Below are 57,671 nucleotides of genomic sequence, written 5' to 3'. Positions count from 1 at the left end.
ACTACCTCCCCTTCCTGCAGGGACATGGTGGAGCCCCCCTGTTCAGCTGCCTTTTTGGAAACTGTAACCTTCTCGTCCATAGGGAGTTTTTCTGCTGCAATCAGGGCTGTCATGAGTTTTGTAATGCTATATGGAAGGAATTTGGTATCTGTATTCTTAGAATATATAACTTTGTCAGTATTTACGCAGTACAGAATCGCTCCCTTTGCGGTAACATCCGGTTCCTGTATATTTTTTCCACCTACGGGAACTACTTCACCAAAGGCAGGAACAGTCAGTTCCGCCAGCATAAGAACGCTTATTAATAAAGGGAGAACCACAGTTCTCCCCGTGATTTTAATATTACTCAGAAACTTGTTGATCATTGCCTACACTTTCAGATTGAAAAAAAATAGTTGGTTATTGTTACTTTGACGGCAGGAACAGGGGAATCATTCCCGGCATGACTTCAATGTCCAGCTTTCCGGTTTTCAGTATCTCTCCGTCAGCCACGAACTCCATATATCCTTTCCTTGGAATCAGTGTGATTTTTTCAGCTCTCCTGTATTTAGCAAGGCTGTCAAAATCCTTTCTGTCCATAAGCTTCCCGTTCTTGTAGTCTGGAAAAAGTCTGAAAAGAGTTCTTCTTCTGACCTGTGGAATCACCAGAACTTCTGCCAGTCCGTCATCAATTTTTGCCTTGGGGCAGCTCTCAACGCCGCCACCGCAGAAACGTCCGTTTGACACTGTAGAAAGCAGAAGTTTTCCTGAGTAGAACGCCTCTCCGTCTGCGATTATATCTACATCTGCACCGTTCATCCCCGCCGTGTTGATTCCCAAAGCAAGAATATAAGACATTGAACCCCGGATAACAGGATATTTCCTCAGTTCACCTGCAAGAATAGCTGTGTTTCCATCCAGGCCCAGATTCATTCCGTTTATGCAGTATCTGTGGCGGTGGACAACCTTTCCCTCAGATTCGTCCATTTCATCCCAGGTCAACCTGAGAAGATCTGTGCTGGTCACATACCCCTTAAGGAGTTTGTCGATGTCAGTAAAATCCCCGGTTCTGTCAAAATATCTGGCAAAGTCGTTTCCGCTGCCTACAGGAACCAGCCCCAGAGCTACGGATTTTCCTCTACCTGCCCCTTCAGAATCTGCCTGACCGGGCTGAATGTTACTTATGCTTTCTGTGTTATCATAGTAGAAATCTGCAATACCGTTGGCCACCTCGTTAAGTGTGCCATCTCCACCACATGCAAAAATAACTGCGGGGGTATTTGTTTCCATACATTCCCTGGTAATGGCTGCAGCAGTATCCAGAGCATCCAGGGCACCGTTGGTAGTATGGAGAATTATGTCTCTGTCATCATGTTTTCTGTAATTCTCCAGCTTATGTCTGAAGTTCTCAGGCCCTTTGCCCTTCCCTGATACCGGGTTGATTATAAAGTGGTACTTTGTTCTGTTGTTACTCATATAAATCTCTTTGGTTCATCGTACTGGACCTGCCCAGAAGCTGGTTGGTCTCCAGTTAATTTCCTGCTTCACCGTCAATCTGGATATACTTCGATGTACCCGCTCATGCTTTTGCCGTGAAGGGGTCTCTTCACATCCAGAAGATCAGCAATGGTCGCTCCTATATCGGCGAAGGTCTTCCTGGTTCCAAGGTCCTCACCGTGAGCATTTCCGTGAGTGTATATCATAAGTGGAATGTATTCTCTCGTGTGATCTGTTCCAGTCCATGTAGGATCATTGCCGTGGTCAGCTGTAATCATGAGAACGTCATCCATATTCATGGCCCTTATGATATCCGGAATTCTCTTGTCAAATTCTTCTATTGCCCGGCCGTATCCTTCCGGATTTCTTCTGTGTCCGAACTTGGCATCAAAGTCCACCAGATTTGTGAATATCAGGCCCTTAAAGTCCTTGTTGATGGCCTCAATGGTCTTGTCAACCCCATCCATGTTGGATACGGTGTGTACGGCAGTAGTAATGCCTTTTCCGTTGAAAATATCTCTGATTTTTCCCACTGCATATACGGTCTGTCCTGCTTCGGCAATATTGTCCAGCACCGTTTTTTCCGGCGGATCTACAGAATAGTCTCTTCTGTCAGGAGTTCTCACTCTCTTGCCATTCACCTTCTCATAAGGCCGGGCAATAACACGGCAGCAGGCAAATTTTCCAGTAAGCATCTTCCTGGCAATTTCGCATATCTGGTACAGCCTCTCCAGAGGTATAACATCTGTATTTGCGGCAATTTGGAACACGCTGTCTGCCGAGGTGTATACGATTGGTTTTCCTGTGGCTTCGTGCTCATCTCCCAGGACCTCTATTATTTCAGTTCCGGAAGCCGGATAATTGCCCAAGGTTTCTGTCCCGATTGCCTCATGAAATGCATCCATGAACTCTTTAGGAAATCCTTCAGGATAGGTTTTGAAAGGCACATCTGTTTCCAGACCTGCAATCTCCCAGTGACCTGTAGTTGTATCCTTTCCCTTGGATGCTTCTGCCAGCCTGCCGAAACAGCCTGCAGGCCGGGCCACGGCGTACACTCCATCTGAGTTTCCGGTAATATTGCCGTAACCCAGGCTTTCCAGGTTGGGAATATTAAGTTTACCGCATTTTTCTGTAATGTGGCTGATGGTGTTGGCCCCTTCGTCTCCATAGGATGAGGCGTCAGGAAGACTGCCTATTCCCAGGCTGTCCATCACTATAAGAATCACTCTCATGTCTTATACCTCCATTATCAACTTCGGAATGCCGCCCAGATAATCAAGAGAAATCAGCTTGTATTCAGTGCCGTTCTGCAGGCCCTTTATTCCCTTGCCGAAGGCTGCCGGTCCGTGAAGATGGCCGTAAACACATATTTTTACCCCATATTCTTCGAGAAGACTGGTAAAATCCGACTGGCGCCGGCCTTCCTCTGCGGGAGGATAGTGCATGGCCGCAATAAGGATATCACCTTTTTTTCTTCCTTCCTTCAGACTGGACTCCAGCCTGAGCAGCTCCCGGTTATATATCTTTCTGTCGTGTTCGTCAAAATCCTCTGCCCACGGCAGTTTCCATCCTCTTGAGCCGCATATCACCACTCCAGAATCTCCTGCAGGAACGCAGCTGTTCTGAATGAAAATCATGTCATCGTAGAGGGTGTTGAGCATAGTAATCTTGCTCCACCACAGATCGTGGTTCCCCTTAAGGAGAATCTTTCTTCCGGGAAGGCTGTGAATAAAGTCCAGGTCCGGCACTGCTTCCTGAAACTTCAATCCCCAGGAAATATCCCCGGGAATTACAACATAGTCCTCCTCACTGATCATGGACCTCCAGGCCTTTTCCAGCCTGTCTTCATAATTCTCCCATCCTTCTCCGAAAATACTCATGGGTTTGTCCACCGATGGCGAGAAGGACAGGTGTGTGTCGGCAATTCCGAATATTTTCATACTTTACTCTCCTTCCCCGGAGGGTATGTCCTGATCCAGAATGCGTCTGGCATCATTCTGGTCAATCTGTGCCACATTCTGAAGCTTTCTTCTTATCTGCCTTGTTCTTACCCCCACAAGGCGATCCAGGTCATCGTTTGCCTGGTTTATCCTCATCTGGGTGCTTTCAAGGACAGACTGGAAGGTGTCAAATTCCGTGCGTACTGCCCCCAGCAGCTTCCATACCTGATCTGATCTCTTCTCAATTGCCAGGGTATTGAAGCCCATTTGCAGGCTGTTAAGCAGGGCTGACATGGTAGTTGGCCCTGCAATTGTTACCCTGTACTTCCTCTGGAGGGTTTCTATCAGACCGGCTCTGACCACTTCTGCATACAGGCCCTCGAAGGGAAGGAACATGATAGCAAAATCTGTTGTGGCAGGGGGCTCCAGGTATTTGGTTTGAATGTCTTTGGCTTCCTTCATTATGGTAGTGGCCAGTTCTCTGGTGCAGCGCTGGATTTCTTCCTTGTCACCGTAGTCATAGGCATCCAGCAGCGCCGCATAAGTATTTCCCGGGAACTTCGCATCTACAGGAAGATATACGGTGCTGTGCCCGTCTCCCGGAAGCTTGATTGCGAACTCTACCCGGTCCCTGCTCCCCGGTCTTGTGGCCACGTTTACATCGTACTGGTCTTTCGTCAGAATTTCTGACAATATGGTTTCCAGCTGAACTTCTCCCAGTATGCCCCGGGTCTTTACGTTTGAGAGAATCTTTTTCAGATCTCCTACTCCCTCTGCAACCTGCTGCATCTCACCCAGGCCCTTGTAAACCTGCTCAAGCCTTTCGTTTACCAGGCTGAATGACTGAGTCAGCTTGGAGTCCAGGGATTTCTGCATTCTCTCGTCAACGGTCTGGCGGATGTTCTCCATCTGCATGTTGTTCTCAGTTCGAAGTCTGCTGAAGTTCTCGTCCAGAGACCTGAGCCTGTCGTCCTGCTGGCGGGCCATTGCACTCTGAGCATCTGAAATCATTCTCCCATAGGTGCTGAAATATGTATCCAGTTTCTCTGAATAGCTATGAATTCTGACCAGTACAAGGGCTGACAATACCAGGGCGGCAACGCTTATTATTCCTATGAGGATTGCTCCCATGCCTGTCATTGTTCATCCCTCCTGAGCCGGTCCATAACCTTGAAAACATCTGAGTTGGAATATCCCAGCCTGGCCAGCTTCCTTCCTATCTTCTGGATTTTTCTGTTCTCCTCTTCCTGGTCTTCCGTGCTGTCTGCCCCTGCCTGTGGCCTGCCGTAATTAAGCTTTTCCATCTCAAGCCTTGCCACCTGAAGGGCTGCAGTAAAAGGGTCTATTCCCTTCTCGTAGCTTACGTCATCTACTGCATTCTCTGCAGTTTCTCTGTCAATGCCCCGCTCTTCCAGCTCTCTGACAATGCGGAGCCGGCCTCTGCCCTTTTCCAGACTTCGCCCGGCAAAAATCTGAGCGTACTCCACATCGTCCAGATACCTGAGCTGTTTCAGCTCCTGGATGGTATCCTTTATCTCTTCCGGATCGTACCCTCTGTCCTTGAGCCTCTCCCTCATTTCTGAAACGGTTCTCATCCTGTGTTTCAGGAAGTTCAATGCCTCTTCCATGGGGCTTTTATTCTTTTTTCCTGATTCAGCTGATCCCCTGTTTCCGGGATTATCTTTTGGTCCTGACACAGGCACCTCCGTTTAATTCCATTACTCTCTGACAAACCTGTCGGCAAACTCCATGGCATATGGCTTCACCTGTTCGAATCTCTTGGTGCAAACAGATGCAAAGATCTTAACCGGCATTTCTATGTCTCTTACCTGCCATATCACACCTTCATGTTCCACTTCGATGTTGCAGTCATACTGGCCGAAAAGCAGTTCCGGAGTGGGACTGAAAACAGTAGAACCAATGGCTTTCACAAAGGCCTCTCTCCTGGTCCAGATATGAAAGAATTCATCATAGCCGAACATCTTCACCCGTTCCAGTTCCTTCTCAGAATAGTACTTTTCTGCTATTGCCATGTAATCCAGGTCCTTGCCCAGCTGGATGTCCAGACCGCAGGGTTCGCTGTCGAAGAGAACGGCCCAGTACTGTCCGCTGTGGGAAACGCTGAAGTGGGCAAACCCCGGTATGGAAGGTTTTCCGTTTTCACTAGTCACAATCTGTTTTACCAGTTCCTCCGCGTCAACGCCCCGGATATCAGAAAGGGCGCAGTAATCTTTGATTGCATTGGCCAGCAATGCCCTGCTGGCAGTTCTTCCTCCCTTGAAATTTCCTGAATGGAACAAATACATGTGAGCCCCTCCTTACTCAAATCAACGACAATTTATATGTATCTTATCTATTATAAACAGATTATTACCCCATGTCAGCAACCCATTACTGTGCACCGTTTAATATACCGGCCCCCTGGGCCACCGGGTCTCCTGAAGCGGAAATATCAGGTTCAATGCCCTTGCCGTTAATCTTTTCTCCAGAAGGTGAAATATACTCTTCGGTGGTTATTTTCAGCACCGATCCGTCTTTCTGTGGATAAATTCCCTGTATAAGCCCCTTTCCGTAAGTTTTCGAGCCGATAATTTTTCCTCCCTTGTTGTCCTTGACGGCGCAGGCTAAAATCTCTGCAGCACTGGCTGTTTCCCCATCTGTAAGGAGCACATAGGAAATCTGTTCATTGCTGCTGTCTGAATTGTATATTTTCTCTTTACCCGAAGGTTTCTTTACAGTTATGATCCTGCAAGCCGGCAGAAGAAGATCCGCACATTTGATTCCCTCTCTGGCTATGCCGCCGGGGTTTCCCCGCAGATCGATAATCACTTTTTTACAGCCCTGATCCTTCAAGTCCTTTATAGCCCTGTCCAGTTCCTCTGATGTGCCCTCTCTGAAAGTCATCATGTGGATGTAGCCTGTCCCACTGCTTTTATCGTAAATCCTGTACTCCAAAGCCTTGTCCTGAACTTCGGCTCTGGCCACCCGGAATTTCAGCTGGCTGCCTCCTCTGTTCACCACCAGGTCTACAGAAGTTCCTGCTTTTCCCCGAAGCCTGGCCGAAGCTTCCTTCACAGAAGAAACCCTGTGGCCATCTACGGTAAGGATCTTATCACCACTTTTCAGCCCTTGTTCCTCTGCTGTTCCACCTTCAATGACCCGGCCTACCTGCGGATGTCCTCCCTCTCCTTCTTCTACGGAGATTCCGATGCCTGTGTATGAGTCAATGTATTTTCTGGAAAAAGAATCGTATTCTTCTTTCGTCATGTACTGGGCGTAGGGATCCGGGGATGAGGAGATAATACTCTCTGCTACAGCTTTGTCCAGCTTTTTTCTGTCAGTTTTATACAGGCCGGACTGATCAATGGTCTTCTGGATCTGGTAGTATTTCCCCCAGTTTTCATCAAGGTCTTTATAGTATTTAAGGGTTTTGCTGCTGACTATTCTTCCTCCACTGTCTGTGGACAGGAAGATTTTTAAACCGCCCAGAGTCAGCAGGCATCCTGCTGCCAGGGCAGTCAGGCAGAAGAACACCAGCATTCTGCGGGTAAGGGTGATTACCGGTGATTTGCTGTTCTTATCCGTACTGGAGCTGCTGGCAGAATTCATTTTCCTGTCATTATCTGGATTATCTCTTCTGATTCTGTCATCCTGAAAAGCCCCTCCGTTCTTATTTTCATCATAGTTGCCCGGATGGCGGAAAGGAATCTCCGGTTCAGACTTTTCCCCGGGTTCAAGGCCCAGCTCTTCTCCGTTCATCTCCTGTCTCAGTTCCTCCAGAAGATCTCCCGACGGATCAAGGCCCATTCCTCCACTTTGTTCAGAAGGTGCCCCCGGATTAAGACCCAGGCTCACTTCTTCCTCATTGTTTATCGTTTCGTTTATCTTTTCACTCATATTATTCTCGCAGTGGTATTTTTCATCGCGACAGTCTTATTCCGTCCACTATCATTTGAACGCTGCTAATATTTCTCCAATTGTTTATCTCCAGCTTTCCGTATACATCAAGAGGCTCTCCAGATTCAGCAAGGCTCAGGGCGTCCTCCGCATTGTGGAAAAGGAGTCCGGTAATGCGGTCTCTTCCGGCTACTACTGAGAAACGGGCGTACTTTCTGCCGTTTTTCAGGAATTTCCAGTCCTCTATGCGCACATTTGAAAATCCGAATACGGGCATCTCGTTGTCCTTGCCGCAGGGCTCAAATAATTTCAAACCTTCTGCAAGATCAAGGTCTGCCTCTTCAATTCCAATGTATTCATCTACAAAGACAGGCTCATCAAAAACATCCGGGTTCTCCCTGCAGACCTGGGCCATGTCTCTTTGAAGGTCTTTTCTCAGCTGAGCAATTTCAGATTCCTCGATGGTAAAACCGCAGGCTGCATTGTGTCCTCCGAAGTGAACGAACCTCTGGTTGTATTTATTAAGCATCTCAAAAAGGTTAACGCCTTCCACAGAACGGCCAGTGCCTTTCCAAAGGCCATCCTCTCCTCCTGGAGTAACAATTACTACAGGCCGGTGCATTTCTTCTTTTATCTTTCCTGCCACGATTCCCAGGATTCCTTCGTGAACTCCTCTTGCCTCAATCAGGAGAAAGTCACCGTCCTCCAGCTGATGCTCTGCCTCAGGCCGGCAGACTTCATAGGCTTTATCCTGAAGGCTTCTTCTCCTGTCATTTAATTCCATAAGTCTTGAACAGTAAACTTCTGCCGAATCTTCATTTTCTGAAAGGAGCATCTTAACGCTTACTGAAGCGTCTCCCAGTCTGCCTGCAGAATTGATTCTTGGAATTATACCGAAGGCCAGGCCGGTGGCAGTTATGGTCTTGTAATCCAATCCTGCCATTTCGATGAGCCTCATTATTCCCAGGCAGCCTCTTCCGCTGTTAATTACGTTCAAGCCGTACTTAACAATAGTCCTGTTTTCATCTGTAAGAGGCATTATGTCTCCGATAGTGCCTATAGCAACTAGTTCCAGAAGGCTGAGCTTCATCCCCGGTGGAAGGGGCCTCTCGGCAGACAGGGCCAGAACCAGCTTGTAGGCTACGCCTACTCCCGCCAGGCCGGTAAATGGGTATCCCGAATCCTTGTCCCTGGGATCCACCACAATTCCGGGAGCTTTCTTCTCTCCCACGTTGTGATGATCTGTTATGACAGTATCCAGGGAAATGCTGTGGGCAAATTCCACCTCTTCTGCTGCAGTTGCACCGCAATCTACAGATATGAGAAGATCTGCACCTTCTTCCTTTATCCTGCTTATAGATTCTTTATGAAGTCCGTATCCTTCATCTAGCCTTGAAGGAATGTAATAGGAGAGATTAGAAGTATATGTGCCTATTGCCCTCATAAGAAGGGCTGTAGAGGTCACTCCGTCTGTATCGTAATCGCCGTATACAACAATTTTCTCCTTATTATCTACTGCTTGAAAAATCCTGCTTACAGCCTCATCCATTCCCTTCATCAGAAAAGGGTCGTATGCCGTCTGAGGCTTTCTGGATATGTACTCGCGAATCTCCTCCGGCCCGGTTATTCCCCGGTTCTTCATTATCTCCAGTATCCTTGCCGGTATGTTCTTAGTATTATTATCAAATATGTTCATTAAAATATCTTTCTAAAAGCTATTCAAAAATACCCGGTTTTCTGCTCCAGGTCCGGTTCCTATTTTACCAAATTATCCCAGAATGACCAGAATCCGAGATCAATGATCTCGGATTCTACATGAAAATATTGATATTCAATAATTCCGGTCTAGTAGTTTACACCCCACAGGAGATACGGATTGATGTAAGTTCCGTATCTGATAAGTGAGAAATGCAGATGAGGTCCCGTGGACCATCCTGTTGATCCTACATAACCTACTACCTGACCTTTGCTTACATACTGGCCGCTGCTTACAGCATATCCGCTGAGGTGACCGTACAATGTGGTGTATCCGTTTCCGATGGAAATCATTACACAGTTTCCATATCCGCCGTTCCAGCTTGCTCTTGTTACGATGCCGTTTCCAACAGCATATACAGGAGTCCCTGATCCTACTCCAATGTCAACTCCGTCGTGATACTTTCTGTATCCGAAGATAGGATGAATTCTCCATCCGAACAGTGATGTGATATTGCTGTACATGCCAATGTTAAGAGGCCACCTGTAACCGGATCCACCTGTGCTTCCCCCGGAAGAAGAACTTCCGCCTCCAGCACTGCTACCTGAGCTTGATGATCCGGAATTGCTTTGCTGCTGTTGCTGCTGGCGCTGAGCTTCCATTTCAGCCAGCTTCTTCTCTGCAGCAATACGCTCTGCTTCCGCCTGAGCAGCAAGCTGATCAGCCTGAGTATTTTTCTCATCTTCCAGCTTTGCATACTGATCTGCCTGGGAAGCTACCGACTTCTTTGTTTCTTCCACCTTGGCCTTGTCGTTTGCCAGCTGCTGCTGTTGTTGCTGCTGCTGTTTCTCAAGAGTCTGAATCTCAGCATAGTCATCTTCAAGAGAAGAAAGGAGGTCCTGGTCATGTTTCAGCACCTTGTGTACCATGGCTATATTAGTAATCAGATCTGATACGTTGTCGGAACTCAGGACAACGTCTATCATTCCAACTGAACCAGTCTTGTACATGGCGCTCAATCTGTTGTTCAAGGAGTTGGTCTGTGAATCAACCTCTGCTTTCTTTGCATCAAGATTCTTCTGGGTCTGTGCCAGATCAGCTGAAGTCTTGTCGATCTGTCCCTGAAGTGAATCAATCTTGTCCTGGGCTTTGTCAACCTGTTCGTATAATTCTTTTGCCTTATTGCCGGCATCTGCAGCTTCCTTCTTTGCCTGGGCTGCTTTCTGGGAAGTGGTGGCGGCCATGGAACCGGCAACAGAACCTGCAACCATTGCAACAACCAGCGCAACAGTGAGAATTATCTGTATACCTTTCTTTTTTCCCATAATCTCCTTCCTTTCTAATAGTAAGTAGTGTATGTCAACAGTCACCGGTTCTAGCAGTGACTGCACCTTCCAGACTTATCTCTGCAGGAATCTTCTGATTGAAATAATACTTCCGAAGGTTCCGATGCCTATTCCCAGTGCTGCAAATATTGCCATCAGGTTCGGGATAAGGTAGGAACTCGGCACAACCGGTACTGAAAAAATCCTCATCAGATCCTGTCCCACCAGACTTGTTATCTGTCCATAGAGCAGATACATCAAGCCAGATGCAATGGCTGCTGAGATGAATCCCAGAATAATTCCCTCCAGGAGGAACGGCCCTCTGACGAACCAGTCCGTTGCTCCCAGGTACTTCATAATACCGATTTCCTTTGATCTGTTGAAAACCGTAAGCTTTATGGTATTGGCAACTATGATAACCGATACCACAATAAGGAATACCATCACAACCACAGATGCGTTTCGGATAAACCTGGTTGCTCTGGCCAGTTTAGCAATAGTATCCTGATAATAGTTTACGTCATCTACTCCTGACAAAGTCTTTGCTGATTTGGCCACCTGGTCTGCAGCCTTCTTGTCTTTAACGTAAACAATAAAAGAGTCAGGCAGAGGATTCTCGTCCAGGTTGTCCAGCAGATATCCGTTGCTACCCCACCGTTCTTTCATGGTTTTGAGGGCATCAGCCTTGCTCTTGTATTCGATATTCTCCACACCCTTGACGTTCTCAAGCTGGCTCTTGATATTGTCGTTGGCCGCCTGATCGTTTCCGTCAGTCAGGTATACGTTTACTACGTTGTAGTCCTGACTTATTACATTTGCGAATAAATCCACGTTTACGAAAGCGACGAAAAATATTCCCAGTATGAGCATCATCGCCGTAATAGCCAGAACGGCAGCCACGTTCACGCCCTTGTTTCTTCCTATCTGGGCAAAGGACTGCCTGAGGGCATAACCGATTTTAGAAAACATACTGATCTACCTCCTCATCACTGAAATAGAGGTTGACCTCATCATCTGTGAATCCGTAGGATCCCTGTTCATCTCTTACGATGTGGCCGTGATCAATAGCTACTACCCTCTTATTCATTTTATCTACAATATCCTTGGCATGAGTGACCATCAGGACTGTGGTTCCTCTTAAATTAATCTTATCCAGTATTTCCATGATTTCCATTGCAGTTACCGGATCAAGGTTTCCCGTAGGCTCGTCTGCAATGAGCACTCTCGGGTTGTTTACTATAGCCCGGGCTATTCCCACTCTCTGCTGTTCACCGGCAGAAAGCTCGCTGGGATATCTGTTGGCCTTGTCTGCAATTCCAACCAGGTCAAGAACGTGAGGAACCTGCTTGCGGATTTCCTTCTTTCTCTTATGCACAACTTCCATTGCAAAAGCTACGTTCTCAAAGACAGTTTTCTTCTCTATAAGGCGGAAGTCCTGGAATACCATTCCTATCTTCTGTCTCAGTTCTGGTATCTCTCTTCTGGAGAATTGTGTTATATCATTTCCGGCAACGTAAATATGACCGCTGTCCTCCTTGATTTCTCTCAGAATAAGTCTGATAAATGTTGTCTTTCCTGCACCGCTGGGTCCCACCAGGAAAACAAAATCTCCCTTGTTGATGTGGACCGAAGCATTAGCCAGACCTACATTAGACCCATAATTCTTGCTGACATCGTCAAATATAATCATCAATACCTCCGGCATCTTATATAAACACAGATGATTATACCCTAAAACGACAAAATAATAAAATATTGTCTACAAGATTTTATTATTAATATTATCGTTTACTTCATCCGCCATATCTTCAGGCCCATATTTCCACTACATATTGTGTATCTGTTATTCCGAAGGCGGCAGATAGTCTATTATCATTCTCATTTCCTTCTTTATCTGTGGTGCTTCAGGCATATAACTATAGACATAATTCCAGAAGTTTCTACTGTGATCAGGGTATGTGATATGGGCCAGTTCATGAAGGACCACATATTCAATGGCATCAACGGGCTGCTGAGCTAATCTGGCGCTGAATCTCAGTGTCCCTGCCGGTGTAACACAGAGTCCCCACCGGGAAGTCATGGATGAAACTGACCACCCGCTGCATCTCACTCCTGTTATACCCTCCCATTTCTCCACAGCCTCTTCCAGTACAATTCTGAGTTCCTTTCTCGAAACCTGATTCATGTACTTATCTGTATCAATGGCAGTCTTATGTGGAGGCACTGAAATGCATATTTCTTTCCTATCCCTGTCTATCTTGCATCCGTATCTGCCTGCCGGCTTTATATCAATAGTATACAATTCTCCAAAAAGCCTGTACTTCTCTCCCGGCGCATATCTCCTTACGGGTTTGCCAGGCTCCATTCCTGTCCGCATCTGGTTCTTCCTTATCCACTGCTCCCTGAATTTGAAAAAATCTATTGCTGTCTTTTCAGGCATTCCGGCAGGAACAGACAGAACCACTGATCCATCTTCCTGAAGTCTTATATACATGTTCTTAATGTTCTTCCTGTAAAAATGCACCTTCAAGCCACTAATCTCAATGGTTTCAGCCTTTATCACAGAGCCTCTGCCTTTACCTCCGGCGCCTGTCCTTCTGCCCATCCTTCTACTTATATCCCTGTGATTTCTGCCTTTGATGCTGCCTGCCAAATAGAACCTCCCCCATAAGCGAATTTCGTTTACCGGGATTCTACACGTTTTCATCCGATTTCTCAAACAGAAGAATCCCCATATCCGGCTTTTTCATATCTTTTTCTATCATCTTTCTATCTCAAGAAAGGGGATGCCACATCTCCGGCATCCCCTCTCGTGTACGTTCAATTGTATTAATCCGTTTCAATAATGCTGATTTCAAGCAGAACTAAACTGACAGAACTTTTGACAGGAAGTCTTGTGTTCTCTGTTGCTGCGGATTTTCGATAACCTGTTCTGGAGTTCCCTCCTCAACTATAACACCATCATCCATAAAAATGACTTTGTCAGCAACCTCTTTTGCGAATCCCATCTCGTGAGTCACAACGATCATGGCAAGTCCTTCCTCTGCCAGGTCCTTCATTACATTCAGAACCTCTCCTACCATCTCAGGATCCAGGGCCGAGGTAGGCTCGTCAAAGAGCATTACTTCAGGATCCATTGCAAGAGCCCTGGCTATGGCTACCCTCTGCTGCTGCCCTCCGGACAGAGACTTTGGATAGGCATTAGCCTTGTCTTCCAGGCCTACTCTCTTGAGAAGCTTCATGGCCTTTGATTCTGCTTCCTCAACTGAAACACCCTTAACGTTTACAGGCGCAATAGTGATATTCTCAAGAACGGTCTTATGGGGAAACAGGTTGAACCCCTGAAAAACCATGCCCATTCTTCTCCGCACTTCATTAATATTCTTCTCGGTAATGAGCTCGCCGTCAATCCGGATTTCCCCGGACGTCGGCTCTTCCAGATGGTTTATGCACCGGAGCATTGTTGACTTTCCGGAGCCTGATGGTCCGATAATGCACAGAACTTCCGATTCATCTACAGTCTGATCTATGCCTTTCAGCACCTGATGATTTCCGAAGCTTTTATGTAAGTTCTTTATTTCTATCATTTATGCTGCCTCCCCGTGTCCCATTTTCTTCTCGACCTTTCCGATTATCTTAGACAGAGGAATAGTCAGAAGCATGTAAACAAGAGCTACGCCGATATAAGCCGGGAAGGTCTCGAAAGTAGCCGCATTCCACAGGGCTCCTTTTCTCATAACCTCCACAACGCCTACAAAGCTCAGCACTGAAGTTTCTTTTATAAGGGTTACGAACTCATTTCCTACAGCAGGCATGATCACCTTTACTGCCTGTGGAATAATGATGAGCCTCATTGCCATGGACTTGTTCATTCCAAGAGATCTGGCCGCTTCCATCTGGCCTTTGTCCACGGCCTGAATTCCGCTGCGGACAATCTCTGCCATGTATGCAGCACTGTTAAGGCCACAGACGATTACAGCCGGTATTACCAGATTGGACCATCTGAACTGGACTCCGTTGCTCTGAAGAAGCTGTGGGATACCATAGGCGAAGATAAAGGCCTGAACTACCATTGGTGTTCCTCTTACAACGTCGATGTATATTTTTGCAATATTATGCAGAACAGGATTGCGGGCAAGTCTGAGCAAAGCCAGAAACAGACCTATAACCCCTCCAATAAGAACTGCCACAAGACTGACTGCTACCGTAACAGGAATACCTTCACAGGCAATCAGAAAACCTTTCCAATATAATGCTACCATGCACCATTCCTTCTTTCACTAACACAGATTTTTTCAAGCTTTGTAATAATAGCATGGTCAACTGCCCCTCTTCAAGAGAATATTGAAATAAATACAATAAACCTAATATTTATTCATAATCAATTTATAAAATCACATAACAAAAAACTCCAGCGAATTAACGCTGGAGTAATCACGGCTAGTCGAAGGCCTGTCTTAGAACTCCACTTTTTTTCCAGAAGTAAAGTCCATAGCCAACTTAGCGTAAATCTGAGCTCCCTTAATCAGTTCAGGCTCGTGAACAGTAAATTTGCTGTTGTGGTTCGGATAGCATGCACCGGATGCCTCGTCTCCAACGCCCAGAAGGAGAACGCAGCCAGGAGCTTTTTCCATAAAGTATGCAAAGTCCTCGCCTCCTGTTGTAGGTGGAATGTTAACGGGAGCTTCCTCATCAATGACTTCCCTTGCTGCAGATCTTGCCAGAGCTGCCATTTCAGGATCGTTTACTACCGGTGGTACCAGCAGAGTATCCTTTACCTCGGCAGTACATCCGTAAGCCTTTGCAGTATCTACAGCAACCTGCTCAACATATTCAGGCAGTTTGTCAAAGACATCATAGCTGAAACATCTTGTGGTTCCTTCCAGTCTTGCATTTCCGGAAATTACATTCCATCTTTCACCGGCATTAAATGTTCCTACTGTTACTACTGCAGGTTCTGCCGGATTAATTTTTCTGGAAACGATGGTCTGCAGGCTGTTTACAATAGCGGCACCGGCAACGATGGCGTCAACAGCAGCATGTGGCTGGGCACCGTGGCCGGAATAACCTTTTACATCAATCTCGAACTTCCGGGCTGCACCCATTCTAGGGCCTGCATCGCAGGTCACCTTTCCTGCCGGCACATCTCCCCAGACGTGAATGGCGAAGCAGCCATCAACTCCGTCCATAGCTCCGTCAGCAACCATGGCCTTTGCACCTGTTGCAACTTCTTCAGAGGATTGCCATGCCAGCTTAACAGTACCACACAGCTCATCTTTCATATCGTTAAGGATATGGGCAGCTGTAAGCATCATCGACATGTGACAGTCATGGCCGCAGGCATGCATAACACCAGGATTCTTTGATGCAAAAGGAAGTCCTGTCTGCTCAGTTACTGTAAGGGCGTCCATGTCACCTCTGATGAGAACTGTTTTGCCCGGTTTAGCTCCTTTAATAGTTGCCAGAGTTGATGTTTCCAGTCCGCAGTGCTCCCACGGAATTCCCATCTTGTCCAGCTCTTCTCTGATCTTTGCAGCAGTCTCAAACTCTTTTTCACTCAATTCCGGATTATGATGGAACCATCTTCTCATCTCTACCTGATAATCAGCATACTTTGCTGCAACTTCTTTCATATCCATGATTACGCCTCCCTAGTATATGAAAAGCCACGGTCTGTTTTGCCATATTTAAGCAACCAGACCATGAAATCAGGCCACATAGTGGCCTGAGCATCTAGTTTTAATCTGTTTTCTGAATCTTCAATCTCCAGAATCACCGTCCATTGCTTAGAGCAGTGTAGCGAAGATTCCTGCCAGGAATACAGATGTAATAGTTACTGTTGTGAATCCACCTACGATCATTGATGGGAAGATCTTGCTCATCAGGTAGTTTCTCTCATCAGGATCGCTGGAAAGTGCGTTACATGTGGATTCGGAGATGATAGCATCTGCCGGGAATCCGTAAAGTGCTGTCAGGCCATTTGCAAATGCCAGGTAGAAAGACATCTTGAAAATCTTTGATACGATGAATGCAAATACAGCCATACCGATAACACCTATAACGATGAGTCCGATCATTGGTCCGATAATAGACTTAAGCATTGCAGGGGTCAGACCCTTAAGTCCGTCAAATACGACCATCATCAGAGCGAACATGCTGATCCAGTAAGAATTTGCTCTGTTCAGAATGTTAGTGTCAAGGAATCCGATAGCACAGAATATTACACCAAATACAAGTGCCCAGATAGCTGCTGAAATAGTAACTGATCCGAATTTTAACTGTCCTGCCAGTGAAGCGAACCATGCAACCAGGCCCACCTTAGCCAGCATGAATACTGGAGTGTTGTACTTATCAGGAACTCTTGGCAGAAGCTTCTTTACCTTGGAATCGTCGTTTACAACGGTCATACCAATCTGCTTATTTGCTTCCTTCATTTCCTCAGTAAGAACGATTTCTCCGCTTCTCAGCTTAGCAAGCTCTTTATTTCCGAACTTATGAAGCATGATTGCTGTAAGAGGATAACCTGCAAATCCCTGTACGCAGTAGATTGTTACGGCAAATGTAGCAGCTACCTTCAGTCCCTTTGCCTGTGCAGCCATCTGCATTGTAGTAGCAGCAATAACTCCGCCTGTCAGAGGAGGAAGACCTGCGATCATCAAAGTCTTGTCCATGAACAGAGGTGCTACAAACCAGCTGACCAGCACCATTCCTGCAAGTCCTGTAAGGCAGACAACAATGGTCTTCCACTGCTCCAAGAGCTGCTTTACGCTGATGATAGTACCAATGTGTACGATCAAAAGCAGCATTGCTATTGTTCCTGCAAACGGAACCAGTCCTGAATCAGTACCGATTGTCTTTGGGAAGAATGTCCAGTATCCAAGTAAGTAAAGTACAGCAGATGCGAATACAGATGGTACCCATGCCTTGGTGATTGTGGATATCCATTCACCTAATACGTAGCAGATAGCCATCAGTACAAATGCTGAAAAAGCATTGTATAAAACCATTTCTCTAGTCCTTTCTGTTTGGTTAGTAATTTTAAAACCAGCAATAACTAATAAATAAAGCAGATCGCCCTACCCCAAAAGGGCGAATATATTACAAAGCCTTTTTCCGGCTCTATAACCATTTGTCATGAACCCGGCTCATCAGCAGCCGCAGTTCTCATCCAGATATTCCAGGGCTGCCGCAACCATAGCCGTCATTCCATATGGGATGACCTTTTCGTTGATGGTGTTGGTTCCGTTGTGCAGAGGTGCAAAATGACCAGCGTTTCCGGCTTTCACCAGCATGAAGGTGCACGGTTTGCCGCTTACATCGGCATATGCGCTGAAGTCCTCGCTGAAGTTCATAGGCTTCTCTACATAAACAGCCTTGTCTTCTCCCAGGGCCTTAGCCACTGCCTTCCGGGCAGTTTCTGTAAGCTCCCTGTCATTTATTACTGGAGCATAGCCCCGGACATAATCCACATCTATCCTGCAGTCCGACATTTCTTCAACACCACGGGCGATTTTACGAACCTGATCTTCAATTACATCCCTGACTTCATTGCTGTAAGTACGGGCAGCTCCGCCGAATTCAACTTTGTCTGGAATAATATTGATAGCACTATCTCCTCTCAGATATGCAATTGGCAGAATCACCGTCTCGTTAGCGTCGGTATATCTTGACTGTATCTGCTGCATCAGCACTATCATCTGGGCAGCTGCCAGAACTGGATCATGAAGGAGATGTGGCTGGGAACTATGACCTCCCAGGCCGTTTACCGTTACCTGAACCAGATCTGCCGATGTAGTCATAGGCCCGCTCTTAAGGAGTACCTCTCCGAAATTGTCCGGATCTTCATCTGGAAAAACATGCATTCCCAGAATAGCATCTACATCGTCCATGATGCCCATAGCCACCAGTTCCTTGGCGCCTCCCGGCTGAGTATCTTCACTGTGCTGGAAGATTACCTTCACCGTACCACAGAAGGAATCCCGCATCTCGCAGAGGAGCTTTGCGTTTCCCAGCATCATGGCCGCGTGGAAGTCGTGGCCGCAGGCGTGCATGACGCCTTGATTCTCACTGGAAAAAGGAAGATTGGTCTGCTCACATACAGGAAGTGCGTCAATATCCGTCCTTATAGCTACTGTCCTGCCATCGCCTTTTCTGCCTTTAATATATGCAACTACAGAAGTTTCTGTAGGCTGTTCCAGGGAATCGACTCCGTATTCCTGGAGTTTTTCTTTTATCACTGCAGCCGTCCTGGTTTCGTGATATCCCAGTTCTGGATGCCTGTGAAAATCTCTTCTGATGTCCCGGATTTCCTCGTAGATTCCGTTAGCTCTTTCAAAAATATTTCTCTCAGTCATCTCAAAGCCCCTTTACCCTCTTTTAATTCTTGTCCCTAAAATTTAATTCACCGCCGGTCCCCTCCGGCGACAATTGTGATATTTCATAATTGTATCTCGGTGACATGTGGTATTATAGCACAGTTTTTATTGTCGTCAAACAATTAGTGCCTTATTTTTTGTATTATTTCATAAACGTATATTGTGTTCATTTTTTTCGTGTACTTTATTTGTTGTCAAATAAAAACAGATGAGCAGCCTTGAATGGCTTTCTCACCTGTTTAACATTACCGAGTCCAAATCAATTCTACCGAATTAATCAATTTTGTTATTTTCTATCAATTCAGTTTTTATAAATTTTTCCGTCTTTCATTACGAATGTGCAATTTGTCATGACTTTTATATCCTCTAAAGGATTGCCGTCGAAAGCTACAATATCAGCCAGTTTTCCCGGCCTGATAGTTCCCAGTTTATCTTCTGCTCTCAGCATCTCCGAATTTACCTTTGTTGCAGCCAGAAGTGCACCTGCAGGAGTAAATCCGAATTCTGTCATCAGCTGGAACTCATAGCCCTGCTGTCCGTGATATCCAAAGGCCGTTCCCGAATCTGTTCCAAAGCCGATCTTCACGCCCATCTTCAGCATTTTTCTAATATGCTCTCCATGATTCTCCAGAACCTGTTCTGCCTTATCGGCCATCCACTTCGGAAGTTTTCCTTCCTTGCCGTATTCCACTATCTTCTCTGCAGCGATAATAGTAGGAACCAGGTATACTCCCTTTTCGGCCATCATCTCCATGCCCTCATCATCAATGAGCATGCCGTGTTCAATCGTTGTAATTCCGGCTCTGATAGCGTTTTTGATTCCCTCTGCACCGTGGGCGTGGGCCGAAGAAATCCTTCCCTTGGAATTTGCCACATCAAGGGCAGCCTTCATCTCTTCATAGGTCAGCTCCGATGAACCTGGATCATCTCCAAAAGACATTACTCCCCCTGTTGCAAACAGCTTTATCTGATCTGCTCCGTATTTGAAATTTGTTCTGGCGGCCTTCATAGCCTCATCTGCCCCGTTGATAACCGCACCTACAGATACGTTCTGCACATCCGGGCCGAAAAAGCTGTCTCCGTGTCCGCCTACTCCTGTAAGAGGGGCGCCGGAAGCAATTATTCTCGGGCCTGAGATTATGCCGCTGTCGACACATTTCTTTACTGCAATGGCCTCATAATGGATGTCGCCCTCATCTCTGACTGTAGTAAATCCGGCCATCAGATCCTCTCTGGCTGCCACCTCAGCTTGAATGGCCAGCTCTCCGTGAAGCTTGTAATAGGCCTTGTCTACATTGGGATCACCGTCCAGTACAAGGTGAACGTGAGCATCAATCAGCCCAGGCATTACAAATTTATCTGAGAGATCGATTATTTCCACATCCTCTCCTGATAGCTCTTTTTCATTATATTCAGATCTGTCCACACATTGAACGATCTTATTTCCTTCCACCACAACTGCCATATTTTTCCTGACAGTTTCATCTTCAGCGGTAAACAGCTCCCCGCAGAATATTACTTTTCTCATTCCCTTTACCCCTTTTTATATATAAACAGCAAATAGCAAATAACAAAAGGCCATTCCACACAGGATGGAACAGCCTTATATAGCAAGATATTATATTGTGCAGTGCTCTCCAGGTCGGATTTATCCCGTACCTGGAAAAAACAATGCCCCTGTTCCTGGGTTTCGGACTACTTGACCAGCTTCTTCACTGCCTCAACCACATCCCCGGCTGTCATTCCGTATTTCTTCAAAAGTTCATCAGGCTTTCCGGACTCACCGAATACATCCTTCTGACCAACCATCTCTACAGGTACCGGACAGTTTCTTACAACTGTTTCAGCAACTGCACTTCCCAGTCCGCCAATTACGGAGTGTTCCTCGGCAGTAACAATCTTTCCTGTTTCCTTTGCAGCCTTTATAACAGCTTCTTCATCAAGAGGCTTGATTGTGTGCATATCCAGGACTCTTACACTGATTCCCTCTTCTGCCAGGCTTTCTGCTGCCTCCACGGCTGCAGATACCATGATTCCAGTTGCAATCACTGTAACGTCGGATCCATCCCTCAGCATCTCGGCCTTTCCCAGCTGGAACTGGTGATTCTCATCATAAAGTACAGGAACGGAAGCTCTTCCCAGTCTTACATAAGCCGGACCGTCCATGTCCACTACCTTCTTGAGGAGGGCGCCTGCACTGACAGCATCAGCCGGATTTACTACCACCATGCCAGGAATCTCTCTCATAAGAGCGATGTCCTCAAAAGTCTGGTGGCTTGCACCATCCTCTCCCACAGTGATTCCGGAATGAGTAGCACAGATCTTCACATTGGCACCTGTATAGCCAATGGAGTTTCTGATTATCTCGTAAGCTCTTCCAGCAGCAAACATTGCAAAAGTGCTTGCACATACTACATGTCCGGAAAGGGCGATTCCCGCAGCCTCTGCCATAAGATCCTGCTCGGCAATACCGGACTGTACGAAACGTTCAGGAAAAACTTTTGCAAATTCCTTTGTCTTTGTGGAACCAGAAAGGTCTGCATCCATAACGATAAGCTTCTCGTTGTTGGCTCCTTCTCTCACCAGGAACTCACCATAGGCGGCCCTTGTAGCCTTCTTCTTGATTTCAGCCATTAATTGTCACCTCCCAGTTCACTGATTGCCTGAGCCAGCTGCTCCTGATCAGGAGCCTTCCCGTGCCATCCGGCCTGATCCTCCATAAACGAAACGCCTTTACCCTTAACTGTATTGGCGATAATAACAGTAGGAACACCCTTCGTGTGTCTGGCGCTTTCAAAGGCCTCAATCAGCTCAGGGAAAGAGTGGCCATCCACACTCAGTGTGTTCCACCCGAACCTTCTGAACTTGCCCTCAACAGGTCTTACCTTCATAACATCATCAACCCTGCCGTCAATCTGAAGACCATTCAAGTCTACAACAGCAGTCAGATTATCCAGCTTTCTGTGGGCAGCAGACATGGCAGCCTCCCAGATAATGCCCTCCTGCAGCTCTCCGTCACCAGTAAGAACGAAAACCCTTCCGTCCTTTCCGTCGATCTTGTTAGCAGTGGCCATTCCAACGGCTGCAGCAAATCCCTGGCCCAGAGAACCGGTGGACATCTCGATTCCCGGAACCTTCCTCATATTCGGATGTCCCTGGAAAGGACTATCTATCTTCCTGAGAGTCATCATATCCTCAACTGGGAAGAATCCCCTCTCACCCAGTGCGGCATAAAGAGCCGGAACAGCATGACCCTTTGACAGCACGAACTTGTCTCTGTCCTCCATCTGCGGATCACGGGGATCAATATTCATAACGTTGAAATAGAGCGTTGTAATAATATCTGCTGCAGACAGAGATCCGCCCGGATGACCGGAACCGGCAGCTGCTATTGCTTTTAGAGCGTCAATTCTTACCCTGCGGGCAGTTTCTGTCAGCTCTGCGTAATTTGTTTTGCTCACGTCTTCCTCCTGACTTTTTCTTAAAACGATTCCCACCCATGGTATCATTCAAAAGATATACACGTTGATAATACCATACTAGTTCACTTATTTTTTGATGCGCGGGTGTAAAAAAAGATTTTTTTATGTTTTCTTTCCTTATACATGCATGATCAGCACGGCCATGCGGAAGTATGTCATAAGGGACACCATGTCCGTAAGAGAGGCCATCAGCGGACCTGCCATCAGAGCCGGATCCAGACCGATTCTCTTTGCTATCATCGGCAGCAATCCTCCGATGCACTTTGCCGCAACAACGATCACTACCATGGACACACAGACTGTCATGGCCACCAGAGGCGGGTTGTGATCCAGAAGAACTATTCTTGCGAAGTTCAAGGTGCTGATGCAGACACCGACGATGATGCTGACCCTCAGCTCTTTCCAGAAAACCTTGAACTCATCACCAAGCTCAATCTCATTTGTTCCCATACCTCTGATAATCAAAGTAGAAGACTGGGTTCCGGAGTTACCGCCTGTTCCCATGAGCATTGGCATGTATACAACCAGAGAGATGACCTTGGAAAGAGAAGCCTCGTAGCTCTGAATGATGCCGCCTGTAATGACATAAGAACACATCAGAAGGAAAAGCCATGGCAGCCTGGCCTTCACGTGCCCCCATACTGACGTATCGAAATAAGTCCTGTCCTGAGAGTCGATTACACCACCCATCCTCTGGATGTCCTCTGTAGTCTCCTCCTCAATTACGTCCATGATGTCGTCTACTGTGATGATGCCCACCAGCCGGCCTTCGTTGTCCACCACCGGGATAGCAAGAAAGCCGTATTTCTTGAACAGATCAGATATTTCCTCCTGGTCGTCGTCAACGTGAGCAAAGACCACGTCTTCCCTCATGAGATCCAGGACTTTCAGGTTGTAATCTGCAATTACCAGGGCCCTTAGAGACACAACGCCAATAAGCTTCCTGCCTCCGTCCAGAACGTAGCAGGTATATATGGTCTCCGAATCCATGCCTACATCTTTGATGTGATCCAGAGCTTCCCTGACAGTCATATTCTTGTTCAGATTTATGTAATCTGGTGTCATCAGGGATCCGGCAGATTCATCCTTGTACTTCAGGAAGGTGTTGATCTGACGGCGCTCAGCCTTAGGAGTCTTCTCAAGTATTTTGTCTACAATATTTGCCGGAAGTTCTTCAATAACGTCGATCATGTCGTCGAAGTCCAGCTCTTTTATAATATATTCGATTTCCGGATCGGTAATGATGTTGATGATTTCCACCTGATCTTCCAGGTTAAAATATGCAAAAACATCAACGCTCACATTCTTAGGAAGGGTTCTGAAAAGTATGACCGCCTTCTGCATGTCATATTCTCTCATTACATCTTCCAGAATGTCCGCGATGTCTACCGAGTTGTTCTTAAGCAGCTCGTCTCTGCACCGGAAATACTTTTTTTCTTCGAGAAGTTCGAAAACCTTCTCTTCTGATTCTTCAAAAGCCTGATCTCTCTGAGAGATGGCGCTTCCCGGGTTTTCCACGCAGCTTCCTCCTTAAAATTACTTTCCGGTATTTCTTAGTTCCCACCGGATTTTCCGTTCTACTGGCCAAGCATCTCCATTATTTCCTCTTCCGTTATAATGGATACTCCCAGCTCACGGGCCTTCCTGTTCTTTGAAGATCCTGATTCCGGATCATTGGTAATAAGGTAATCGGTATTTCCGGAAACGGAGCCCGCAACCTTTCCTCCCTCACTGCTTATTGCAGCCTTGAGGGCATTCCTGTTTTCATAGTGCTCAAGGGAACCGGTGATGACGAAAACCTTGCCTTCAACCTTATTTCCTGTTTCCTTCCTCTCCTCATTGATGTCCAGCTTCTCCGTAAGCCGGTCCACCATCTGTCTGTTTTTTTCATTGGAAAAATAGTTCTGGTAGTCCCGGGCGATTACGGGGCCTACGCCGTCAATGGATCCCAGTTCCTCTGCCCTGAGGCTCACTATCTTTTCCCAGCTTCCACCGCAGAAGGCCGCTATCAATCCAGCGGTCACTACCCCTACTCCCGGAATTCCCAGGGCGGCCAGGATCTTTTCCGGAGTGGTGTGGCTGGCCCTGTCAATAGCTCCAAGGAGCTTGTCTGCCGACTTCTCTCCGAAGCCTTCCATTTCGGCAATAGTCTGCCGGTGCTCCTTCAGCAGGAAAATGTCAGGAAATTCGTGGATCAACCCCTTGCCCATCAGCTTAAGGATTGTAGCCTCAGAAAGGCCTTCTATATTCATGGCATCTCTGGACACAAAGAGCGAAAACTTTTTCACTTTCTTTGCCTGGCATTCCGGATTGGTGCACACAAGGGTTCTGGTATCCCCCACTTCCCTGATCTCCGTCTTGCCTCCGCATACGGGACAGGTCTCAGGAATTTTAAGGTTCCCGCTTTTCGTAAGATTATCTCCTATCTGAGGAATAATCATATTGGCCTTGTAAACTTTTATCTTGTCTCCAATTCCCAGCTGAAGACTTTCCATTATGTTGATATTGTGGACAGATGCTCTGGAAACCGTAGTTCCTTCCAGCTCTACAGGCTGAAAAACCGCAACCGGGTTGAGAAGGCCTGTTCTGGAGGGGCTCCATTCAATTTCGAGAAGAGTTGTTTCCGCCTCCTGATCCCTCCATTTAAAGGCCAGGGAATCTCTTGGAAACTTGGCTGTAGTGCCCAGGGTTTCGGCATATTTCAGATCTTCAAGAGTCAGCACCAGGCCATCTGAAGGAACCTGAAAGTCAGGAATGGCCTTTTCGTATTTGTCGATAGTCTCCAGCAGGTTGTCATGATCCACCATTTCGTAGTGGACCACATCGAAGCCCTGTTCCTTCATCCATTCCATCTGGTTCCGGCGGCTGCCCTCAAAATCCACGTTTTCAGCGCTGCTCAGGGTAAAGGCAAAAAAATTCACATGTCTTTCCGCCGTTATTCTGCTGTCCAGCTGTCTCACCGATCCGCTGCACAGATTTCTGGGGTTCTTGTATTTTGCATCTGCATCGTCAATCTGGCTGTTAATCTTCTCAAAATCCGGATATGTTATAACAGCTTCTCCTCTGATTACTGTTCTTCCCTTATGAGGAATCTCCTGTGGCACATTTACGAAGACCCGGGCGTTGTCTGTAATAACCTCTCCCACATCGCCGTTCCCCCGGGTTACTGCCTTTGAAAGCTTTCCATTTTCATAGGTCAGAACCACAGTAAGGCCGTCCAGCTTCCAGGACAGAAGGCCCTGGTGATTGCCCAGCCATGATCTCAGCTGTTCCCTGTCCTTTGTCTTGTCCAGGGACAGCATTCTTGTGGCGTGTCTCTCCTTAGGCAGTGCGCTGGTCACCTCATAGCCCACATTTATCGAGGGGCTGTTTTCAGGTCTGTATCCTGTTTCCTCTTCCAGGGCCTGCAGCTCATCATAGAGAGCATCGTATTCGAAATTCGTCATTATTTCCTGAGCCTCATCGTAATAAGCCCTGGATGCCTCATTCAGTGTTTTTATGAGAGAATCAATTCTCTCCTTCTTCTCATCCACGGAGAGATTACCGCCCTTGCCGGTTTCTCCCTTATTCTTAATGTCAGTCATTTTATCTGCCACTCAAAATATGTTTAAATATACTCAAACACATCGAGAATTGAAGTCCTTGCGGATACTTCTTACTGCTTCAATGTGTATGCTTTGGCGATTATAAACAATGCGCTACTCACAAGTTCTTGTACACTCCACAGTCGTTAATTCCTGCGATAGCCCGCAGTACATACTTACGTTTGCTTTCATTGTGCAACTTCGTAAGTCCAAGCATCTCTTAGATTAAGAGCAGCATTAAAATCCCTATCCTCGACATAGCCACAATCACAACGGTATATTCTATCTGAAAGCTTCAAATCTTTCTTGATAGCACCACAGCAATGACATATTTTGGATGATGGATACCATCTGTCTACGACTCTTAATTCAATACCATTTTCATCACACTTCGTTTTAAGCTTTGTTCTAAATTCATAGAACTTTTGTGCTGCAACGGCTTTTGATAGATGTCTGTTCTTCATCATTCCTGATACATTCAAATCTTCAATCGTTATATAAGATGGCTTGGTTTTCACTATCTCGGCGATTGTCTTGTTAATATAGTCAGTACGGATATTGTTTATTTTATGATGAAGTTTCTGTACCTTGAGCTTTTGTTTTTGTATATTCGCTCTTTGAGTGGATCCTCCTTTCTTTAAATTTTCATACTTGCGTGAGAGACATCTTTGTTCTCTGCGCAGTTTCTTTTCTAATTTTTTAATTCTTGCTGACTTATTGATATTTTTATAAGTTTTACCATTGGAAACAATGGCAAAATCCTTTAATCCAAGATCGATACCAATTCCTTCATTAGAATTATTGAGGATCTTTTTATCAACAATTTCTACAAGGACTGACACATAATATCTATCCGCCTTGATTGAGACATGACCGCTTTTAATTACATACCCGTCTTTGGTGGTTGGAATATATCCTTTTTCTTTAATGCGGACCCAGCCAAGTGATGGAATATTAATTCTGTGTCTTTCGCATCGGCAATCCTTTGGATTATTCTTTACGAAGTACATTTTCACATCAGATTTGCCTTTCTTTTTAAACTTCGGGAAAGTACTCTGATGTTTGAAAAATCTTGTAAATGCAACACAACCATTTTCAATTGAGCGTTTTACAGATTTTGAACTGACTTCCTTGATCCACAATTTATCTGGATTTTGGGGAAGATACTCATTGTTCAGCCAGACACTGAAACTTTTACCACTCATAAACTTTTCAACGCTATCGTGTAAAGTTTTGTTGTGACTGAGATAAAAATTATAGACATACCTGCAAGTGCCGATAGTCTTGTTAATTTTGATTTTTTGCTCGACTGTCGGATTTATTTCCGTCTTGAAGCTCTTTAGCAATTTCTGCATCCCCTTCTATTTGTTTTTTATACTTACGAAGGCCGTATAATCTACAAGAAAAAACTTGCAGTATAGACACAATATCCTGTACAAGTTCTTCCTGCGGTGATAGTTCTTCATTATTCACTATCACTATGGTTGTATTAAACTTCATACAGAATTTTTCAAACCAATCATAGCCAAATCTGACAAACCTATCTTTATGTGTAACTATGATAGTTTTGATTTTTTGTTCCATTACTTCATCTAATAATTGATTCCACTTTTTACGATTGTAGTTAAGCCCACTTCCATAATCCTCAATACATTGATCTACAATGATACCTTTAGCATTGCAAAACTGACGTAAAAAAGTTACTTGGTTTTGTAAATCATCTTTTTGGTTTCTTGTAGATACTCTGGCATAAATAACAATCTGACGATTATCGTTTTCAGTATTTATGCCCTTGAACTGAAGATATTGATCATAAGTATAATAACGCCTATTAGTCGGAGTTCGACTTGCTTTCAGAATCCCCTCTCTATCCCAACGTTGTAACGTTTTGACTGAGACACCCAATAATTCAGCAAAATCTTTTGGTTTGTAATTAGTGATATTAGATGTGTTCATAATAATATCCTCCACGAGCATATTTTAACACATTTAATCACTATTGACAATGATTTTGGTTACTTGAAGTTTCCTCCTGAAATGTCATTCCTCTTAGGGAATATCTCCTATTCCTGGTCTTCCACTTTTTTGATTTTTACGAATCCTTTGCCAATCTTCTTCATTCCTGCAGTATCGAACATTATGGACATAGTCTTCTTGTCCTGCTCGATCAGCATTCCCCTGCCGAACTTTGGATGCTCCAGAATGTCGCCGACGTTGAAATTTTCCTCCGGTTCTTTATGCCTGATCTGCCTCTTAACATAGGCCATGGAGTCGAAAGGCTTTCTTTCAGGCTGTCCACTGTAGCCATCAATAGTTCCGGCCCTCCGGCCTTTGATAGTCCGGTTCCCGTAAAGGCCTCCCTCTCCTGTGAAACCTCCTTGGGACTTTCTTCTCTGCTCCGGCGTCTTGTCTCCCTCAATAAGGGAATCATCCATTTCTTTCAGGAAATATGACTCTGCAGTGTAATCCGTTCTTCCGTACAGAGTTCTTGTCTCGGCGCTAGTCAGATAAAGCTTCTTCTTGGCTCTCGTGATTCCCACGTAGCAAAGGCGCCTTTCCTCCTCCAGCTTGTCCCTGCTCTCCAGAGACGCAGCTCCGGGAAAAATTCCATTTTCCATTCCCGGCATGAACACCACGGGAAATTCCAATCCCTTTGCGCTGTGCAAGGTCATGAGCACAACTGCATCCTCGTTCTCGTCACGATTATCGATGTCAGCCATGAGGGTGATTTTTTCCAGGAAAGCGCTGAGTTCCGATGGCTCGTCAATACTGAAGCCTTCTGCCCTCAGGGACTCTCTTTCCTCTGCCATTTCTTCCTCATAATCATCTAGCCCGCCGCTTTCCAGGTTTTTCTGGAACTCTGCTGCAACTGAACGGAATTCCAGAACGTTTTCTATCCTGGCATCTGCCTCTACGGTATCCATGTCCTCAAGAGCCTTAAGATATCCTGACATGTTCAGTATGTTGTCGTAAAGGTCCTCGATGGTCAGGTTTTCCTGCTCTGCCCGGCAGCTCTCAATCATCTCTATGAACTTATCTGTTTCTGCCCCGGCTTTCCTGCTGAGGGAGGCCCTTACGTCCGGATCTTTCAAGGCACTGTACAGACTTATTCCGCAGGCCCTGGCATAGGCCGTAATAGCAGACATGGTCTTGGGGCCGATTCCTCTCTTAGGCTCGTTTATCACTCTGGCCAGTGCAACATCATCATTCGGGTTGTCGATGAGCCTGAGATATGACATTACGTCCTTTATTTCCTTCCTGTCGTAGAACCTGAGACCTGCAAGAACCCGGTATGGAATGCCTCTGAAGGACAGTTTTTCCTCGAAGGCCCGGGACTGGGCGTTTTTCCTGTACAGTATGGCCATGTCACTGTATTTGAAGCCTTCCCCGTGGAGCCGGTCGATTTCGCTGCCTACAAACCAGGCCTCCCTCTTCTCGTCCTCCAGTCTCCTGTATTCGATTTTTTCTCCTGCAGGCCTGCTGGTCCAGAGCTTCTTGCTCTTTCTTCCCTTGTTGTTCTTTATAACGGAGTTTGCCAGAGCCAGAATGTTGGCGTCAGACCGGTAGTTCTGTTCCAGTTTGATGGTCTTTGTTTCCGGAAAATCCTTTTCGAAGTCCAGAATGTTCCGGATGTCCGCCCCTCTCCACTGGTAGATGCACTGATCATCGTCACCTACTACGCACAGGTTCCGGTTTTTTGAAGCCAGCATCTTGATGAATTTATACTGCAGATAGTTGGTATCCTGATATTCGTCTACCATTATATATTTGAATCTGTTCTGATAATGTTCCAGGATATCCGGATTTTCTTCAAGAATCCGGACGCCGTTCCAGAGAAGGTCGTCAAAATCCATGGCGTTGTTCTTCATCAGCTCCTGCTGATATGAAGTATAGACCGCTGCAATAGTTTCAGCTCCGTATTCATTTCTGTTTGCCTCAAGCCATGCTGCCGGTGTAAGCTCCTGCTCCTTGCACTTGCTGATGGTGCTCTGGATCATGGCCACGGGATAGTTTTTTTCATTTACCTGCTGTTCTTTCAGAATTCTCTTTATCAGAGATTTTCTGTCTGCCTCATCGTAAACGGTGAAGCCGTTCTTGTACCCAAGTCTCTCGCTCTGGTATCTGAGAATGCGAAGACAGGTGGCGTGGAAGGTCATTATCCACATTCCCTTTGTGTCGTCGGCAAGGGTTTCAATCCTCTCTCTCATCTCACCTGCAGCCTTGTTTGTAAAAGTAACTGCCAGAATGTTAAAAGGAGAAATTCCCTGTTCTATCATGTAGGCAATCCTGTGCGTCATTGTGGTTGTCTTGCCGCTTCCTGCTCCCGCCAGTATGAGCAGTGGTCCCTTTATGCACTTGACCGCCTTTATCTGTTCTTTGTTCAGGCTGCTGAAATCCATTATCGATAAACTCCTTCCAGTGTGCTGTTACGTTCATTTCCCCTGCCCTGCTGTTTGTAAATTGCTGTGAAATCCACCTCGAACAGTCAAGAAAAAGCCCATAAGAACACAAAATATCAATTTATTTTAACACACAACCTGCCGGCGCAGAACGCCTAAATCGCCCTGTCACCACAGGCCTGCCTGCGTGATATTTTTTTAACCGAAAAGAACCATTACGCCCTTCTTTTTTCCTGTCACTCTCCCATCCAGAGTGACAGAAAACACCGTGGATGATGCACGATATACTCGAAGTACAATGTCAAAAAGTGTTGAAATTTACAACAAATTTGAGATTTTTAAATCTTATGCATAAAGTGATTTTTAACATTGTATACTTGTTGACAGTTTATAATACGGGTGTTAAAATCTAGCCGATGGCACAGAAAGCGCCATGAAATCTATTTATAAATGTATTTTATAAGGAGATACACCAATGGCTAATTTAACACAGAAGTACATCGACATCGTAAAGGATCGTTATCCTAACGAGCCAGAGTTCCTTCAGACAGTTGAGGAAGTTCTGACATCTATCGAGCCAGTTGTTGAGGCTCACCCAGAGTACATTGAGTCTGGTCTGATGGACAGAATCATCGAGCCTGAGAGAATGATCCAGTTCAGAGTTCCTTGGATGGACGATGAGGGCAAGGCACACGTTAACAGAGGATGGAGAGTACAGTTCAACTCCGCACTGGGACCTTACAAGGGCGGAATCAGATTCGCACCTAACGTATATCCTGGAATCCTGAAGTTCCTGGCTTTCGAGCAGATCTTCAAGAACTCCCTGACAGGTCTTCCTATCGGCGGAGGCAAGGGTGGTTCCGACTTCGATCCTAACGGCAAGTCCAACAACGAGATCATGCGTTTCTGCCAGAGCTTCGTAACAGAGCTCTACAAGTACGTTGGTCCTAACGAGGATGACCCAGCAGGAGACATGGGTGTAGGCGGAAGAGAGATCGGCTACATCATGGGTCAGTACAAGAGACTGACAAACCAGTATGACGGAACATTCTCCGGTAAGGGCACTGAGAACGGTGGTCTGTACGGAAGAACAGAAGCTACTGGATACGGAATCGTATTCTTTGCTAGAGAGGTCCTGAAGCACTTCGGTGAGACTCTGGATGGAAAGACAGCCGTTATCTCCGGTTTCGGAAACGTTGCATGGGGAACTACTCAGAAGCTGGAGCAGCTGGGTGCTAAGGTTATCGCATTCTCTGGTCCAGACGGATACATCCTGGACGAGGCTGGTGTTACAGGCGAGAAGGTTGATTACCTGCTGGAGCTGAGAGCTTCCGGAAAGAACATCTGCGCTCCTTACGCAGAGAAGTTTGCAGGTGCTAAGTTCTTCCCTGGCGAGAAGCCATGGGGCGTAAAGGCAGACCTGTACATCCCTTGCGCAATGCAGAACGATATTCAGCTTGAGCACGCTAAGCAGCTGGTTGAGAACGGTGCTAGATACCTCATCGAGGGAGCTAACATGCCTACTACAAACGAGGCTATTCAGTACCTGCAGGCTCACAACGTAGTTGTTGGACCTTCAAAGGCTGCTAACGCTGGTGGTGTTGCATGCTCTTGCCTGGAGATGAGCCAGAACGCTCAGCACATCGTATTCTCCGCTGAGGACGTATACGCTAAGCTGGAAGGCATCATGGTTAACATCTTCAAGCAGATTGAGGACGCTTGCGACCAGTACAACCTGGGCGAGAACTTCGTAGCTGGTGCTAACATTGCCGGATTCGAGAGAGTCGCTAAGGCTATGATGTGGCAGGGTCTTGTTTAATCGGGAAACCCGGTCGAACAGATCTGACAAACAGACTAAGAGAAAAGAGAAGGCTTTCGGGCCTTCTCTTTTTTAGTGTAAATTTTTAGTGGAAGCAGGCTGATGGGACATCTAATTATGTTTGCAGCATTATGGTTAACGGGTCCTGTCCATTTGAATCGCCTCTCCTGTCTGAAAGAGGTAGATATACATTTCACTTACCGGGAAAGGTCTGGCTGCCTCAAGGGCTTCTTTGTAAATATCCAGCTGAACCTGGTATTCCTTTCGTATTCTGTCTTTCTCAGCCTCCGGATCGGCATTTTCCCTGATTCTGCTGCTCTTGTAATCAATGAGGATCATTTCATCTCCCTCTCTGAAGCAGCAGTCTATTATACCCTGGACCATCATGGATCTTCCCTCTCTTTCCATGGTCAGGGTAAAGGGTTTTTCCTTCTCCAGCAGGCCTGCCCTGGATGCTTCCCCTGCCCTCTTTCCCAGGTCAGACCTGAAGAAATCATAGATCCGGTTCATATCAAGGGCCTTGAACACATCTTCATCAACGGCCTTCTTGGATACCAGGTCTTCTGCCATGGTGTCAATGTATGCTGTAGATCCGGCAGAAATTTCATCTGCGGCTCTGGCAAAGTCTGCATATTCCATTATCCGATGATAAGCCGTTCCCTTATCTGCAGCAGAAACCTGTTTTTTCTCCAGAAAATGTTTCAGGGCAATATATGGTCTCTCTTTTCCTTCACTGGTTTCAATTTCGGATTCAGATTGAGAAGAAAATTCCTCAGGCCCCTGGCCTGCCCCCATGGCTCCGTCCATCAGAAGATCTCTTTTTCCTTCATCAAGGCTCTCTTTGCGGAGGCGGCTGACGGAATACTTGGCAGGCAGGATGAAATCTTTTTCATATGGATAGGTGAATTCCAGTCTTCTGGCAACCTCTCCATATCCCTGGCTATCCCGGATTGAGGCCATTTTGCTGTGGTCTGCCATAAAGCTGGTGAAAAAGCTTCTTCCTCCTTCTGCCGGGCTGATATCTGCCGGCCTGATGTAGAATGTGTTGTGGGGAGTTTTCAGCACGTTGTGAAGGATGTCCAGGTATGTGCTGTCCCCTGCCAGACCTCCTTCCAGCTTTTCTTCATTCTTGACGGTTCCCACAAGGATCAGCTGTTCCCTGGCTCTTGTGAAGGCCACATACAGAACACGGATATCCTCCTGATACTCATCTTCTTTCATTTTCTCGTAAATAAGCTGCTGGAGGATGGTAGGTCTGTAATATCCTTTTTCCCTGTCAGAGAAGGTTATGCCTATTCCCTCCTCCGCATCCATGTGGACGCCTTTGTTCAGCTTTGGTTTCTGCCTTCTGGCCCCGAGGCCTGCCACTATTACAAAGGGGAACTCCAGGCCCTTGCTCTTGTGGATGGTCATGATCCGCACCAGGTCGTCGTCCTCCCCTGCTGTCATGGCCTGGCCGGTTTTTATCTCCTTCTTGTTTTTCATGAGCTCAAGATAGCTGATGAAGCTGCTTAAGGATCCTACGCCCCCCTGCCTGTATTCAAGGGCCTTGTCGGCCAGAGCCCTGATATTTGCCTGTTTCTGGGTGCCGCCGTACATTGCGCCGGAAAGCATGTAGAGCCCGGAGTCCACCATTACGTGCCACACCAGCTCCTCCAGCTCCATTGAAACTGCCTGCTCCTGCCACTGGCTTATCTTCTCAGAAGCCCGGGCGCATTTTTCCCTCAGCTCAAGGTCATCTCCCTTGTCCCTGTACCAGAAGAATGCCAAATAGAAAGGCTTGCTTTTTTCCACTGCCTTATGTTCTGAGGCGGAGGCTCTTATCTCTGCCAGCTCTTGGGCAGTGAAGCCGAACACGGCAGAATGGAGAACCGAAATCAGAGGAATATCTCTTCTGGTATTCTCTATTATCTGAAGCAGGGAAAGGGCTATTCCTATTTCAATGGTATCAAAGTATCCCGAATCATCATTTACGTATGCCGGAACCTCTTCGTCCTGCATGGCTTTATAGTAGCTGTCCGCCTTCCGTTTGGTGCTTCTCAGGAGAACTACAATGTCCCTTGGAGTGGCCTTTCTTATTTTTCCTATGCTGCCGTCATAAAAAGGTGTTCCTATAATGGAACGGGCCTTCTTGGCCACGAACCTGGCCTCAGCATCTACATCGGACAGGGACTGCTGATCTTCTCCCTCTCCTTCTGTTTCAGCGTCTCCAGGCTCACTGCCTCCGCCAGCTCCAGCCAGAGAAATGAGATTTTCCTGGCTGTCACCAGACTCATCAGCCTCTCCTCCGTCCCTGACCAGAATGTCTACTTCCGGAACAAGATCCATAGACTCATCGTCCTTCCTGCCGTGACGGAGGATGGCATTTTCATCGTAGCCAGGCATTATCTCCCGGAAAATATCATTTATGTATCTTACAGTTGAATTGCTGCTGCGGAAATTGCTGTTCAGGGATATGGACAGAGCGTCTTTGTTTTCTGGAGCCCTGTATTCCTCCATGGTGCGGATAAAAATACCCGGCTCGGCCTGGCGGAATCTGTAGATGCTCTGTTTCACATCCCCCACCTTGAAGACATTGTCCTTCCTGGAGATCCGGGATATAAGGGCTTCCTGAATATAGTTGGTGTCCTGGTATTCGTCTATGAAAAAATACTTGTATCTTTCCCGCAGTTCTCCGGCGATTTCATCATCACGGAGGATGGCGATAGCCATGTGCTCAATATCGCTGAAATCCACTGCATTGAGCTCTTTCTTGCCAGCTGAATACCTTTTCTCGAACTCCTTCAAAAGGGAAATATAATATCTCAGGTATTTTTCCGTATCGTACATCTCTGAAAAAGCCTTCTCCAGCCCTTCAGGTGCAAAATCCCAGGGGATTCCCTTCAGTTCGTCCTTGTATATTCCCCTTCTTTCCTTAACCTCTTCCTTGATCTCATCGTATATTTCCTTCTCCCCTGCCTCCTTTTTCGTGCAGGTGAGCCTGACAAATGATGGTTTCTTCAGCCACGCCAGCAGGTCCTCGTCGACACCGCTGCTGACCGCCATTTCCCTGATGTTCTGGATTTCCTCCAGGTCCGGCCTGAGTTTCACAGCCATGGCGGCACAGCCCGAATCCTCAAGGAATCTGATGGTTTCCTGGCAGATTTCCTCAGCATCTCTGATGCGTTTTATAACTGATTCACACATTCTGCCATATACCGGAGAATTCTGGACTGATCCCTTATCCCCCAGATCTCCGGCTCTTTCCTCTGCCCATGCAAAGTAATCCGGCATGGCTCTCAGCTTGCCGTAGGTGCTTATCAATTCATCTCTGATGCTGTCCTCTTTCCGCTCTTCACTGTAATGATCCATGAAATCACGGAAAGATCCCCCTGGTATCAGGTGATCATCTTCGAAACAGTCCTCAAACAGCTGTTCCATGGTTTCCATCTGCAGCAGGGTATTCCTGGTGTCGTCGATAATGGAAAATCCCGGCTCCATGTCAGTCTTGTAGAAATACTCCTTGATTATTCTCAGGGCAAAACCATGAAAGGTGGAAATATTAGCCTTGTACATGATGTCCAGCTGGCGTCCCAGAGCTCTCCGCCTGCTCTTATCTCCCGAAGAGGCCATTTCCTTTCTGATAGCCTTGATCAGCTTCAGTTTCATCTCCGCAGCTGCAGCATTAGTAAAGGTAACCACCACCATCTGGTCTACATCTGCCAGACCTGAAAGAATCATTCCTATGATCCTCTGCACCAGGACCGCCGTCTTTCCCGATCCTGCAGCTGCAGACACCAGAACGCTTTTATCAACAGTATCTATCGCTTTCTGCTGTTCTTCCGTAAACTTGATTCCAGCCATATTTCCTCCCGGCTCCCATCTAAAAATACTGTTCTGATTCTACTACAGCACCAGATGAAATGCACGGCCCCAGCCTGCCCCGGTCAGAGACCGCTCCGGGAACTGGCAATATGTAAGGTTTTTAAGTGAAAAAAATTTTGTTATAATGCACAGGTAACGAGGAAAGGAAAGGGAATGTCAGATGGCGATTGTTGCCGCTGTTCATGATTCCTGTATATCCGGAGGTTATTATGAAACACAGACCAAGTATGCTTATGATTCTTGACGGATTTGGCTGGAGAGAAGAAGCTCAGGGCAACGCCATTGCTGCAGCCAGCACACCGAATCTGGACAAGATTTTTAAAACTTATCCACTTATTACACTGCAGGCCAGCGGTGAGGCTGTAGGCCTTCCAGATGGCCAGATGGGCAATTCCGAAGTAGGCCACCTTAACATCGGAGGTGGTCAGGTAGTTCTTCAGGATCTCCCGAAGATAACAAAGGCTGTGAAAGATGGAGATTTCTTCGAAAATCCTGCTCTTCTCAGGGCCATGAAGAATGCTGCAGAAAACAACACCACCCTTCATCTCATGGGTCTTCTCTCTGATGGAGGAGTGCACAGTCACATTGACCACCTGCTGGCCCTTCTGGACATGGCAAAGGTTAACAACGTTAGTGATGTGGTAGTCCACTGCTGGCTGGACGGAAGAGATGTGCCGCCAAGAAGTGCTGCCGGTTATTTTGAGAAACTTGAGAAGCACATGGAAGAAACTGGTCTGGGACGCATAGGCGTTATTTCAGGACGTTTCTATGCTATGGACAGAGACAAGAGGTGGGAAAGACTTGAGAAAGCCTATGATGCCCTGGTGCTCTCTGAAGGTCCTAAGGCAGAAAACTGGCAGACGGCTCTGGAAAACAGCTACGCCGACGACGTATCTGACGAATTCGTAGTACCTGTAGTGGTCACCCCGGAACCGGTGAGAGACGGAGATTCTGTTATCTTCTTTAACTATCGTCCTGACAGGGCCAGAGAGCTGACAAGAGCCCTTACAGATGCGGATTTCCAGGGATTCAACCGCAGAAGTCTGCCGGAAAACCTGGTGTTCGTATGCATGGCCCAGTACGACGAAACTCTCACCAATGTACAGATCGCATATCCTCCTGAAGTTGTAGAACCTACACTGGCTGAGACCATCTCAAAGCTGGGACTCAGGCAGCTCCACATTGCCGAAACAGAGAAATACGCTCATGTAACCTTCTTCCTTAACGGAGGACTTGAGAAGCCCTATCCGGGAGAAGACAGAATTCTGGTGCCTTCCCCAAAGGTGGCCACCTACGATCTGCAGCCTGAAATGAGCGCCCCTGAGGTAACTGAAAAAGCTCTTGAGGCTATCAGATCTGACAAATACGACCTGATTATTCTCAACTTCGCCAATGCAGATATGGTTGGACATACAGGAGTTTTCCAGGCCGCAGTAAAGGCCATAGAGACGCTGGACAGCCTTGTGCCTCAGCTTGTTGATGAGATTCTTGCAAAAGACGGCCAGGTTCTCCTTACGGCAGATCACGGCAATGCGGACATTATGATCGACGGCGAAGGAAACGTCGTAACAAAACACAGCCTGTCTCCTGTACCTCTTTGCCACATATGCAAAGAGCCGGTATCCTTTACATCGGACACCGGCAAACTTGCTGATATAGCACCTACCCTCCTCACTCTCATGGGACTGGAAGTTCCTGCTGGAATGACGGGAAAAGTGCTGGTTTAATATTCATGATCTTCTTCTTTCCCTGTCTTACCGGGTTTCTCCAGACTTTTCAAGAATTTCAATAGCATCGATATATCCCTGAAAGCCTCTTCCGGCCACTGTGGCCAGGGAGGCTTTTCTTATGTAGGAGATTTTTCTGAACTCTTCTCTGGAGTCGGGATCTGATATGTGTACTTCAACAGTGGGAATGCCCACAGCCTTTACTGCATCAGCTATGGCCACACTTGTGTGGGTGTAGGCAGCAGGATTGATTACGATTCCATCTACACCGTCAAAATACGCCTGCTGAATGCGGTCCACCAGGTCTCCTTCGTGATTGGACTGGAAAAATTCCAGCTGGTTTCCCTCTCCTTTTTCATTTCTTATAAAATCTACGAGATCTTCATAGGTGTCCTTTCCGTAGATCTGGGGCTCTCTTATTCCCAGCATGTTCATGTTCGGACCGTTAATTATCAGTATCTTCATTCTGTTCCCCTTCCTCGATGAACTGATCGAACCTCCTCACAACGTAACGGGCAAAGGAATTAATATCTCTGTTGTAGGAATTTCTGACGAAACCCTTTCCCTTTTCATTTCTGTTCCTGCCGTTTCTTCTCTTGCCCCGGTTCTCCTTGTCCTCGCCGGCTCCGAAAAAATGGCCGTTATGTATCTTTATATCCGCAGTTTTTTCGTATATCCAGCCCCTTTCGTGAAGGAGTTTTTCCACGCCCTTGCCCTGGCTTAAAGGCCTGTTCTTTACAGAAAGCATGGACAGCGGCCTGCTTATATATATAACCACACTGTTTGCCCTGAGCCACATTCTGTTCTCAGGCTTAAGCACCGAGCCGCCGCCGGTGGCAATAACTTTTCCTCTGCCCGCACAAACTTCCTTTATGGTTTCTGTCTCAATCTCCCGCAGCACCTTCTCTCCCCGGGCCGGGTCGCTGATTATGGCCGCCGGACGGTTTCCTGTTTTTTCCTTGATTACCAGATCTGTGTCAACCAGCTCTCTCCCGGTGATTTTTGCTATGCGCTTGGCAATAGTGGATTTTCCGCTGCCAGGCATTCCCACCAGCACAAGATTCATCTGGTTTCTTCTCAGCTCTGTTCTTATGCGCTTCAGATATTCTCTGTCATTCAGGCGGATGTCATGGGGATCTCCCCACTCCCGGGCCCAGATTCTGCTGCTTTCCACAGCCTGTCCAATGAGCATGTCCAGTCCGTTAACCGTCCTGATTCCTGCTTTCTCCGCCTCTTGAATGAATTTAGTTCTGGCCGGATCGTATATCAGGTCCTCTGCCAGGTCCAGGTTCTTGAATTCCCTGAAATTCCCGTAACCCTCCATAGGTGACTTGTCCCTTTTGTCACCCATTCCTGCCGGAGTTCCATTGATTATGATGTTTACATCCAGGTGATTCCTGATATCCTCATATCCGATCATGGAAAATCGGGTTTCTGGCCCGTCCTCCGGTGCTTTTTTCCCGGAAGGGTTTCTGGAAACCATAAACACCTGTGCTGCCTTCAGTTGTTTAAGGCTCTCGGCCACTGCCGCCGAGGCTCCTCCTGTTCCCAGCACAAGGACCTTACTGCCCTTTACAGGAACGCCTGTGTTTTCCAGGTTCATCTTGTGTCCGGCCACATCTGTGTTATACCCAATGAGCTTGCCCTCTCTGGTTCTCAAAATCGTGTTCACCGCCTGAAGTTTGCCGGCTTCTGGAGAAAGCTCATCTAAGTAATTAATAACAGTCCTCTTGTATGGACTTGTAACATTGAAACCTTTATACTTTGGATTCCTGATGACCCTTTCCAGATCTCCTTCTTCCAGACACAGGCTGCTGTATCCGTAGCTTCCGAGAAAACTGTGAAGCACTGGAGACAGGCTGTGGCTCACCGGATTTCCCAGCAGTGCGTACTCCTGCCTCTCCTGGAGAACGTCCAGCAGAGCCAGAGCCGTTACAGCCTCAATAACCGGCAGGGCCCTTGGCACTGCACACACATCGTGCCGCCCTTTTATCTCTATCATCTCGTTTCTCCCTGAAATGACATTTACCGTTCTCTGCGGTCTGGAGATAGAAGGAATAGGCTTGATGGCAACGTCAAAAACTATATCCATACCCGTGGAGATTCCTCCCAGAATGCCTCCATGGTTGTTGGTGTGGGTTACTATTCTTCCTCTTTCGTAAAAAAATTCGTCGTTGTTCTCAGATCCCCGTATCCTGGCGCTGTCAAAACCTCTGCCGAATTGGATTCCCTTCACTGCAGGAACGCCGAAAACAGCCTGAGAGATTTTTCCCTCAAGGCCCTGGAACATGGCTCCTCCCACGCCTCCTGGAAAACCAGACACTCTGCAGCTGATTATTCCACCAGCAGAATCCTGATTCCTGCGGCAGTCCTCCAGAATTCTTTCTATTTCTTCCGGATCTGAAGCTCCTCCAATTTCCTTCATCTCTGTCTCAATATTCACTCCCTTTTTTTCAAGGATCTGAATAGCAATGGCTCCAGGAATGCACATGGCAGCAGTCATCCTCCCGGACCACTGCCCCCCTCCCGGCCTGAGTCCTCTGGTTCCGTATTTCAGATAGGCTCCCAGGTCTGCATGGCCCGGCCTGAGCTGTCCCTTGAAGGAAGAATAATCCCCTGATCTGGTATTCTCGTTTCGGATCACTGCCTTTATGGGTTCCCCTGTAATGCGGAGCCTTACTGCGCCGGAATCAGCTTCTGAATCAGTGCCATCACTGCTGCACTTTTCAACACCTGAAAGGAAAATAACCTTGTCTTTCTCATTTCTGGCTGTTGAAGCTGCACTTCTCAGCTGACCCCCTTTCTTTCCAGGGGACCGCCTGTCCATAAAACTCTGAAGAACAACCGGATCGAACTCCTCTCCTTCCGGAAATCCGCTGATAACTGCTCCTATTTCCTTGCTGTGAGATTCCCCGAAAATCTCTATTCTGAAATTGTCTCCGTATACTGACGACATATCCTTCTCCTCCAGTCCATTTCCCAGCCTTTCTCACCGGCTTCTATTGTTTTCTCCAGATCCCCATGGACATGAACTGTTTGTCTGCTGATTAAACCCTATTATACAAAAAGTGGAAATCTAATGATCTCCACCTTAAAGTTTCCATATTGTGCTAACAAACTATTCTTCTTCAGTATCTTCAGCCTCTTCATCTCCGGCTTCTGATTCTTCATCTGAGTCTTCTTCAGACTCATCCTCATCTGTCTCATCATCAGAAATATCTGTTTCAGACACATGTACAGGCTCAGTCTGGACCTCTTCTTCCTCAACTCTCCTGTATGTAATAAGGTCTTCTGAGATCTCATAGGTAGCTGTGCTTACAGGGCGCTCCTTCTCATGCTCTGTGAGTACAGGCTTGCCATCAATAATATCTCTGGCTCTCTTCGCAGCCAGCATTGCAAGAGTGTACTTGCTGTCAGCCTTCTCAGTCAGCTCGTTAATAGATGGGTACAATAACATTTATTCTTCCTCCTCATATTTGCGTACAACAGGCATTATCTTGTCAGGAACCCGCAGGCCCTCTGCCCTTATAATGCTTTCTGTCTTCATTACCGCATCATCCAGATTATCATTCACTACGCAGTAGTCGTATTCACCCAGAAGTTTGATCTCATTTAAAGCCTTGGACAGCCTCTCTTCCACTACCTCAGGAGCGTCTGTGCCTCTTCCTGACAGCCTCTTCCTCAATTCCTTCAGAGATGGAGGAAGGAGGAATATGAGCACGCTCTCAGGCATGGATCTCTTTACCTGCAGGCCTCCCTGGATGTCAATTTCAAGAAGAACATTGTGATTCATAGCCAGCTTCTTCATAACCGCATCTCTCGGTGTACCGTATCTGTGGTTATATACTTCTGCGTGTTCAAGAAGATTTCCCTGTTCAATGTTCTCCAGGAATTCATCTTCCGTAACGAAAAAGTAATCTCTTCCCTCTACCTCGCCTTTCCTGGGTTCTCTGGTTGTCATAGAAACGGACAGGTCCATGTGCATATCCTGCTTGATCCTCTTGCAGACTGTTCCCTTGCCCGTACCTGAAGGGCCTGAAATCACAAACAGCTTCCCCTTACGGCTGATCAAATCTTTCATAACTGATTCCTTTCTGTGACTAGATATTTTATCACAGAAACCCGCTATCCTTCAAGGTTCTGCAATGTTTTTCCAAAGACTCCCTTTCATTCTTATGCCCAGTATTTCAGGGGTTTCGTTCCTATGCTATATTCTGTACCTGTTCCCTGATTTTCTCTATTTCAGCTTTAAGATCGATCATCAGGGCCGTAATCTTCGTGTCGTTGGACTTGGAACCTATGGTGTTGGCTTCCCTGTTCATCTCCTGAACCAGGAAGTCTATTTTCTTTCCTATGGCCTGGCTGTCATCTTCTACGAACTCTTTAAGCTGATTAATGTGGCTGTCCAGGCGCACCAGTTCTTCAGTTATGTCCGCCTTGTCTGCAAATACAGCTGCCTCCACCAGTATTCTTTCCTCTGGAATTTGAACGTCGCTGCCCAGCAGTTCGCTTATTCTAGCCTTCATCTTGTCCTTATAGTCGCTTTTAACCATAGGGGCTCTTTCAACTATCTGAGCCCTGATATTGCTGATGATTTCTGCTCTTTTCAGTATATCCTCTGCAAGCTTCTTTCCCTCTGTTTTCCTCATCTGCATCATCCCATCCACAGCCATGTTGACGGCTGTCATTATCTGGGATGTAACAAGATCTTCGTCTTCTTTTACAGGCATGCACTTGATGACATCTGGCATTTCCGCCAGCAGCTTCAGAGACATTCCTCCATTACCTTCCGTTCCGAAGCCGAAGGCGTCCTGCAGTTGAGAGAGGGCGCTGTAATACTGCTTTGCAGTGGCCATGTTGACCCGGATGTCACCGGAGGACTGGTTGAAATCATCAACTGTAATCGTCACTTCGATTTTTCCCCTCTTGAGCCTTTCCTTTACAGTGCTTCTGATCTTCTCCTCTGCAAAGGCATATTTCTTAGGCATCTTTACATATACATCGCAGTATCTGTGGTTCACTCCCTTCATTTCTGCGGTAATGCTTCTGCTGTCATCAATGTACTCTCCTCTTCCGAATCCCGTCATACTGCTGATCATAAATCTGTACCTCTTTAACTTAACAGTCTCGTAATATTTATGCATGACAGGCGCCTGCTTTCTCCTAATCTATGCGGCGCCATACCTTTGTATTTTACCACTTTGAAACCACAGTTAACAGCGGGCCTTTCGTTGAAAATCACCGTTTCTGATGATATAGTAGTAGGGATTTTGTAAAGAGGCGACCGGCTTCAAAGGGACAATACATGGGCAGGACCTGTAATTGTCCACTTTGAAACCAGTTTTGCCAGAAAGGGAATTATGGCTTTTGACGGAATATTTACCATGGGTATGGCCGGTGAACTGTCCCGGATCCTGACCACAGGTAAGATAGATAAAATATACCAGCCTTCTCCGGAGGATCTGATTCTCCAGGTCCACACCAGGAACGGCAACTACAGACTAATAGGCTCCTGCGGCAGTCAGTCCGCCAGAGTGTGCCTCACAAATGAGAAATACAGAAACCCGGTAACTCCTCCAAATTTCTGCATGCTCCTGAGAAAATACATACAGGGAGCCAGAATAATGGACGTGCACCAGAAGGATTCTGAAAGAATCCTGGAAATAGATCTGGAGGCCCAGACAGAGATGGGGTTCGATGTTTCCAGAAGGCTCATTTTTGAGATCATGGGCAAACACAGCAACATCTGCCTTATTGATCTGGAGTCAGGAAAGATTCTGGACTGCATCAAACACATATCCATCGACGTAAACAGATACCGGCAGCTTCTTCCCGGAATTGTCTACAAGTATCCTCCTGCACAGGAAAAGATTCCTTTCCGCCAGTGGGCAGAAGACCCGTCACTGGTTCCTATGCCTGACCAGGTTAACAGCAGGTATCTTCTGGATCACATAGGGGGCATTTCTCCGGCAATGGCCAGGGAGCTGGCAGCTGCCCCTTCTCCCGTATCTGAAATTAACCAGATAATACAGAGGGCCCAGTCAGATCATCCGGAAGCCGTTGTGTATGTTGATGAGAAATCAGGCCCCCGGGAGTTTCACCTTTGTCCACTTGGGGAATACTCAGGCCTTGAGGAAAAAATTTTTCCTGATCTCAGCAGCGCTGCGGAGTATTACTTCTCTCACCGGGCAAGCAGCAACATGGTGAAGCAGAAGTCTGTTCCTCTTCAGCGAACTGTAAAAGCCGCTCTGGACAAGGCCCAGCTTAAGAAGCAGCGTCTTGAGGAGGACCTTCTGAGAGCCAGGAATTCCCAGAAATACCGGCTTTACGGCGAACTGATCACTGCAAATCTCCACAATATAAAACAAGGATCTGAGACAGCCCAGGTAATCAATTACTACACAAACGAGCCGGTAACCATACCTCTCAGCCCAAAGCTGTCTCCATCCAGAAATGCTCAGCACTATTTCAAGAAGTACAGCAAAGCTCACACTGCCATCCATGAAAAGCAGAGCCAGCTGGAGGAAACTGACAGCGATATTCAGTATCTGAACTCCGTCCTGCTGAACATCCAGCGGGCTGACTCTGAGGAGCAGCTGGACCAGATCCGGGAGGAACTTACTGAAACCGGTTATGTAAGAGCCCGGAAGAAGGCGGGAATCAAAAGGCCTAAGGCGAAGATGGCCCCGTTGAAATACCAGCTTCCTTCTGGAGAAACTATCCTTGTAGGCAGAAACAACAAGGAAAACGACTGGCTAACAACGAAGCACGCCTCAAAGAACGACCTCTGGTTCCATACTAAGGACATTCCAGGGTCCCACGTTATCCTGCCACTGGAACCGGGACAGACTGCCGACGATGTTCCGGCTGAAACCATTTATGCAGCTGCCTCGGCTGCTGCATGGCACAGCAAGGCCCGGGAGTCAGAAAACGTTGCCGTGGACTTCGTTCCCGTCCGCCACGTAAAGAAACCGGCAGGTGCAAAGCCGGGAATGGTGATTTTCACCCACAACACCACAGTTTACGTTAACCCGAAACTGCCTGATACCACAGATACCAAGGCAGATTAACAGAACAAAAAACAAGAACAGACAGACAGCTCACCGAAATGGAGAGGCAGTCTGCCTGTTTTGTATAATCTCATGAAGCTCTTAAGCTATCCTCAGAGCCTTTCCTCAGGGTCTTCTCTTTCCCTTCAGTTTTTTCCTGGTCTTAGGCTTCATTACCGAATAACCGAAGAAACCCAGAGGTTTCCTGTTCAGTGAAAAATATTCGCCGTGGCAGTAGGCCGTAAGGTCCATGTTCTCGAACTGGTATTTACCCTTTTCGTCGATAAGTCTTTCATCAATGTGAACTGATACAATTTCAGCCAGGAACATGTCGTGGCTTGGAAGCTCTTTCACCTCTTTAACGACGCACTCAAGGCTGAGAGGTGATTCAGCTATCATGGGAGCCCTGACCACCTGTCATTTCTCCTTTGTCAGACCTGTTTCCTTGAACTTGTCCACATTCCTGCCGGATTTAACACCGCAGTAATCGCACCATCTTGTAAGATCTGCAGAGGTCAGATTGATGACAAATTCCCCGGTTTCTCTGATTATCTGGTGAGAGAACCTTGATTTTCTTATTGAAACGTATGTCATTGGAGGATCTGTGTTCACTATTCCAGTCCACCCTACAGTGATGATGTTGCTGTTTTCCATTGTGCCGCAGCTCACCATAACTGAAGGCAGTGGATACAGCATAGGGCCAGGCTTCACCGTGACTTTTCTGGCCGGTGTCCGTCCCTCAGCTTCCTGCCTCTTTCCGCCGGTCTTCTTCGATTTGGAAAAATTATTTCCCTCTGGCCTGTTCTTTGGACCGTAAGATTTTCTGTTTTTTCTGGTTTTTTTCTTTTCCATTAGAGGCGCTGCATCTTCCTTTCAAAAAAAACGATTTCATTGTCCGTTCAGTTTCCCCTCGCAGCAGTCCGAAGCCTATCTCCCGCCGGTCTTCTTTTTTTCCAGAACATCCACCGCCTTCTGAAACTCCTCCGGAATGGGCACGGAAAATTCCATGTATTCACCAGTCCGTGGATGGACGAAACCCAGAACTCCCGCATGAAGCATCTGCCCGCTGGTTTGGAAGGGTACCTTTCTGTTCTTCGGGCCGTAAAGTGGATCACCTACCAGAGGATGTTTTATATAAGACATGTGAACCCTTATCTGGTGGGTCCTTCCTGTTTCCAGAACACAGGACACCAGAGTGTACCCTCCGAAGCGCTCCAGCACCCTGACGTGGGTTACAGCCTCCTTCATGTTGCTTCCTCCCACACACCGCTTCATCCTGTTGTTGTAATCTCTTCCGATAGGCTGGTCAATTGTGAGAGAATCCTGCTGAATGTTGTCAAAAACCAGGGCCGTATACCTTCTGGTCACCGAGTGTTCCCTGAGCTGGAGAGCCAGAGATTCGTGGGCCTGGTCGTTTTTTGCAGCCATGAGAAGGCCGCTTGTGTCCTTGTCGATTCTGTGGACTATCCCGGGCCTTATCACACCGTTTATTGAAGACAGGCTGTTGCCGCAATGGTAAAGCAAGGCGTTTACCAGGGTTCCGTCAGGATTTCCCGGCGCCGGATGGACCACCATGCCCTGAGGCTTGTTTACAACGATCAGGTCCTGGTCTTCGTAGACGATTTCTATGGGTATGTTCTGAGGCTCAGCTTCCAGAGGCTCCGGATCTGGAAGTTCAAGAGTTACTGTGTCTCCTGGAAAAATCTTTTTCTTCTTTGACAGTTCCGGGGTTCCGTTTACGGTTACGGCTCCCTGAGAGATGAGGATCTGGGCGAAGTTCCGGGAAATGGTGTCATCTGCCTTGGGGATAAAGGCATCCAGCCTGAGCCCTGAATTTTCATCTGAAGCTTTCAGAGTTCTGATTTCACTCATCTCCATCTCCCCCTTTCTGTTCAGATTGGTCTTTCTTGATATCAGTGTTCTCCCGGCGGTTCCTGTCACCACCTGAACCGGAAGTCTTTTTCTCCTCGAAAAACACAAAGTAAATCAGGAGCAGGGCGCAGCCTCCTGTAACAGCCATGTCGGCCACATTAAACACCGGAAAAACCCTGAAGTCGAACATATCTGTCACATATCCAAGGACTATTCTGTCAATAAGATTTCCAGTTCCCCCGGCCAGAATCATGGCCACAGCCACCTGCTGAAGTCTGCTCTCATGGTTCTTCCTTGCCCAGATCAGGAACACGAGGCAGGCCACCATGAATATTACCGGAATCAGTATGGTGATGAAGGGCTGATTCTGGAACATACTAAAAGCCGCTCCCCTGTTCCTCACATACGTGATATGGAACACGTCCTGTATGACGGGGAGCGTCTCTCCTTCCTGGAAATCGCATCTTATTATATATTTCACCAGCTGATCAGCAGCAATGATCAGGCAAATAAGTCCTGCGATCATCCCTGCTCTACTTCAGAATGATGGTGTCGTCGATCTTTGTCTTCTCGCTGGCAATCTGCTTCAGGCTTTCAGACAGATCGGATACTGTAGCCATCTTCTTTGGAGCGGAATCAGACTGATCCGGAGCAGCCAGTGTGTCGTCGCTCTTTCTTCTGATAACCAGTGTATCCTGGTTCACAGGTTCCTTTGCAGTTTCTGCCTGAGGTCCCAGCTCCTGCTCGATGTCAGGAATATCGCTTCTGTCAATATCAGGCAGAAGGCCGTAATCATCCTGCTCCAGAGCTGCCAGTTCATCCTTCAGCATTCTGCTGTAGTTTGCTCTCAGTCTCTCAACCTTATTCTTGAGAACCAGATGCTCCTCGTTAAGCTTTCTGACAGTTGTCTTTGCCTCCAGAAGCATGTTCTCTGCTTCCAGCTCAGCATCTCTCATCATCAGCTCTGCTCTTCTCTCAGCACTGGCTGAAATATCAGCCATGAGTCTCTTGGCTGTTTCCAGTGTTTCCAGCATAGCTGTATCTGACTTCTGAGCCTCACTTACCTGCTTCTCCAGGAACTTGATCTTGTGAGCCATGTTCCTGTTGTCAGTGAGAACCTTCTCATAGTCAACTATGATAAGATCCAGGAACTCATCTACCTCTCTGGAGTTGTATCCCTTCTTATCTCTGCTGAATTCTTTCTTGTCGATATCCACCGGCATTATCATTTGTGCGTTACCTTACCTTTCGTGCGCTTCACCGGAACAGCCGGGTCAGCCAAAATTGTTACATCTATTAGAAAATCAAAAATATCAGTCGTATTACCAGACTTTCCACCACTTCAATCAGCAGAAATGCCACCAGCACTGAAAAATCCAGGGCTCCTGTATTGAACCTGGACATAGCCTTTCTTATGGGTGCCACAATAGGCTCTGTCAGCTCCACAGCAAATCTGTATATGGATGTTACAGGAGAACTTCCGCTTCCTGCGAACCAGCTCATCAGAGCTCTGAGAACCAGCAGAAAAATCAGTATCTCACAGAACCAGTGAACGGCCCTGGCCAGAATAACCGCCATGGAACCTACCTCCACGGGCTGCGGTTATCTCCATATCCGGCATCATTGCTTTCTCTGTTGACTTTTGCCGCAATATCCACATTTGCAGGGGCAAATATGAAAATATTTGAAGTAACCTTCTGAACGTTTCCGTTAAGAGCGTATGTGGCGCCGCTCATGAAGTCGAACATCTTTCTGGCCAGGTCTGTCTCCACCCTCTCCAGATTGATTATAACAGGCTTTCTGGACTTAAGATTGTCCACCAGCTTTGTGCACTCGTCAAAATTAGCCGGTTCAATTACCAGCATCTTGAAAGGCCCTGATCCGTTCATGGACATTCTCTTTGCCTGAGGCCCCCTTGAAATCATAGGAGCAATCTGCTCGTACTGGGCATTTCCCTTTACTCCAGTATCCTTGTTTCTCTGTTCAGCAGCTGGCTTCGGAGCCTCTTTCTTGTTCAGTCTTGCCTTTGCTTCTTCAATTTCTTCTTCTGTTATTTCAATTTCATCGTCTTCGGTGTCAGTTCCGAGAACGGTGTTCATTATCCCTTTTAATCCCATGTCTTCGTCCTCCATCACATGTTACGAACGTGTTGCTGTCAGCCGGTGTCTCAGGTTTATGCCGGCTCAGACAATCTAATATTTATTATACAGTAATTCCCGGCAAAATATATATGATTGGAAGGATTTTCAAAATTTCCACACAGTTTCACCCCTCCATCTTCTTCATGTAAAAATTCATCTGACTGTTGCCAGGTTTCGGGACTGCTGTAAGATTTCTTATCTGTAGTTTCTTTTTCCAAAAATCGCGCTTCCCACTCTCACAATTGTGGAACCTTCTTCAACGGCCGTTTCATAATCTCCGCTCATTCCCATGGAAAGGGTGTCAATAAGAGCCCTGTCTTCAGGAAGACCCAGCTGCTGTAATTTTTCAAAGAGTTCTCTTGTCTCTCTGAAATACTTTCTGGAAACTTCCGGATCCTCTCCATAAGGGGGTATGCACATAACACCTCTGAGCCGCACGTTCTCGCAGGTATCTGTAATTTCTTTTGCAAGATCCATAAGCTCCTCAGCCTGAATTCCTGTCTTCGTCTCTTCCTCTCCTACGTTGATTTCTATGAGGATATCCATGACCAGACCGGCGTTTCCGGCTCTCTTGTTGATTTCTTCTGCCAGATGGAGAGAGTCTACTGAGTGAATCATGACTACCTTGTCTATGATCTGTTTAACCTTGTTTGTCTGCAGGTGACCTATAAGGTGCCATCTTACAGGCTTAACATCCTCATACTTGCTGAGCAGTTCCTGGACCTTGTTTTCCCCTATATCCGTAGCTCCTGCGTCAATGGCTTCATTAATCTCATCCACAGTGTGGAGCTTTGTAACTGCCATCAGTGTTATGTCCTCTGGGTTTCTGCCGGCCCTTAATGCTGCCTGATTTTTCTTGTTCAATACTTCCAGATAATTCTCTCTTACTCCCATTTGTGCACTTCCCTTCTGGTGTTATTTCAAAACACTGGCTTCTTTAATTTCGTTTTTTCCCGGATTCTTCAGCACTTCATCGTACACTGTCATCGTTTTGTGGAAATTACCATCGCTGTCCATGTACAGATCCTGGTAGACGGCAGCTTCCTCTCCGTTGTCGGCCTTTATCATAACCGGCTTGAAAATCAGCTTTCCCACCTTGTTCTTAACGATGACGCCGGTCTGACCTTTTTTCTTCACAATGCTGCTGCACTTAACTACAATTCCATCTGCGCTGGCATTGGTCACCGAAACTGATACCTTTCTTTTGCTTAGCATTGACTTGAACATCATGTTGGAATCAATTGCCACCCGGTATTTGCTTCCGTCCTTTGTTACGGAGCGTACGGTGCCTGTTACGTCGTTGCTTTCATCAGGGAATCTCATGGTGACGCTGCTTCCCTCAGTGTAATGATTCTTCTGGTCTTTATCTACAAAAAAGATAACGAGCCAGTCGCCGTTTGTGACGATCTTGAACACAGGTTCTCCCTTTGCCACAGAACCTGTTCCGAATTTCTTCACCGAGGTGTCCCCGTACTTATCAAGATATTTTTCCGTGATCTTATCTGCTCTGGATGTGGTGAGCTTCCCTTCTGACCCGTCTATGTAATAGCTTACGTATCCTGAAGCCGAGGCCACACCTTCCTCTGCACTTTCTGCTTTTTTTCCAAGAGCCTTCAGGATGCTCTCAGATGATCCTGATTTCTTGCTGTCGCCCTTTCCTGTTATCTCTATTATCCGGGAATTACCATTTACCAGCTGTCCCTCTTTGGCCAGCTGATTTATTGTGCCACCGGAAGGAGCTGTATACACAGTTTCATCCCTTACAATATAGGCATCTACATCATCTGTTACATCTACACTGCCGTATTGTGCCACATAGGATCTGTCAAAAACTCCTGCTACTGAAGGCAGCACATATATTATTATCATGCAGATGATCACTGCGGCTGCCCACAGCAAGATTCCCATTTTCGTTTTTCTTTTCATGCTATCCGCCTGCTATCAGCTCTATTTTCTATCATGGTTTTCAATGATGTGAGAAAAACCCATTTCAATCAGAGTCTTTTTTTCTTTTTTTGTAAAAGTCCTGTTCTTGAGATATTCCTCCAGCATCTCCGGCCTGTTTCTTCCGGTGATTTCCATTGATTTTCCCAGTCTCCAGATGTCTATGGCTCCGTGATCTCCGCTGAGGAGAATTTCCGGCACCTCTCTTTCACCTATGGATCTTGGTCTCGTATACTGGGGATATTCAAGCAAACCGGAATATACACTTTCTTCCATTACAGATTCATTGCTGCTGAGGACCCCCTCAATGAATCTGGCCGACGCATCGATCAGAATCATTGCAGGCAGTTCACCTCCGGTAACCACATAATCTCCTATGGTGATTTCCTGAGCACCCAGCTCATCCAGAATTCTCTGGTCTACGCCCTCATAATGGCCGCAGAGAATGGTAATTTCCTCCTCCTGGGATATGTCTCTTGCCAGTTTGCCTGTAAGCTGCTGTCCCCGGGGAGACATGTAGATAACCCTGCCTCCCATTTTATTCTCTCTGAAAGCATCAATCACAGGCTGGTACTGCATGACCATCCCCGGGCCTCCTCCGAAAGGGGTGTCATCAACCCGGTTGTGCTTGTCCTCAGTATAATCTCTGATATTTACAATGTTGTACTGGAGAATACCTTTCTCCCTGGCCCTTCCCAGCATGCTCTCATTCAGAGGTGAAAACATTTCCGGAAAAATTGTCAGAATATTTATCTTCAATTTCTATACCTGTCCTATCTGGTCTTAATCAAGGAAGCCCGGAATCAGAGCCACTTTGATGACTTCGTTCTCAGTGTCGATTTCCCTGACAAAATTCTCCACTGCAGGGATCATAACATCTCCGGCATCTTCCCTCTCTACTACGTATACCTCCTGAGGGGTGTTGGTCAGTATGTCCTTTACAGTTCCAATTTCCCTGGCTGAATTAAGATCATACACCTTCATGCCGATCAGGTCTTCTACATAGTGATAACCTTCAGGAAGCTCTTCAAGATCTTCTTCGTCCATAAAAAATTCAGTATTTCTAAGGGAATCGGATGCGTTCCGGTCTGCAACGCCCTCCAGTGCAGCAATTACCGTTCCGTTGTGATTCCGGACACTGCGCACTGTGAAAGGTTTTTTTCCACCTGAAACACCCAGGTATACCTCTGCCCCCTTCTTGAAATTAACAGTCTCTTCATTATAAAGAGTGACTTTCATCTCGCCCTTCAGGCCCACTGAGGAAGTAAATCTTCCCATCCTGACAAACTTTCTGTCTTCCATTCTGTTACCTCCCCGCAGATCTTCTAAAAAGCCGGATTTTTCCCATTTTGTCTGACTGATTAACTCTTAGATTTTACATTATCCCGTGATTCATTTCAATTACGGCTCAGTTACGGCCATTGCACTCTACCGTCACACCTCAAAAAAAAGGAGCACGCAGCTCAGCCGCATGCTCCTTATGTTTTTTCTTGCTCATCGCACAGCGTTTTCTCGCTTGCTGCTATTCATCGATGATATCGACAGTCACCCTTTTATTCTGCTTGATCGCTGCAGCCTTGACGACTGTTCGGATAGCCTTGGCGATACGGCCCTGTTTTCCGATAACTTTTCCCATATCGTCCTTCGCTACCCTGAGACTGACAACAATGTTATTGCCATTTACCTCTTCGGTGACTACGACCTCGTCCGGATTAGCTACGAGAGACTTTGCGATTGCCTCTACCAGCCCAGACATAGTCTGCACCTACTTTATAATGCCTGACTTCTTCAGCAGGGATCTTACTGTCTCAGTAGGCTGAGCTCCGTTGTCAAGCCACTTCTGAGCCTTCTCAGCGTCGATCTTGATCTCTGCAGGATCCTTCAGTGGATCGTATGTTCCCAGCTCCTCAATGAATCTTCCGTCTCTTGGTGTACGGGAGTCTGCTACAACTACTCTGTAGAAAGGCTTCTTGTGAGCTCCGATTCTCTTCAGTCTGATCTTTACCATTATTTCCTCCTTGGTATGTTTATTATGTGAAAAGACTATTTTGACCGGGCAGGTTCTTGCGACTATGCCCGTTATATTGCTAAGCGGAAGATTCCGCTACATCAATCCTCTGAAAAGTTTATTTCTCTTGAGAGCTTTCGGATTGTTGAATTTCTTCATCATGGCTCTCATCTCTTCATAGCTCTTGATAAGCTTGTTAATTGTATTGACGCTCTGTCCGCTTCCTGCGGCAATGCGCTTTCTTCTGCTGGCGTTCAGGATCTTCGGATTTGCCCGCTCTTCCTTGGTCATTGAAAGGATTACCGCCTTGTATCTATCCAGTTCCTTTACGCCCCGCTCTGTATCGATGTTTCTCTTGTCAGCAGCGCTTATTCCTGGGATCATATCAAGTATCTTGGCTACTCCCCCCATCTTGTTGATCTGCGCCATCTGGTCAAGAAAATCATTGAGATCGAACTGATTCTTTCTGAACCGTTCTTCTATTCTGTTAGCTTCTTCCTCAGTGTATGTGGATTCGGCTTTTTCGATGAGAGACATAACGTCTCCCATTCCCAGTATTCTTGAAGCTATTCTTTCAGGGTGAAATGGTTCGAGAGCATCGTATTTCTCGCCTACACCCATAAACTTAATAGGCTTGCCTGTAACTGCCTTGGCAGAAAGGGCTGCACCGCCTCTGGAATCACCATCCATCTTGGTCATGATAATTCCGTCAACGCCCAGTCTCTCGTCAAACCCTGTAGCAATGTTTACAGCGTCCTGACCGGTGAGAGCGTCCACTACGAGAAGGATCTCGTGAGGTCTGATCTCTTTCTTAAGGCTGGACAGCTCGTTCATCAGATCTTCGTCGATTTGAAGTCTTCCGGCTGTATCCACAATGAGAACGTTCAATCCCATGGATTCAGCCCTGTCGATGGCCGCCTTTGCAATCTTCACCGGATCCTTCTCGTCTCTCATGGTGAAAACCGGTGTGTTCACAGCCTTACCTACTATTTCCAGCTGATCTATGGCTGCAGGTCTGTAAACGTCACATGCGCAGAGCATAGGCTTCTTTCCGTTCTGTTTCAGCCAGGATGCCAGCTTGCCGCAGGTGGTAGTCTTACCAGTTCCCTGGAGACCTACCAGCATGTAGATTGTAAATCCGCTGGAGGAATAGGTGAGACGGCTGTTGGTACCTCCCATCAGTTCCACCATCTGATCTTTGACGATCTTCACTACCTGCTGGCCCGGGGTGAGGCTCTTCATAACCTCGGCTCCAAGTGCCTTCTCTTTCACTTCTGCCACAAACTTCTTTACAACCTTGAAGTTTACATCGGCTTCCAGAAGTGCCAGGCGAACTTCCCTCATGGCAGCATCAATGTCCTTCTCGGATACAACGCCTTTGCCCTTCAGGTGCTTGAAGGTTTCCTGTAATTTTTCAGATAATCCTTCGAATGCCAATTCTATCTCCTTATATGTGAATATGAGTAATTTCTGTGTAATTAAATGAGTTTCACGGGATCAGCAGCTCATAATTTCTGATTCTTGCTGTGATCTACCTTGATTCTTTTGTTTAAACAGGGATCATTCACCGAGAAAACTTATAATCTTCTCCAGTTCGCTGAGCCTTTTCTGGGCATCTGAATCCCCGGATACGGATGTTCTCAGGCTTTCAGCTATCTTTGATGCGCGGGCCGCTTCCCTCTTGTTCCTTGAAAACCTTTCAACCAGTCCCAGCGCTTCTTCGAAGGAGACCAGCTTTTTTTCCGCCTGCTTAAGAGTGTAATGAACGGCTTGCCTTGAGGTGCTCAGATCCTCTGCTATCTCTGACAGTGAAAGATCGTCTTCGTGGTACAGCTCCATCACCGTCCTCTGCTTGGCCGGAAGCAGCTGTCCGTAGAAATCGAAAAGGAGACTGTTGAACTCCACCTTCCCTATTTCATCTGATCCAATTGTTCTTGAATCAGCCATAATCTACCTCCTGTCTGCAGTCGCAAGTAATAATATAGCAATAAAAGAAGGGGCTGTCAATGATTTTCTTTGACAGTCCCTGTACTTTTCTAAACGTCAACAGGAATAATTCCATCCTGCTGTGGTTCTACTCGTCACCCCAGAAATTCAGCTCTGAAGGATCCATTCCAATGTCTCTTGCGTGGAAAACAGGGTTGAGTCCTGCTTTCTTCTGTTTCATGTAATCGTCCAGTGCTTTGTATACAACTCCTCCGATGGCAATGCAAACCGGAATGTTGATCAGCGCCATGCCGCCCATTGTAATGTCTGCAAGGGCCCAGGCTGCATCCATTGGAATCACTGCACCTACAACTACTACCAGACAGCAGATTATTCTCCAGCATGTCATGAACTTCTTTCCTGGCATCTTCTTGTGATTGAGAAATGCCAGAGCGTTGTCCACATAATAGAGGTTGCCCAGCAAGGTGGTAAATGCAAACATCAGCATTGCGATTGTAATGAAAGTAGGTCCGTACTTGCCGAATACTGTTGAAATAGCTGCCTGCACGTAAGGGGCTCCTGCAGAATCAGCTGTTCTCGGAACTCCGGAGAAAACGCACATAAGTGCTGTTGCAGTACAGATCAGCAGTGTGTCGATGTATACGGAAAGCATCTGAACCAGTCCCTGTTTAACAGGATGGGACACCATGGCAGATGCAGCAGCGTTAGGAGCAGATCCTACGCCAGCTTCGTTTGAGTAAAGTCCTCTCTTGATACCGTATACCATGCAGGATCCTGCAACTCCACTGAAAATGCTCTTGAAATCGAAGGCATCAGAGAAAATCATTACGAACACTGATGGCAGGACTTTAATATGCGCAATGATTACAATCAGTGAAATCAGCACATATGCAGCACCCATGAAAGGCACAAGGACTCCCGTAACCTTTACGATCTTCTTGCCTCCGCCCATAATGCAGATTCCCACAAGAATTGCAATTACAATACCGATTATCAGCGGGGTAGTCTTTTCGTTGTAAAAATCGTAAACAGCGAAGGTGGACTGAAGGTTATATGAACACAGAAGGTTAAATCCAAAAGCATATGTGGCAATCAGGAACAGCACGAACAATGTTGCCAGTCCCTTCTTGTGTAGAGCACTTTCAATGTAGTACCCCGGTCCTCCATAGCAGCCGTTTTTCTTATCACCGTGTTTGTATATCTGAGCAAGAGTACTTTCCACAAAAGCGGAAGCTCCTCCAATAATCGCCAGAAGCCACATCCAGAATATTGCTCCAGGGCCTCCCAAAACAACAGCAGTGGATACTCCGATAATATTTCCCGTTCCAACTCGTGATGCAGTTGAAACCATAAGTGCCTGGAAAGATGAAACCTGATTATCACCCTCCGGCTTCTCCATCACAACCCGGACAGATTCCCCGAAAAGCCTGATTTGAGCAAACTTAATTCTTCCAGAAAAATAAAGTCCCCCTGCGATCAATACGATTATCAGCACTGGATAGTACAGATAACTGTCGATCGTATTAAGCACATTTACCATAATAAACTCCGTTCTTAATACCGTAGAAATAACAAAACAGAGCACCAACATACCAAAATCCGTGCTCTTCATATAGTTTTGCATAAACCTTCAATCTATTCAAGAATTGTCCTTCTTTTTTTACAAAAAACGTGTTGTTAAATTGGATGATTGACTGGTGACCCCTGGGTTGTGATGATTAGTTAGTTGATGGGCTTGCGGCCGGCTGGTTCACGGCTGACGGCTGGCGGCCGGACCGGCGGCTGGTTGACGGCTGGCGGCCGGATCGGCGGCTGCAATTAGCTGACAGGCTGACGGACGACATGGTGTTTGATAAATTGGTTCTGGAATGACTGGCGGCCGGACCGGCGGGATTGTGGTGAGGTGGATTTTATATGAGCTTCCATGATATAGGAACTTTTTTGTATACCATGGAAATTATCCTTCTCGGTCTCCATGATACAGAAACATTTCCATATATCATGGAAATGTTCCTTACCGACCTCCATGATATATAAGTTCTTTTGTATATCATGGAAAATCTCCTACCTCAGTTCCATGGAATGGAACGATTTCCGTATACCATGGAGATTTTCTTCATCTCCTGCCTGCAAAAGAATGCTACAGCAGTACTGATCAAGTATTTTAAGGATAGAACTGCTCCTTGTTGTTGTTTCGAGCAGTTCTATAGGCAAATTTGCCACTTTCTACTGCTCGCGGATAACTTATCGAGCAGTACTCTTTCCACCTTTTCACTTCACTACTGCTCCGACACCTCTCTTCGAGCAGTAGTGATTAAGAATTCTCTCGTTTCTACTGCTCCTTATTACAGTCCCGAGCAGTTCTATAGGCAAATTTGCCACTTTCTACTGCTTGCAGAGAACAAATCGAGCAGTACTCCTTCCCCTTTTTTACTTCACTACTGCTACAACGCCCCTATTCGAGCAGTATTGATTAAGCATTCTTCTGTTTCTACTGCTCCTTGTTACTGTCCCGAGCAGTTCTATCAGCAGATATGCCGATTTCTACTGCTCGTGTAACAAGAATCGAGCAGTACTCTTTCCACCTTTTCACTTCACTACTGCTCAGACGCCCTTGTTCGAGCAGTATTGATTAAGCATTCTTCTGTTTCTACTGCTCCTTGTACTGTCCCGAGCAGTTCTATCACCAGATATGCCAATTTCTACTGCTATCTTAGCTGCCCACGTAACGCTGCTATTCTCCGAAGCACCTTCTAGCATATATAACAAAAGAGACACCCTTTCGAGTGTCTCTTTTTCCTAACTGGCGACGTCCTAATTTCCCGGGCAGCTTCCCGCCAAGTATCATCAGCGCTGAAGAGCTTAACTTCTGTGTTCGGGATGGGAACAGGTGTATCCTCTTCGCTATTGTCACCAGATATGAGCAGTAAGAATATCTCCGTTTTCCTTCTGCTGTTTGTGAGAGCAGCGCCCTCAAAATTGAATAACACTTCCAAGTTCTTGAAAACCATCTGGTCAAGTTCTCGACCTATTAGTATCAGTCAGCTGAATGAATCGCTTCACTTACACTTCTGACCTATCAACGTGGTAGTCTCCCACGGGTCTTACCTTTCGGAGGAAATCTT

Annotated in this window: 49 protein-coding genes, 2 rRNA genes and 1 pseudogene (1 of these 52 running past the window's edge); 3 read left to right on the top strand and 49 right to left on the bottom strand. The window is 46.7% G+C overall.

Annotated elements, in window-relative coordinates:
- From FYJ66_RS00260 to FYJ66_RS00135, 26 genes are all read right to left on the bottom strand, one after another.
- Window positions 1-365 carry the start of a D-alanyl-D-alanine carboxypeptidase family protein gene (locus FYJ66_RS00260; RefSeq protein ID WP_154571528.1) on the bottom strand. 955 nt of this gene lie to the left of the window's left edge, so the window shows 365 of its 1,320 coding nt (coding positions 1-365); its start codon is at window positions 363-365; its stop codon lies off the left edge, out of view.
- A 40-nt stretch (window positions 366-405) separates the two neighbouring features.
- Window positions 406-1,455 carry a diacylglycerol/lipid kinase family protein gene (locus tag FYJ66_RS00255; protein WP_154571527.1) on the bottom strand — a complete coding sequence of 350 codons (1,050 nt, stop codon included), beginning with the start codon at window positions 1,453-1,455 and terminating at the stop codon, window positions 406-408.
- A gap of 74 nt (window positions 1,456-1,529) precedes the next feature.
- On the bottom strand, window positions 1,530-2,708 hold the full coding sequence (locus tag FYJ66_RS00250) for a phosphopentomutase (RefSeq protein WP_154571526.1): 1,179 nt from the start codon (window positions 2,706-2,708) through the stop codon (window positions 1,530-1,532).
- Window positions 2,709-2,711: 3 nt separating this feature from the next.
- Window positions 2,712-3,416 carry a metallophosphoesterase gene (locus tag FYJ66_RS00245; RefSeq protein WP_154571525.1) on the bottom strand — a complete coding sequence of 235 codons (705 nt, stop codon included), beginning with the start codon at window positions 3,414-3,416 and terminating at the stop codon, window positions 2,712-2,714.
- Between the two features lie 3 nt (window positions 3,417-3,419).
- A complete protein-coding gene (locus tag FYJ66_RS00240; protein WP_154571524.1) occupies window positions 3,420-4,556 on the bottom strand; it encodes a DNA recombination protein RmuC in 1,137 nt (378 codons plus the stop codon).
- Window positions 4,553-5,113: a RecX family transcriptional regulator gene (locus tag FYJ66_RS00235; RefSeq protein ID WP_154571523.1), complete on the bottom strand. Its 561-nt coding sequence runs from the start codon at window positions 5,111-5,113 to the stop codon at window positions 4,553-4,555. The genes FYJ66_RS00240 and FYJ66_RS00235 overlap by 4 nt, the downstream gene beginning before the upstream one ends.
- A 21-nt stretch (window positions 5,114-5,134) precedes the next feature.
- Window positions 5,135-5,722, bottom strand: coding sequence for a 4'-phosphopantetheinyl transferase family protein (locus tag FYJ66_RS00230; RefSeq protein ID WP_154571522.1), 588 nt, complete (start codon window positions 5,720-5,722; stop codon window positions 5,135-5,137).
- Between the two features lie 85 nt (window positions 5,723-5,807).
- A complete protein-coding gene (locus tag FYJ66_RS00225) occupies window positions 5,808-7,313 on the bottom strand; it encodes a S41 family peptidase (protein WP_154571521.1) in 1,506 nt (501 codons plus the stop codon).
- A 22-nt stretch (window positions 7,314-7,335) separates the two neighbouring features.
- Window positions 7,336-9,009: a single-stranded-DNA-specific exonuclease RecJ gene (gene recJ, locus FYJ66_RS00220; protein ID WP_154571520.1), complete on the bottom strand. Its 1,674-nt coding sequence runs from the start codon at window positions 9,007-9,009 to the stop codon at window positions 7,336-7,338.
- 149 nt (window positions 9,010-9,158) lie between these two features.
- Window positions 9,159-10,334, bottom strand: coding sequence for a murein hydrolase activator EnvC family protein (locus FYJ66_RS00215; RefSeq protein ID WP_154571519.1), 1,176 nt, complete (start codon window positions 10,332-10,334; stop codon window positions 9,159-9,161).
- Between the two features lie 75 nt (window positions 10,335-10,409).
- Window positions 10,410-11,303, bottom strand: a complete 894-nt coding sequence (gene ftsX / locus FYJ66_RS00210) for a permease-like cell division protein FtsX (RefSeq protein WP_154571518.1) — start codon at window positions 11,301-11,303, stop codon at window positions 10,410-10,412.
- Window positions 11,293-12,024: a cell division ATP-binding protein FtsE gene (gene ftsE / locus FYJ66_RS00205; protein WP_154571517.1), complete on the bottom strand. Its 732-nt coding sequence runs from the start codon at window positions 12,022-12,024 to the stop codon at window positions 11,293-11,295. The genes ftsX and ftsE overlap by 11 nt, the downstream gene beginning before the upstream one ends.
- 153 nt (window positions 12,025-12,177) lie before the next feature.
- A complete protein-coding gene (locus FYJ66_RS00200; protein ID WP_206156928.1) occupies window positions 12,178-12,987 on the bottom strand; it encodes a M48 family metallopeptidase in 810 nt (269 codons plus the stop codon).
- 211 nt (window positions 12,988-13,198) lie between these two features.
- Window positions 13,199-13,921, bottom strand: a complete 723-nt coding sequence (locus tag FYJ66_RS00195; RefSeq protein ID WP_154571515.1) for an amino acid ABC transporter ATP-binding protein — start codon at window positions 13,919-13,921, stop codon at window positions 13,199-13,201.
- Window positions 13,922-14,596 carry an amino acid ABC transporter permease gene (locus FYJ66_RS00190; RefSeq protein ID WP_154571514.1) on the bottom strand — a complete coding sequence of 225 codons (675 nt, stop codon included), beginning with the start codon at window positions 14,594-14,596 and terminating at the stop codon, window positions 13,922-13,924.
- A 195-nt stretch (window positions 14,597-14,791) separates the two neighbouring features.
- On the bottom strand, window positions 14,792-15,973 hold the full coding sequence (locus FYJ66_RS00185) for a M20 metallopeptidase family protein (RefSeq protein WP_154571513.1): 1,182 nt from the start codon (window positions 15,971-15,973) through the stop codon (window positions 14,792-14,794).
- Between the two features lie 147 nt (window positions 15,974-16,120).
- A complete protein-coding gene (locus tag FYJ66_RS00180) occupies window positions 16,121-17,341 on the bottom strand; it encodes a hypothetical protein (RefSeq protein WP_154571512.1) in 1,221 nt (406 codons plus the stop codon).
- Window positions 17,342-17,482: 141 nt separating this feature from the next.
- Window positions 17,483-18,688: a M20 metallopeptidase family protein gene (locus FYJ66_RS00175; RefSeq protein WP_154571511.1), complete on the bottom strand. Its 1,206-nt coding sequence runs from the start codon at window positions 18,686-18,688 to the stop codon at window positions 17,483-17,485.
- Window positions 18,689-19,010: 322 nt separating this feature from the next.
- Window positions 19,011-20,237 (bottom strand): metal-dependent hydrolase family protein, encoded by a 1,227-nt coding sequence (locus FYJ66_RS00170; protein WP_154571510.1) that lies wholly within the window; start codon window positions 20,235-20,237, stop codon window positions 19,011-19,013.
- A 167-nt stretch (window positions 20,238-20,404) separates the two neighbouring features.
- A complete protein-coding gene (locus FYJ66_RS00165) occupies window positions 20,405-21,343 on the bottom strand; it encodes a transketolase family protein (RefSeq protein ID WP_154571509.1) in 939 nt (312 codons plus the stop codon).
- Window positions 21,343-22,170, bottom strand: a complete 828-nt coding sequence (locus FYJ66_RS00160; RefSeq protein ID WP_277005973.1) for a transketolase — start codon at window positions 22,168-22,170, stop codon at window positions 21,343-21,345. The genes FYJ66_RS00165 and FYJ66_RS00160 overlap by 1 nt, the downstream gene beginning before the upstream one ends.
- A 138-nt stretch (window positions 22,171-22,308) precedes the next feature.
- On the bottom strand, window positions 22,309-23,709 hold the full coding sequence (mgtE, locus tag FYJ66_RS00155; RefSeq protein ID WP_320592730.1) for a magnesium transporter: 1,401 nt from the start codon (window positions 23,707-23,709) through the stop codon (window positions 22,309-22,311).
- A 59-nt stretch (window positions 23,710-23,768) separates the two neighbouring features.
- Window positions 23,769-25,775, bottom strand: coding sequence for an NAD-dependent DNA ligase LigA (gene ligA, locus FYJ66_RS00150; protein WP_154571507.1), 2,007 nt, complete (start codon window positions 25,773-25,775; stop codon window positions 23,769-23,771).
- A 188-nt stretch (window positions 25,776-25,963) separates the two neighbouring features.
- Entirely contained in the window at window positions 25,964-27,130 is a 1,167-nt protein-coding gene (locus FYJ66_RS00145) for an RNA-guided endonuclease TnpB family protein (RefSeq protein WP_154571506.1), read from the bottom strand.
- A complete protein-coding gene (locus FYJ66_RS00140; protein ID WP_338071080.1) occupies window positions 27,063-27,716 on the bottom strand; it encodes an IS607 family transposase in 654 nt (217 codons plus the stop codon). The genes FYJ66_RS00145 and FYJ66_RS00140 overlap by 68 nt, the downstream gene beginning before the upstream one ends.
- Before the next feature lie 122 nt (window positions 27,717-27,838).
- Entirely contained in the window at window positions 27,839-30,175 is a 2,337-nt protein-coding gene (locus FYJ66_RS00135) for an ATP-dependent helicase (protein ID WP_154571504.1), read from the bottom strand.
- A gap of 475 nt (window positions 30,176-30,650) precedes the next feature.
- On the opposite strand from FYJ66_RS00135, the gene gdhA reads away from it, so the two are divergent.
- The gene (gdhA, locus tag FYJ66_RS00130) at window positions 30,651-31,994 is read left to right on the top strand and encodes an NADP-specific glutamate dehydrogenase (RefSeq protein WP_154571503.1); all 1,344 of its coding nucleotides are present in this window, start codon (window positions 30,651-30,653) and stop codon (window positions 31,992-31,994) included.
- 135 nt (window positions 31,995-32,129) lie between these two features.
- On the opposite strand, the gene FYJ66_RS00125 is transcribed toward gdhA, so the two are convergent.
- Window positions 32,130-35,837 carry a UvrD-helicase domain-containing protein gene (locus FYJ66_RS00125; protein ID WP_154571502.1) on the bottom strand — a complete coding sequence of 1,236 codons (3,708 nt, stop codon included), beginning with the start codon at window positions 35,835-35,837 and terminating at the stop codon, window positions 32,130-32,132.
- Between the two features lie 230 nt (window positions 35,838-36,067).
- Between FYJ66_RS00125 and gpmI the strand changes: the two genes are divergently transcribed.
- The gene (gpmI, locus tag FYJ66_RS00120) at window positions 36,068-37,585 is read left to right on the top strand and encodes a 2,3-bisphosphoglycerate-independent phosphoglycerate mutase (protein WP_154571501.1); all 1,518 of its coding nucleotides are present in this window, start codon (window positions 36,068-36,070) and stop codon (window positions 37,583-37,585) included.
- Window positions 37,586-37,612: 27 nt separating this feature from the next.
- Here the strand turns inward: gpmI and FYJ66_RS00115 are convergent, their stop codons facing one another.
- The 5 genes from FYJ66_RS00115 to FYJ66_RS00095 all read right to left on the bottom strand — a co-directional run bounded on the left by FYJ66_RS00115 (window position 37,613) and on the right by FYJ66_RS00095 (window position 42,684).
- Complete coding sequence (locus FYJ66_RS00115) at window positions 37,613-38,050, bottom strand: type II 3-dehydroquinate dehydratase (protein WP_154571500.1); 438 nt, start codon at window positions 38,048-38,050, stop codon at window positions 37,613-37,615.
- Window positions 38,031-40,541: a chorismate synthase gene (locus FYJ66_RS00110; RefSeq protein ID WP_154571499.1), complete on the bottom strand. Its 2,511-nt coding sequence runs from the start codon at window positions 40,539-40,541 to the stop codon at window positions 38,031-38,033. Before FYJ66_RS00110 ends, FYJ66_RS00115 begins: the two co-directional genes overlap by 20 nt.
- Before the next feature lie 162 nt (window positions 40,542-40,703).
- Window positions 40,704-41,042, bottom strand: a complete 339-nt coding sequence (gene rpoZ, locus FYJ66_RS00105; RefSeq protein ID WP_154571498.1) for a DNA-directed RNA polymerase subunit omega — start codon at window positions 41,040-41,042, stop codon at window positions 40,704-40,706.
- Entirely contained in the window at window positions 41,043-41,666 is a 624-nt protein-coding gene (gene gmk / locus FYJ66_RS00100; protein WP_154571497.1) for a guanylate kinase, read from the bottom strand.
- Between the two features lie 121 nt (window positions 41,667-41,787).
- A complete protein-coding gene (locus FYJ66_RS00095; RefSeq protein WP_154571496.1) occupies window positions 41,788-42,684 on the bottom strand; it encodes a YicC/YloC family endoribonuclease in 897 nt (298 codons plus the stop codon).
- Between the two features lie 261 nt (window positions 42,685-42,945).
- On the opposite strand from FYJ66_RS00095, the gene FYJ66_RS00090 reads away from it, so the two are divergent.
- Window positions 42,946-44,655, top strand: coding sequence for an Rqc2 family fibronectin-binding protein (locus FYJ66_RS00090; RefSeq protein ID WP_154571495.1), 1,710 nt, complete (start codon window positions 42,946-42,948; stop codon window positions 44,653-44,655).
- 105 nt (window positions 44,656-44,760) lie between these two features.
- On the opposite strand, the pseudogene FYJ66_RS00085 reads toward FYJ66_RS00090, so the two are convergent.
- The 17 genes and pseudogenes from FYJ66_RS00085 to FYJ66_RS00005 all read right to left on the bottom strand — a co-directional run.
- Window positions 44,761-45,330: pseudogene (locus FYJ66_RS00085) on the bottom strand (flavin reductase family protein).
- A 231-nt stretch (window positions 45,331-45,561) separates the two neighbouring features.
- Window positions 45,562-46,506: an RluA family pseudouridine synthase gene (locus FYJ66_RS00080; protein WP_268878582.1), complete on the bottom strand. Its 945-nt coding sequence runs from the start codon at window positions 46,504-46,506 to the stop codon at window positions 45,562-45,564.
- Window positions 46,499-47,032 (bottom strand): signal peptidase II, encoded by a 534-nt coding sequence (lspA, locus tag FYJ66_RS00075; protein ID WP_154571493.1) that lies wholly within the window; start codon window positions 47,030-47,032, stop codon window positions 46,499-46,501. The genes FYJ66_RS00080 and lspA overlap by 8 nt, the downstream gene beginning before the upstream one ends.
- Before the next feature lie 7 nt (window positions 47,033-47,039).
- Window positions 47,040-47,735 (bottom strand): DivIVA domain-containing protein, encoded by a 696-nt coding sequence (locus FYJ66_RS00070; RefSeq protein ID WP_154571492.1) that lies wholly within the window; start codon window positions 47,733-47,735, stop codon window positions 47,040-47,042.
- Between the two features lie 67 nt (window positions 47,736-47,802).
- The gene (locus tag FYJ66_RS00065; protein ID WP_154571491.1) at window positions 47,803-48,084 is read right to left on the bottom strand and encodes a YggT family protein; all 282 of its coding nucleotides are present in this window, start codon (window positions 48,082-48,084) and stop codon (window positions 47,803-47,805) included.
- A 5-nt stretch (window positions 48,085-48,089) separates the two neighbouring features.
- Window positions 48,090-48,623 carry a cell division protein SepF gene (locus tag FYJ66_RS00060; RefSeq protein WP_206156927.1) on the bottom strand — a complete coding sequence of 178 codons (534 nt, stop codon included), beginning with the start codon at window positions 48,621-48,623 and terminating at the stop codon, window positions 48,090-48,092.
- A gap of 219 nt (window positions 48,624-48,842) precedes the next feature.
- On the bottom strand, window positions 48,843-49,541 hold the full coding sequence (locus FYJ66_RS00055; protein WP_154571489.1) for a YggS family pyridoxal phosphate-dependent enzyme: 699 nt from the start codon (window positions 49,539-49,541) through the stop codon (window positions 48,843-48,845).
- A 21-nt stretch (window positions 49,542-49,562) separates the two neighbouring features.
- Window positions 49,563-50,573 carry a biotin/lipoyl attachment domain-containing protein gene (locus FYJ66_RS00050; protein ID WP_154571488.1) on the bottom strand — a complete coding sequence of 337 codons (1,011 nt, stop codon included), beginning with the start codon at window positions 50,571-50,573 and terminating at the stop codon, window positions 49,563-49,565.
- Between the two features lie 21 nt (window positions 50,574-50,594).
- Window positions 50,595-51,350, bottom strand: a complete 756-nt coding sequence (trmD, locus tag FYJ66_RS00045) for a tRNA (guanosine(37)-N1)-methyltransferase TrmD (RefSeq protein ID WP_154571487.1) — start codon at window positions 51,348-51,350, stop codon at window positions 50,595-50,597.
- 24 nt (window positions 51,351-51,374) lie between these two features.
- Entirely contained in the window at window positions 51,375-51,893 is a 519-nt protein-coding gene (rimM, locus tag FYJ66_RS00040) for a ribosome maturation factor RimM (protein WP_154571486.1), read from the bottom strand.
- Between the two features lie 220 nt (window positions 51,894-52,113).
- Window positions 52,114-52,347, bottom strand: a complete 234-nt coding sequence (locus FYJ66_RS00035) for a KH domain-containing protein (protein WP_154571485.1) — start codon at window positions 52,345-52,347, stop codon at window positions 52,114-52,116.
- Between the two features lie 9 nt (window positions 52,348-52,356).
- Window positions 52,357-52,599 carry a 30S ribosomal protein S16 gene (gene rpsP, locus FYJ66_RS00030; RefSeq protein ID WP_154571484.1) on the bottom strand — a complete coding sequence of 81 codons (243 nt, stop codon included), beginning with the start codon at window positions 52,597-52,599 and terminating at the stop codon, window positions 52,357-52,359.
- A gap of 96 nt (window positions 52,600-52,695) precedes the next feature.
- A complete protein-coding gene (gene ffh, locus FYJ66_RS00025) occupies window positions 52,696-54,036 on the bottom strand; it encodes a signal recognition particle protein (protein WP_154571483.1) in 1,341 nt (446 codons plus the stop codon).
- A 123-nt stretch (window positions 54,037-54,159) separates the two neighbouring features.
- A complete protein-coding gene (gene ylxM, locus FYJ66_RS00020) occupies window positions 54,160-54,546 on the bottom strand; it encodes a YlxM family DNA-binding protein (protein WP_154571482.1) in 387 nt (128 codons plus the stop codon).
- 127 nt (window positions 54,547-54,673) lie between these two features.
- The gene (locus tag FYJ66_RS00015) at window positions 54,674-56,086 is read right to left on the bottom strand and encodes an alanine/glycine:cation symporter family protein (RefSeq protein WP_154571481.1); all 1,413 of its coding nucleotides are present in this window, start codon (window positions 56,084-56,086) and stop codon (window positions 54,674-54,676) included.
- A gap of 1,261 nt (window positions 56,087-57,347) precedes the next feature.
- Window positions 57,348-57,464: ribosomal RNA gene (gene rrf, locus FYJ66_RS00010) — 5S ribosomal RNA — on the bottom strand.
- Window positions 57,465-57,557: 93 nt separating this feature from the next.
- A 23S ribosomal RNA gene (locus FYJ66_RS00005) occupies window positions 57,558-57,671 on the bottom strand; the annotation flags it as partial.

This window comes from Allobaileyella intestinalis, from assembly GCF_009695865.1.
In the GTDB taxonomy this organism is placed as follows: Bacteria; Bacillota; Clostridia; order Peptostreptococcales; family Anaerovoracaceae; genus Allobaileyella; species Allobaileyella intestinalis.
The sequence above is the reverse complement of the archived record's forward strand: the minus strand, read 5'-3'. Positions and strand labels throughout refer to the sequence as shown.

Excerpts from the sequence above, each read along its gene's own strand:
- FYJ66_RS00255 (WP_154571527.1), bottom strand. The coding sequence starts at position 1,455 with ATGAGTAACAACAGAACAAAGTACCACTTTATAATCAACCCGGTATCA.
- FYJ66_RS00250 (WP_154571526.1), bottom strand. The coding sequence starts at position 2,708 with ATGAGAGTGATTCTTATAGTGATGGACAGCCTGGGAATAGGCAGTCTT.
- FYJ66_RS00245 (WP_154571525.1), bottom strand. The coding sequence starts at position 3,416 with ATGAAAATATTCGGAATTGCCGACACACACCTGTCCTTCTCGCCATCG.
- FYJ66_RS00240 (WP_154571524.1), bottom strand. The coding sequence starts at position 4,556 with ATGACAGGCATGGGAGCAATCCTCATAGGAATAATAAGCGTTGCCGCC.
- FYJ66_RS00230 (WP_154571522.1), bottom strand. The coding sequence starts at position 5,722 with ATGTATTTGTTCCATTCAGGAAATTTCAAGGGAGGAAGAACTGCCAGC.
- FYJ66_RS00225 (WP_154571521.1), bottom strand. The coding sequence starts at position 7,313 with ATGAGTGAAAAGATAAACGAAACGATAAACAATGAGGAAGAAGTGAGC.
- recJ (WP_154571520.1), bottom strand. The coding sequence starts at position 9,009 with ATGAACATATTTGATAATAATACTAAGAACATACCGGCAAGGATACTG.
- FYJ66_RS00215 (WP_154571519.1), bottom strand. The coding sequence starts at position 10,334 with ATGGGAAAAAAGAAAGGTATACAGATAATTCTCACTGTTGCGCTGGTT.
- ftsX (WP_154571518.1), bottom strand. The coding sequence starts at position 11,303 with ATGTTTTCTAAAATCGGTTATGCCCTCAGGCAGTCCTTTGCCCAGATA.
- ftsE (WP_154571517.1), bottom strand. The coding sequence starts at position 12,024 with ATGATTATATTTGACGATGTCAGCAAGAATTATGGGTCTAATGTAGGT.
- FYJ66_RS00195 (WP_154571515.1), bottom strand. The coding sequence starts at position 13,921 with ATGATAGAAATAAAGAACTTACATAAAAGCTTCGGAAATCATCAGGTG.
- FYJ66_RS00190 (WP_154571514.1), bottom strand. The coding sequence starts at position 14,596 with ATGGTAGCATTATATTGGAAAGGTTTTCTGATTGCCTGTGAAGGTATT.
- FYJ66_RS00185 (WP_154571513.1), bottom strand. The coding sequence starts at position 15,973 with ATGGATATGAAAGAAGTTGCAGCAAAGTATGCTGATTATCAGGTAGAG.
- FYJ66_RS00180 (WP_154571512.1), bottom strand. The coding sequence starts at position 17,341 with ATGGTTTTATACAATGCTTTTTCAGCATTTGTACTGATGGCTATCTGC.
- FYJ66_RS00175 (WP_154571511.1), bottom strand. The coding sequence starts at position 18,688 with ATGACTGAGAGAAATATTTTTGAAAGAGCTAACGGAATCTACGAGGAA.
- FYJ66_RS00170 (WP_154571510.1), bottom strand. The coding sequence starts at position 20,237 with ATGAGAAAAGTAATATTCTGCGGGGAGCTGTTTACCGCTGAAGATGAA.
- FYJ66_RS00165 (WP_154571509.1), bottom strand. The coding sequence starts at position 21,343 with ATGGCTGAAATCAAGAAGAAGGCTACAAGGGCCGCCTATGGTGAGTTC.
- ligA (WP_154571507.1), bottom strand. The coding sequence starts at position 25,775 with ATGACTGACATTAAGAATAAGGGAGAAACCGGCAAGGGCGGTAATCTC.
- FYJ66_RS00145 (WP_154571506.1), bottom strand. The coding sequence starts at position 27,130 with ATGCAGAAATTGCTAAAGAGCTTCAAGACGGAAATAAATCCGACAGTC.
- FYJ66_RS00135 (WP_154571504.1), bottom strand. The coding sequence starts at position 30,175 with ATGGATTTCAGCAGCCTGAACAAAGAACAGATAAAGGCGGTCAAGTGC.
- gdhA (WP_154571503.1), top strand. The coding sequence starts at position 30,651 with ATGGCTAATTTAACACAGAAGTACATCGACATCGTAAAGGATCGTTAT.
- FYJ66_RS00125 (WP_154571502.1), bottom strand. The coding sequence starts at position 35,837 with ATGGCTGGAATCAAGTTTACGGAAGAACAGCAGAAAGCGATAGATACT.
- gpmI (WP_154571501.1), top strand. The coding sequence starts at position 36,068 with ATGAAACACAGACCAAGTATGCTTATGATTCTTGACGGATTTGGCTGG.
- FYJ66_RS00115 (WP_154571500.1), bottom strand. The coding sequence starts at position 38,050 with ATGAAGATACTGATAATTAACGGTCCGAACATGAACATGCTGGGAATA.
- FYJ66_RS00110 (WP_154571499.1), bottom strand. The coding sequence starts at position 40,541 with ATGTCGTCAGTATACGGAGACAATTTCAGAATAGAGATTTTCGGGGAA.
- rpoZ (WP_154571498.1), bottom strand. The coding sequence starts at position 41,042 with ATGTTATTGTACCCATCTATTAACGAGCTGACTGAGAAGGCTGACAGC.
- gmk (WP_154571497.1), bottom strand. The coding sequence starts at position 41,666 with ATGAAAGATTTGATCAGCCGTAAGGGGAAGCTGTTTGTGATTTCAGGC.
- FYJ66_RS00095 (WP_154571496.1), bottom strand. The coding sequence starts at position 42,684 with ATGATCAGCAGTATGACGGGATTCGGAAGAGGAGAGTACATTGATGAC.
- FYJ66_RS00090 (WP_154571495.1), top strand. The coding sequence starts at position 42,946 with ATGGCTTTTGACGGAATATTTACCATGGGTATGGCCGGTGAACTGTCC.
- FYJ66_RS00080 (WP_268878582.1), bottom strand. The coding sequence starts at position 46,506 with ATGAGTGAAATCAGAACTCTGAAAGCTTCAGATGAAAATTCAGGGCTC.
- lspA (WP_154571493.1), bottom strand. The coding sequence starts at position 47,032 with ATGATCGCAGGACTTATTTGCCTGATCATTGCTGCTGATCAGCTGGTG.
- FYJ66_RS00070 (WP_154571492.1), bottom strand. The coding sequence starts at position 47,735 with ATGATAATGCCGGTGGATATCGACAAGAAAGAATTCAGCAGAGATAAG.
- FYJ66_RS00065 (WP_154571491.1), bottom strand. The coding sequence starts at position 48,084 with ATGGCGGTTATTCTGGCCAGGGCCGTTCACTGGTTCTGTGAGATACTG.
- FYJ66_RS00060 (WP_206156927.1), bottom strand. The coding sequence starts at position 48,623 with ATGGGATTAAAAGGGATAATGAACACCGTTCTCGGAACTGACACCGAA.
- FYJ66_RS00055 (WP_154571489.1), bottom strand. The coding sequence starts at position 49,541 with ATGGGAGTAAGAGAGAATTATCTGGAAGTATTGAACAAGAAAAATCAG.
- FYJ66_RS00050 (WP_154571488.1), bottom strand. The coding sequence starts at position 50,573 with ATGAAAAGAAAAACGAAAATGGGAATCTTGCTGTGGGCAGCCGCAGTG.
- rimM (WP_154571486.1), bottom strand. The coding sequence starts at position 51,893 with ATGGAAGACAGAAAGTTTGTCAGGATGGGAAGATTTACTTCCTCAGTG.
- FYJ66_RS00035 (WP_154571485.1), bottom strand. The coding sequence starts at position 52,347 with ATGTCTGGGCTGGTAGAGGCAATCGCAAAGTCTCTCGTAGCTAATCCG.
- rpsP (WP_154571484.1), bottom strand. The coding sequence starts at position 52,599 with ATGGTAAAGATCAGACTGAAGAGAATCGGAGCTCACAAGAAGCCTTTC.
- ylxM (WP_154571482.1), bottom strand. The coding sequence starts at position 54,546 with ATGGCTGATTCAAGAACAATTGGATCAGATGAAATAGGGAAGGTGGAG.
- FYJ66_RS00015 (WP_154571481.1), bottom strand. The coding sequence starts at position 56,086 with ATGGTAAATGTGCTTAATACGATCGACAGTTATCTGTACTATCCAGTG.